A 57,671-nucleotide genomic window follows, 5' to 3' on the forward strand; every position below is an offset into this window, starting at 1 on the left:
TTCGATACCGCCGGCCCGGGCACCGCCACTTTCGAAGGGAATTGACATGGCCGGACCACTCGAAGGACTCAAGGTCGTCGATTTTTCTCGGGTGCTGGCCGGCCCGCTGTGCGCCCGGACGCTGGCCGATCTCGGTGCCGACGTAATCAAGATCGAGCCGCCGCGGCCCGATGTCTCGCGTGCTGCGTTCCCGAATCGTGATGGCATGTCGGGCTACTACGCGCAGCAGAATAGCGGCAAGCGCAACATCAGTATCGATCTGAACGTGCCGCGCGCACGCGAGCTTGTGCTACGACTGTGCGACGAGGCGGACATCATCGTCGAGAATTTTCGGGCCGGCACGCTCAAGGGGTTCGGACTCGACTATGACACGCTCGCGAGGCGCAATCCAAAGCTGATCTATGTGTCGATCACCGGCTACGGCCAGCGCGGCCCCTGGGCGTCGCGCATGGCTTACGCGCCGACCGTGCAGGCCGAAGCGGGCTTTACGCACAACACGCTGCGCCATTTCGACAGCGCAGGCGACGGTCGCAAGTGGACCGACCCGCTGTCGCACGCGGATGTCTATGCGGGTCTGCAGGCGACCATCGCGGTGCTCGCGGCGGTGCGCAAACGTGAAGTAACCGGACGCGGCCAATACATCGACGTCGCGATGGCTGCCGTGATGCTGTCGATCAACGAGCGCGCTCACCTTGATCTCGCGGGTGTCGATACGGGCGCCGAGCCGGGCATCCTCGGTGCCTCAGACGGCCCGCATTTCGTTGGCCCCGGCGGCGAAGAGTTCGTGGCAGCGCAAAGCATCGTCGGCAGCAACACGTTTCCGAACTACTTGCGCGCCATGCGCCGTATGGACCTTGCGCAGGATCCGCGCTTCAGGACCGCTGAGCGTCGCCTGCAGAACTACGAAGCGCTGCATGCCATGATCCAGACGTGGATGCTGTCGTTTCGCGATCTCAGGACGCTCGATGCGCAGCTCGACGAGGCCAAGATCGCGATAGGCCAGATCCGTACGCTGAAGGAACTGGCTGATACCGATTGGGCGAAGCAGTGGGGTGCGGTGCACGAGATCCCGGATCGCCGCGGCGGCTCGTATCTCATTCACGGCTATCCGTGGCGCTTTTCCGATGACGAGCTTGGAATGCGCAGTGCGCCGGCTTTTCGCGGCGAGGACAACGAGCAGGTGTTCCGCAGCACGGGCATGTCGGAAAGCGAGATTCGCGAGGCGATTGACGCGGGCATTCTGGTCGGTGGCCTGCCCGCTTCGGTGAAGTCCGAAGCGCAGCGACCGTCTTTGGCGGTCGTGGACATGGCCGAAACCAGGGAACCGTAACCGGCCGGTAAGACGCGGCGCGCGGCCGCTCATCGAGATTCATGCGGTTGCCGCAGGCAGGCGAACGAGATGAGCGACGCGCGATCCTGGCCGACCCGCCTCGATTTATAATAGAAGGCGTCACTTTATACTTCGAAAACGCCTTGAGCCCTAAGTCACCCACCGTCAAAAGCGCCGACTATCACCACGGCAATCTGCGCAATGCGCTCATTGAAGCGGGGCGCAACGCGCTCATGGAGGTATCGGCGCAAGATTTGAGCCTGCGGTACCTCGCGCGCATGGTGGGCGTATCAGAAGCCGCGCCCTCGCGGCATTTTGCGGGCATCGACGAACTGCTGGCCACGATCGCGGCAAGCGGTTATCGTGACCTCGCTGCGTTGCGCGTTGCGATCCGTGACAGCGAGGAAACGGCGCTTGCCAAAGCGTACCGGATGATGCGGGTGTATGTTGAGTTCGCGCAGCGCCACAATGGGCTGTTCGGTCTGATGATCGGGCCTCGCATCGTGGCGCATCAAGCGTATCCGGAACTCATCGAGGAAAGTAACAGATCTTTTGGGTTGTTTTGCGAGACGATCGAGGCGCTGGCTATCGAGAGTGGATGGGCCCACTCCGATCTCAAGCTCGTGACTCATGCCGCGTGGAGTATGGAGCATGGTCTTGCCACGCTGATCCTGTCGAACCGCGCGCCACGCGCAGACACCAAAGTGGCGATACCAAAGTTGATCGACTTCGTCGTGATGACGCTACTTAGCGCCATCACGGCGGGTCCGGATCATCTTCAGAGCGTGATCCAGCAATGCGCGGCATTACAGAAGCCAATGGCTGCGAGCACAGCTCGAAAGCGCGCCAAAGCGTAGAACGTGTACGAAATCCTGATCAATGAGCGTTGCGGCGGGGTTCGTGATCATGCTGTGAAGCGAACCTTGAGTTCGAGACGATGTTGTGGGGAGTAAGCGACGCTGGGTACGATGGCGGCGGACGTTTACAGCAGAATATCGGTCGCGCTTTTTCAACAACATCGGCCCGAGATGCGACCTCTGCGACCTGAGGCAGGCGGCCAGACGTGGTGGGTCTCTGGAAAGGCATAGTGTCCAGGTAGGTATCAATCACGATGTTCATCGGCCGTCGCCCGATAGGGAGGCTTGCATGCTGGAAATCGCGCAATTCATCGCCACGCTGGGTTGTACCGTTTTTTCCGGGGCGGCGATCTACATCAGTCTCGTCGAACATCCAGCCCGGATGCAATGCGACACCAGGACCGCTGCGACGGTCTGGGCGCCGAGCTACCGGCGGGCGACGATAATGCAGGCGCCGTTGGCCGTTTTGAGTTGCATTGCCGGTATTGCGGCGTGGTGGCTTGGGGGAGCCGCAATATGGCTAGTTGGTGCTCTGCTCATAGGCAGCGTCGTACCGTTCACCTTGATCATCATTAAGCCCACTAACGCGCAGCTATTAACGCAAGGGCGTGATCTCGCATCGGCTGAAACGCGGGCGTCACTCGAGAAGTGGGGCCGACTTCATGCAGTTCGCAGCGTGTCGAGCCTTGCCGCCTCACTGATCTTTCTGACGACCGCATTGATCCGGCACGCGTGAGCCGCAAGCGTCGCGAACCGCCCGAGCCGCATGAGCCGAACGCACTTCTCGAGAGTCCGCAAAGCGCGCTATCCACCGTCCTGATACTTCGGCAAGTCGTCGCTCAACGAGAGGCCGGGAAACATGCTCGCGCACCACACGTGCCATGACGGGCGGACCCTTGTGGGGTCGTCGAGAGTCGCGTAGTTGATTTCGACCGTTTGCGGCGCTGCCGACTCGCGATACTCGAGTTGCGTACCGCAATGACCGCAGAAGCGCCGTTCGCCCCATGTGCTCGACTTATACACCCGCGGCTCCCCCCGGACGTACTCGAACTCGCCGATCGGCACCGATGCGGATGCGGTCACCGCGGCGCCGGTGGTCTTCTGGCACAAGCGACAGTGGCAGAAGCCGGCGTCGGCCGGAACAGCCGTGGCTTGATAACGGATAGCGCCGCATGCGCAACCGCCTTCCAATACGTCATCTGTCTTCATCCTTGTCCCCGCATGTACTGTCGCGAACGTCTTCAAGGATACGACGCAAGCGCGGGTCGTGCAGGCGTATGAGTGATGCAGCCATGTTGGCGGCCCGCAGCTTCATTCGGACGTCGCGACTTTCGCCGCACGCGTGGCGGGCCGGCGATCGGTCATCCGTCGTTATCCGGGCCGGTTCCAATCATGGCGCAACGACTCGCGACCGTTCGTCAGCGAGCCAGCAGGCGACGCTCATTCATGTCGACGATTCACGCGCCGCCTCTACTCGAAGCAGCACTGCCGCCTTTCAGCTACGAGCCATCGCCTTTCCGACGTGTTCGGCGAACGCTTTCACCTTGGCCGAATGCCGGCGCTCCAGAGGACTCACCAGATGGATCGGGATGGGGATCGTTTCCCAGTCCGGCAACATCCGCAGCACTTCGCCACTGGCCAGTTCGTCATCGAACAGCCAGGTCGGCGAATATCCGATACCCATACCCGCGAGGACCGACGCCCGCATGACCTCACTGCTGTTGGTTTGCAGATTGCCTTGAACCCGCACGATGCGCGTGGTGCCCACCGGGTCCGCCGCGCCGGGGCCTGCCGTAAAACTCCACGCGTTGCGCATTGCCAGTTCGGTGTAGACGATACAGTTGTGATCGACCAGGTCCTCAGGAACGCGCGGCGCCTTCTTTCCTTTGGGCAGTGAGCGCACGTAGTTGCGATGCGCGATCAGCATGCGATAGGCCGTTCCCACGCGGCGCGCGATCAGACTGCTGTCCGGCAGATCGCCGATACGCACCGCGACGTCGATGCCTTGTTCGACGAGATCGACAAAACCGTCGCTCAGGCGCAGGTCGATCTTCACGGCGGGATGTTCTGCCAGAAACGACTGAACCAATGGAAACAGCTGGAGGCGCCCGAAGCCGACTGAAGCCGCGACCCGCAACCAGCCCGTCAGTTGCCGCTCGCCACGCCGCAACGCGCCTTCGGCCTCCGCAATCTCCGCGACGAGGCGCCGCGCCTGTTCGAAATAGTGCTCACCTTCTTCCGTCAGTGCGAGTGAACGGGTCGTGCGCGTCAACAATCTTGCGCCCAGTTCACGCTCCAGCGCCGCGACCTGTTTGCTCACCGCGCTTTGTGTCGTGTCGGCCTCGTGCGCGACCGCCGAGAAGCTGCCCGCTTCCACCACGCGCACGAAAGTCTTCATTGCCTGCAGTTTGTCCATTTGCTCGATTTATTCCTGAGAGGAATTTGTTATATGAGCATACACCGTCTATATCGCCAGTCTGGAATCAGTCAAAGTGCAGTCGTCGCAAACGCGATTCCAACCTGAAGGAGCACTGACATGAACTCACCCGTCGTTCTTATCACTGGCGCGCTAACCGGCATTGGCCGCGCTACCGCTCTTGCCTTCGCTCGCGAAGGAAACCGCGTGGTCGTCAGCGGCCGTCGCGAGGAGGCCGGCCAGGCGCTTGCCGCCGAACTGCGCGCACTCGGCGCCGAAGCAGAATTCCTGCGTGCCGATGTGCGTTTCGAGGCAGAAGTGCGCAGCGTCGTGGAGCAGACCGTCGAGCGTTTCGGGCGCATCGACGTGGCGGTCAACAACGCCGGCACCGAAGGTCAACTGGCCCCGATCGTCGAGCAGACCGCGACCAACTACGAAGACACGTTTTCAGTCAACGTGCTCGGCACGCTGCTGTCGCTCAAGCACGAGATGCGCGTCATGCTGGCGCAGGGCGCGGGCTCGATCATCAACCTCTCGTCGATCGCGGGCCAGGTCGGCATTGCGGGCGCGTCGGTCTACGCGGCCAGCAAGCATGCGGTGGAAGGCCTCACGAAGAGCGCGGCGCTCGAAGGCGCTGCCGCAGGCGTGCGCGTCAACGCCGTGGCGCCCGGTCCCGTCGCCACCGAAATGCTCGACCGCTTTGCCGGCGGCAGCGAAGAGGGCAAGGCAGCTTTTCTGTCGACGATACCGGCGCGACGCGCCGCGACTCCGGACGAGATCGCCCAGACCATCGTGTTCCTTGCGAGCGACAAGGCGCGCTATCTCACCGGACAGAACATCGCAGTCGACGGCGCCTACACGGCGCAGTAACACAGGGATGTTCCCACACCCTTTATCCATTGCTTCATCTTTTTACCAAGGAGTCTCACCATGACCACGATCAACGTGCCGACGCGCGACGACGTTTCCCCGGCTAACCAGGCCATCTTCGACAAGCTCAAGAGCAGTCTCGGCACGGTGCCTAATCTGTACGCGACACTGGCCCATTCGGAGCATGCGCTCGGCAACTACCTCGCATTCCAGAACGCAAAGAGTAGCATCACCGGCAAGGCGCGCGAGATCGTGAACCTCGTCGTGAGCCAGGTCAACGGCTGCGAATACTGTCTGGCGGCCCACACCGTGATCGGCAAGATGAGCGGCTTCAGCGACGAACAGATTCTCGAAATCCGCGCTGGCAACGCAAGTTTCGACGCGAAGTTCGACGCGCTCGCGCGGTTGGTGAAGAACATCGCGGTCAACCGCGGGCACGCCGATCAGGCGCTCGTCGATGCGTTCCTGGCTGCGGGCTGGACCAAAGCCAATCTGGTCGACGCGATCGTCGTGATCGGCGACAAGACCGTCACCAACTATCTGCACGCAACGACGCGCGTACCGGTGGACTTCCCCGCCGCCCCGCAACTCCCTGCGTGATGGTTGCAGCCGGGCAAAGCGCGGCGCCTACGCGATGCCCGCATGGCCCGGCTGACTGAAGTTGTCCCGAATCGGAGGATGTGATGTCTCAAGCTGAACATTTCGACACCGTTATTCTTGGCAGCGGCCAGGGTGGCAAGCTGCTGGCGTGGCACCTGGCGCGATCGGGCCAGCGCGTGGCCGTCGTCGAGCGTCAATGGGTGGGCGGATCGTGCCCGGCCGTTGCGTGTCTTCCCAGCAAGAACGAAATCTGGAGCGCACGCGTTGCGCATCTCGCGCAACGCGCCGGGGAGTTCGGCACGATCACCGGGCCCGTCACGATCGATATGGCGAAGGTCCGCGAGCGCAAGCGCGGCATGATCGAACGTGAAGTTGCGTTTCACCTGCAGGCGTATGCATCGAGCGGCGCCGAGCTGATCATGGGCACGGGGCGTTTCGTCGCGCCGAAAACGATCGAAGTGCAACTGAACAATGGCGAAACGCGCACGCTGAGCGGCGACCAGGTTGTCGTCAATGTCGGATCGCACGCGGCTATTCCGGATGCGCCGGGTTTGCGCGAGGCGCAACCGCTCACGCATATCGGCGCACTGGACCTCGACTACGCACCGGCTCATCTGATCGTGCTCGGCGGCGGCTATACCGGTATCGAAATGGCTCAGGCATATCGGCGCTTCGGCAGCGAGGTGACCATCGTCGAACACGGGCAGCAACTGATGGGACGTGAAGACGCCGACGTTGCCGAAGAGATGTCGCGTGTTCTGAGCGGCGAAGGAATCGACATCCTGCTCGGCGCAGAGATGCTCAGGGTGGAGGGCCAGTCCGGCAAACACGTTAGCGTCACCGTGCGCACGGCCGCCGGTGAGCAGACGATCGAAGGCAGCGACCTTCTCGTCGCGGTGGGTCGCATTCCAAATACCGCCGGTATCGGACTGGACAAAGCCGGTGTTGCACTGGACGAACGTGGCTACATTCGCGTCAATGACCGCCTGCAAACGAGCGCACCCGGTGTGTGGGCGATCGGTGAAGTGGCGGGCAGCCCTCAATTCACGCACGTTTCCGTCGACGATTTCCGCATCGTCCGGGATAACCTGGCGGGCGGCCATCGCAGCACGCGTGATCGTCTTGTGCCGTACACGATGTTCAGCGAGCCGCCGCTTGCGCACGTCGGCCTTAGCGAACGCGAAGCGCAGAAGCAGGGCATCGCCGTGCGCGTCGCGAAGCTACCGATGAGCAACGTGTTGCGCACCGAAGCCACCGGCGAGACGCAAGGCTTCATGAAAGTGCTCGTGTCCGCCACTGACGACCGTATTGTCGGCTTCACGATGATCGGGGCGGAGGCTGGCGAGGTGATGGCCGCGATGCAGACGGCGATGCTCGCGGAACTGCCCTATCCGAAGTTGCGCGATGCGGTGATCACTCACCTGACTTACGCGGAAGGCTTCGGTCCGTTGTTGGCGAACGTGCCGCCGCGAGCGGCGGCGCAATGAACCTGCCACAAGTGCCACGAGGGCATCGGCGATTCGCCGGTGCCCGCGCCACCGGGACCGTCGCCATCTGGTAGCCGCGTTTGCGCAGTTCGCACACGCGAGCCCGCGGATCAATGATGTCGAGAAAGCGCGTTGGCTCGACCGTTGTGACGCTGCCGAAAACAGACAGTGCCTGCGGCAGGCGCCTATAGCAGCTCCAGCGCGAGCGCGATGCCCTGCCCGCCGCCGATGCACAGTGTGACGATGCCCCGCTTCAGGCCATCACGGCGCATCGAATGGACGAGACGCGTGGTCAGAACTGCGCCCGTTGCGCCGATCGGATGACCGTGCGCGATCGCCCCGCCTTCAACGTTGATGATGTCGTGCGCGAGCCCGAGCTGCTTCGCAACAGCGAGCGGCACAGCAGCGAATGCCTCGTTGATCTCCACACGCTCGACGTCCGTGAGCTTCCAGCCTGCTCGCTCCAACGCGATATGCACGGCCGGCACAGGGCCGAGGCCGAACATGCCTGGCTCGACAGCAGCGATGCCGAACGCTGCAAGACGCGCGAATGGTTCGATATCGTTGGCCTCCGCATAGCCTCGCTCGACAACGAGCATCGCCGCTGCGCCGCTGTTAAGGCCCGGCGCATTGCCCGCCGTGATCGTGCCATCCGGACGGAACGCGGGACGCAACTTCGCCAGCGTTTCGACCGTCGTTTCCGGACGCGGCTGCTCGTCGCGCGCAAACTGTACGGCGCCCTTGCGTCCTTCGATCGTGACGGCGACCAGTTCGGCATCGAAGGCACCGCGTTCCTGTGCAGCGGCGAAACGCTGCTGCGAACGCGCAGCCCACTCATCCTGCGCGCGGCGCGTCAGGTCGGCCTTCGTCACCAGATCTTCCGTATGCCAGCCCGAGTGTTCGTTCGAGAACGCATCAACAAGACCGTCGCGCAGCATGCTGTCATGCACTTGCGCATTGCCCATGCGGCTGCCCCAACGCGCAGTATCAAGCAGATACGGCGCGCGTTCCATGCTCTCCATTCCGCCTGCAATAGCCACGTCGCCATAGCCGAGCGCGATTTCCTGCGCTGCCGAGACAATTGCCTGCGCGCCCGATCCGCAAACGCGGTTCACCGTCAGCGCCGGCACCGACACGGGGACGCCGCCGCCGATGGCGGCCTGTCGCGCCGGGTTCATCCTGTTGCCGGCCTGGACGACGTTGCCCATCACCACCGACGACAGCGCTCCCGGATCCAGCGCGGCGCGCCGCAGCGTTTCTCGAACGACGACCGCACCGAGCGCCGTCGCGGGAACGTCCTTCAACGATCCGCCGAACGCGCCGATCGGCGTGCGAATGGGATGGGCAATTACAACATCGCGTGCATTCATCGCTATTCCTTTGGTTGAGGTACGTCTGGGCTGCATCTTTGTACGTGCATATGCACATCTGTAAGTCGAATTGACCGGTTGCGCGTCGGTAGTGACGACGGGAAACGGGTTTCGACGATGTCAGATTAAACAGTTCGGCGGGCACCAGAGAGGTGCGCCCATCGTGCTCCGACGGCTCGCCGAACACCAGACCATCGTGCTGCAGCGGCCTGAAGGCAGGCACGCGCAGTGCGCTCCATCACTATCGCTTCGGCAAATTCCATCACCGACCGCCCGCCTTGCGCGCAAGCTTCACGACGATTGTGAGCGGGTCCGCCATCAGCCGCACCCGACCGGTATGGCGCTCGTAAACATGCGCGACATACCAGCCCCGCCTGCCGCAGCGCGAAGCGGCTGCAATAGTCGTGAATTACAGCGTTTTCATTTGCATAGCTTACATGTGCATATACACGTTGTCAAATCGCCTCGCGGCTGCATATTTGAAATTCAGTGTTGTTGGAAGCGCTAACTATCCAATACGACGAACACTGGTCGGCTTCAATTCCAGCCAGAGCAGTGCCGCCCGCACTGTCACGCTTTTCCCTGAAAGCTGTTTGTGGCAGACGACAATGACGAGACTCCCTGCGAGCGAATCGCGCTTTATCCACGATTCGTGTTCAATGTCTCCACGCTGGCGGGGCTAATCTTTGTGGCCGCGTAAGGCATGCTTTCGTTCATCGGTCGTGCGTCAATCAGGGCGCGCGCAAGGTAACGGAGAACGAGACATGAGCAAGACATACAAAATCGCAGCCATTGCCGGCGACGGCATCGGTCAGGAAGTGATGCCCGAGGGCGTGCGTGTGGTGGAAGCGGCGGCCGCGAAGTTCGGCCTGTCGGTAGAGTTCACGCACTTCGACTGGGCAAGCTGCGACTACTACCTGCAGCACGGCAAGATGATGCCCGACGACTGGTTCTCCACGCTCAAGGGCTTCGATGCCATTTACTTCGGCGCGGTGGGTTGGCCCGACAAAGTGCCCGACCATATCTCGCTGTGGGGCTCGCTGCTCAAGTTCCGCCGCGAATTCGACCAGTACGTGAATCTACGCCCGGTGCGCCTGCTGCCCGGCGTCCCGTGTCCGCTCGCCAACCGCAAGCCCGGCGACATCGACTTCTTCGTGGTTCGAGAGAACACCGAAGGCGAATACAGTTCGGTAGGCGGCAAGATGTTCGAAGGCACGGAACGCGAGTTCGTGCTGCAGGAGTCGGTCTTCACGCGTCATGGCGTGGACCGCATCCTCAAGTACGCGTTCGAACTCGCGAACCAGCGCGGCCGCAAAAAGCTCACGGCCGCCACCAAATCGAACGGCATCTCGATCAGCATGCCGTACTGGGACGAACGCGTGGCCGCGATGGCCGAGACCTACCCCGATGTGACATGGGACAAGCAGCACATCGACATTCTGTGCGCGCGATTCGTCCTGCAACCGGATCGCTTCGATGTGGTGGTAGCGTCGAATCTGTTTGGCGACATTCTTTCCGATCTCGGTCCGGCCTGCACAGGCACGATCGGTCTTGCAGCGTCGGCGAATCTGAATCCGGAGCGCAAATTCCCGTCGCTGTTCGAGCCCGTTCACGGCTCTGCGCCCGATATCTTCGGCAAGCAGATCGCGAACCCGGTCGCAATGATCTGGTCGGGCGCGATGATGCTCGATTTCCTCGGCAACGGCGATGCGCAGTTCAAGGCCGCGCACGACGCGATCATGCAGGCGATCGAGAAGGTGCTGGTGGAGGGCCCGCGCACACCCGACATGGGCGGCACGGCGAACACGACGGCGGTGGGCAAGGCGGTCGCCGCCGCGCTCTGAGCCGCGTCACACAGTAGCGCGTGCGACACGAAAGCGCCGCCCTATGTCATCGCCGCGCCCGCGCTGTTATCGGCGGCGTGCGGCGCGGCCGCCGCCATATCGGCGGGGTGCGCCGCGCGGCACAACGCCGTGAGCCATACGTCGTCGCCGTGCGGCGACACGCGCGCGCGGCCCTGCTCGACCACCAGCCGCCACGTATCGTCCGGCAGCGAAGCTCGATAGAGCACGCGATAATCCGCGCGACGCGCGAGTGCGTCGTTGACGGCTGCTTCGCGCGCCGCGCGGTCGTCCGGATGGATGTGATCCGACAGCTCAACATAATGACGCGGTGCCTCGGCTGGCTCGACGCCGAAAAGCCGGCACCATTCGTCGGAGACGATCAGCGTATCCTGACCGCGCAGCCAGCGCCATGCGCCGAATCCCGCAATGCGCGCGGCGTCGTTGAGCAATTGCAGCCGCTGTTGCAGGGCGCGTTCAGCTTCCTTGCGCGCGCTGATATCGATAGTGGTCCCCACCACGCGCACGGGCCGGCCCGCGTCGTCGAGCAAGGTGGCCACGCGCGATTCGATCCAGCGAATGGTTCCATCGGGCAAGATGATCCGGAAGTCCCACACCCGCGGCGCCTGGCTCGCGACGAGGTCCTTCATGGCGTCCTCATTCAACCAGATCGAGTCCTCGGGATGCAGGATCTCCCAGAACTCTTCGTTGCTGTGGATTTCGCGCCCATAGAGCTTGGCGCAATTGCTCGAATAGATGAGCTCGTCGGCGACCAGATTCCACTCCCACGTCACGATGCCCGCCAATTCCTGCGCATGCTTCATGCGTGCTTCATTCGACATGATCTCGGCCGTGTAGCGGCGGCGCAGGTCGGTCATGGGCAGCTCGGTGGCGCCCACGATGCCGAGGTCCTTCACGGCTTCGTCGCCGTAGCGCAGCCAGACCCAGTTCACGTCGAGGAACGCCGCGAGGCGGCGCAAGTTCGAGTAGTCGATTTCGCCGCCGCGCGTCCACTTGTGCACGGCGGGGCGCGAAATGCCGACTGCGTCGGCGATTTGCTGCAGACTCAGCTTCTTGTGCTCGAGCAGCACTTTCAGACGAAACGCGAACGTATCCTCGGACATCCATTTCCCTTTATGACGGTCGCGCGGTCAAACGAAAAGGGCGGCTACGCGCCGGGCCGCAGAACGGGCCGGGCCTATGCCGCCGGTGCTGGATGGGGCGCGCGGCCAGGACACTTCGTTCGCCCGCAGTTCTGCCGCCAGTTTAACGGATCTGGCGCCGCGCTCCAGGTGCCCCCGCCGCCGCAGGTCACCTAGAGGTCGATAACAAGGCGCGGCGTGCGCGAGCGTGACACGCACAGCAGGATGGTCTTTTGAGCCGCCTTTTCTTCGTCGTCGAGATACTGGTCGCGATGGTCGGCTTCGCCTTCGAGAATCGGCACTTCACAGGTGCCGCATACGCCCTCGCGACACAGCGACTCCACGGTCACGCCCGCTCGTTCGATGGCTTTGAGGATCGTTTCGTCTTCGGCCACTTCGAGCTCGAGGCCCGACTTCGCGAGAACCACGGTGAATGCCTTGCCGCCGGTCTCGGTGGCCGCGAACTGCTCCGCGTGCAGTTGCGACTTCGGCCAGCCGAGCAGTGCCGCGTTCGCATGAACGGCATCGTTGAGTCCCGCCGGGCCGCAAACGTAGACGTGCGCATCGGCGGGCAGGCTCTTGAAAAGCTTGAGCAGGTCAAGACGCTGGCCTTCGCTATCGACATAGCAATGAACGTTGGCCGCATGCGGACCGGACTTCAGTTCTTCGACGAACGCACCGTGCTCGGGACTACGGTACGCGTAGTGCAATTCGAGTTCGAGCGCGGCGCCGGCATCGGCATCGGCATCGGCATCGGGACGATGCTCTGCCAGTTGCGCGAGAAACGGCGTGATGCCGATGCCGCCCGCGATAAACACATGCCGCCTGGCATTGCGCGCGAGTTCGAAAAGGTTCGCGGGCGAGCCGATGGCCAGTTGCGTACCTGCCGCGACCTTGTCGTGCATGAAGGCCGAGCCGCCGCGCGAGGCCTCTTCGCGACGCACGGCGATCTGATACTGGCGCGTTTCGCGCGGCGAACTGAGCAGCGAGTAAGCGTTGTGGTGCCACTGACCGCCGTCCTGCATCGAGACGAGCACGTGGGCGCCGCCGCTGAACGGCGGCAGCGGCGCGCCATCGGGCAGCGCGAGCGTGAAGCGTTTGATGAGCGGAGTGAGTTGCTCGACGGCGACGACGTCGACAGTGATCGATTCGCGGGCGTTCATAATGCCTTCCTTTTCCGCAGGCCGCGCAGCGCGCGGCGCGTTTTTGCTTCGTGATGGGCTCGGAGTTGCCTCGCGGGCCGGATGATCCTTGATTCAAAAAAACGGATGCGGCGCGAGCCGCATCCGTACACAGTCGGCATGCGGGTCAGCGAGTCACGCCGCCCATGCAGAGGTACTTGATCGACAGATAGTCTTCGATCCCGTATTTCGAGCCCTCGCGGCCGATGCCTGACTGCTTCACCCCGCCGAACGGCGCGACTTCATTGGAGATCAACCCCGTGTTGATGCCGACGATGCCGTATTCCAGTTGCTCGGCCACGCGCCAGATGCGGCCGATGTCCCGACTGTAGAAGTACGCGGCGAGCCCATAGATCGAATCGTTGGCGAGTTGGACGACTTCGGCGTCGCTCGAAAAGCGCACGATAGGCGCGACCGGTCCGAAGATTTCCTCGCTCAGCACGGCCATGCCGGGTTTGGCGTCCGCGAGCACGGTGGGCGCATAGAAGTTGCCGCCGCGCGCGTGCGTCTGGCCACCTGTAACCACGCGCGCACCTTGCGCGACGGCGCCGCGTACGAGGCTATCGACCTTGTCGCGCGCTGCTTCGTTGATGAGCGGCCCGATATTCACGCCCGCAGCGAAACCGTCGTCCACCTTGAATTCAGCCACGCGCGCAGCGAAGCGTCGGCAGAAAGCGTCATAAACCGAGTCATGCACATAGAAGCGGTTTGCGCATACGCAGGTCTGTCCTGCATTGCGGTACTTCGAAAGCAACGCGCCTTCGATGGCGGCATCGAGATCGGCGTCGTCGAATACGATGAAGGGCGCGTTGCCGCCGAGTTCCAGCGAAACCTTCTTGACGGTGTCCGAACACTGGCGCATCAACAGACGGCCCACCTCCGTCGACCCCGTAAACGTGAGCTTCTTGACGAGCGGGTTCGACGTCATTTCGAGGCCGATCTCGCGCGACTTGCCCGTGACGATATTGACGACGCCCGCCGGAATGCCGGCTCGTTCGGCGAGCACCGCGAGCGCGAACGCGGAAAGCGGTGTCTCGTTGGCCGGCTTGATGACGATCGTGCAGCCAGCCGCCAACGCGGGCGCAGCCTTGCGGGTGATCATCGCGGCTGGGAAGTTCCACGGCGTAATGGCGGCGCATACGCCCACCGGCTCGCGCGTCACCACGAGGCGCTGGTCCGGGTTCGGGCTCGGGATCACGTCGCCGTCGATGCGCTTGGCCTGTTCGCCGAACCACTCGATGAACGAAGCCGCATAGGCAATCTCGCCGCGCGCTTCGGCGAGCGGCTTGCCCTGTTCGCGCGTCATCAGTTCAGCCAGCGCGTCCTGGTTCGCCAGGATCAGCTCGAACCAGTTGCGCAGCAGGCGCGCGCGCTCCTTCGCGGTGGTCGCGCGCCACGCGGGAAAGGCGCGGTGCGCGGCTTTGATGGCCGCGCGCGCCTCGCTCGCGCCCATGTTCGGCACGCGCGCGAGCCATTCGCCCGTGGAGGGGTTGTTGACGTCGAGTGTGGCGCCGTCCTGCGCGTCGCGCCACTGGCCGTCGATATAGGCCTGCTGCCGCAGCAGCCCGGATTGTTGCAGCGAAGTCATGCGTGAGTTCTCCTTGCCGCGCGCGGCATCAGTCCTGATACTGCTGTGCGAGCAGGTTATGGAAATGGGCGATGCCGTGCTCGCTGATGCCGCTGCGCTGTTCGTCGACCATGATGCGTCCCTGGCCTCGATAGCCGCGCGACTTCAGGCCCTTCTGCACGCTTTCCACGAGACGCAGATCCTCGGGACGGAACACCGTGCGATACCACTCGATCAGCTTCTGCTGCTCTTCGGTCGGTTCGTCGTTGAGGAAGTAGACGTCGTAGTGCTGGAGCGTGACTTCCGCGCTCACCGGGAACTCATAGATCACCGTCATGAAGTCGCTGCCCGGCGGCACGTTGAACATCGTGCACGGCCACGCCCAGTAGCCATGGAAGCTCGGGTCCTTCACGGAAGGATCCAGCTTGAACGAACGCTCCGACGATTGCGCATGGCCGAACTGAACCGTCCAGTTGCCTTGCAGCGTGTGCGTGTACTGGTCGATCTTCACCGAGTCGGAAAACCCGGGGTGGGCCGGGCCGCAGTGGTAGCACTCGAGGTAGTTGTCGACAATCGATTTCCAGTTGGCCGGCGTTTCGGTGACGAAGCGTGCGGCAAGCTTGAGGTCGTCGATCACGGGGCAGGCGCGGCGCAGGCTGGCTTCGAGACCGGGCAGTTGCGCTTCGACGCTGTCCGCCTCCGGGTTCAGGTTGATGAATACGAAGCCGGCGTATTGCTCCACGCGCACCGGCACGAGCGTGGAATTTTCCTTGTCGAACGACTGCACGTGATCGCAGTTGTTGGCATGCGCGAGCGCGCCATCAAGCTTGAACGCCCACGCGTGGTACGGGCAGGTGATGACATTTTTCGCTTTGCCACTGCCTTCGAGCAACTGGTGGCCGCGGTGCGGGCACACGTTATAGAAGGCGCGCAGCACTTTGTCCTTGCCGCGCACGAGCAGGATGCTCTCGCCCACCACTTCGCGCGTCACATAGGCGTTCGCTTCCGCCAGTTCGCTGCCGTGCGCGACGCAAATCCAGCTATTCTCGAAGATTTTCTTTTCTTCGGCCTTGAAGACTGCTTCGGAGGTGTAGTAGCTGGCCGGGATAGTCCAGGCCAGCTCGGGATTGGAGCAGAAGTCGGCCGGCAGTTTGGGCAGCTCGGGTTTTTTGTGGAATTCGATCGGGAGATAGGTCATGGGGTCCGCCGCACTGAGTTAAAAAATTAACTGATGGTTACGTTAAAACTATTGGTTAACGCAAATATAGAAGAATTCTTAACGGTGGTGGATCAGGGTTATCCCTCAACGCCGGCAATCGACGCTCGTGAAACGACGCGCAGCGGCTATTCTGTGCGGCAGAGGCGCGCCGGCATGGGACGCCGCGATCCAATGTCGATTTTGGAGAGATCGTCAATAGGAGGATTCGATAGTGAGACGGAACCAGCCGCGTTGCGTACTATTGTTAACCAATAGTTCACCGTTAACCAACGGGTAATTGCGCCGTGTCGAGGATCTGGAGCTTCCGGTTCCGGGCGCGGCGCGCAAAGCGGGCTCGCACCTTGACGAGCCCCTTACGCCACCCCGCAACTGGAGGAGACATGTCACAAGAGGCAATAGCTGAAGCGCTGGCCGGCGAGCCGTCGCGCAACAAATCGCGGATCGAGTCCCGCTCGATCGACTACGTGCCGCTCGCCGAACGCAAGGGCAAGGCCTGGCACCTGTGGCCCGTGTGGTTCACGGGCGATGCCAACCTCGCGACCATCGCGGCCGGTGCGATCGGCATCGGCATGGGCGGCAATCTGCTGTGGAGCGCGATTGCCATCGTGCTCGGCAACGTGCTCGGCACGTTCTTCATGGCATTCCATTCGAGCCAGGGTCCGCAGCTCGGGCTGCCGCAGATGATCCAGTCGCGCCCGCAATTCGGCTATATGGGTGCGCTGCTCGTCTGGGTGGTCGCGCTCGTCACCTATATTGGCTACAACTCGTTCAACCAGCTCATGGCCGGGCAGACTGCGCATCATCTGCTCGGCACTGAACCGCACGCGAGCTATATCGTCTTCACGGTCATTGCGGTCGTGCTCGCGGTGTTCGGCTATGACCTGATCCACAAGGCGCAACGGTGGCTGGCGCTCGCGCTCCTCGTTGCGCTCACGATCTTCAGTGTGGGCGTGTGCATGAAGGTGCAGTTCCCGGCTGGCCAGCTGAGCGTCGCGGGCTTCAAGACAACTCCGTTTCTCGTGCAGCTCTTTTCGGCAGCGGCGTATCAGCTTTCGTGGTCGATCTATGTTTCCGACTACTCGCGATATCTGCCACCCAACACGGGCGTGCGGGCGACGTTCTGGTGGACCTTTCTTGGCGCGCTCATCGGCGGCGTATGGATGATGCTGGTCGGCACCGCAGCGGCCGCGCTCAATGCGCAGATCGAAATCTCGGATGCGGTCCAGCGCGCCGGGGATCTGATCTATCCCGGCTTCGGCACGGTCACGCTGTTGCTTGCCTTGCTGGGTCTGCTCGCGATCACGGGCCTCAATTTCTATGGCGCCTCGCTCACGCTGCTCAGCATCACCGACTCGTTCAAACCGCTCAAGTCGAACGCGACCAAACGCGTCGTGAGCCTGCTCGTGGTGGCCCTGATGGCGACGTCCCTCGCGTTCGCGGCCTCGGACAACTTCATGGGCAAGTTCGGCGATTTCCTCGGCATTCTCGGCTATCTGTTTACGCCTTGGACCGCTATCAATCTCATCGACTTTTTCGTCGTGCGCCACTCGCACTACTCGGTGCGCGAAATCTTCAATCCGCGCGGCATCTATGGGCGCTGGAACTGGCGCGGCCTGACCGCCTATGCGGCGGGCTTCGTCGCGATGATCCCGTTCTTCAAGACGGAGCTCTACACCGGACCGGTCGCCAGAGCGCTGGGCGGCACCGACATCGCGATGCTGGTGGGCCTGCCCGTCGCCGCGCTGGTCTATCTGTGGACCTGCCGCTCGCTCGACATCGAAAAAGAACGTCAGCTCGTTCGCGAAGCCGACCGTGGTCTGAACTGATCGCACCCCTACGACAACATGAAATTGAAGACGACAATGCGCGCCGCCGCTTTGCACGCGGCGGGGCTGATGCTGGCTGCCCTGCCCTGCGCGGCGCGCGCGCAAAGCAGCGTGACGCTGTATGGGGTGATCGATGCGGGCGTGACCTACGTGAGCAACGCGGGCGGCGCGCATCAGGTGAAATTCGACGACGGCGTCTCGTATGCGAATCGCTGGGGCATCAAGGGCGCCGAAGATCTCGGCGGCGGACTGAAGGCGGTGTTCGCACTGGAGAGCGGCTTTCACCTCGGCAACGGGCAGATTTCGAACGGCGGCGCGTTGTTCGGCCGCGCCGCGTTCGTGGGCCTGCAAAACGACTGGGGCACGCTCACGTTCGGGAACCAGATCGACATGACGAAGGAGATGGTCTACCTGTTCAACGTATCGGCGTGGGCAAGCGGCTACGCGATCAACCAGGGCGATTTCGACCGGATGAACGGCGATCATTTGCCGAACGCCGTGAAATTCATGTCGAGCACATTCGGCGGATTCCAGTTCGGCGGCATGTATTCGTTCAGCAATATGCCCGGCGATTTTCATACGGGCAGCGCGTGGAGTGTCGGCGCACAGTATCAGCATGGCGCGTTTTCGATGGGCACGGCGTACACGCAGTTGAACAACCCGTCGGGCATTTACGCGTTCGATCCGTACGCGATGATCGGCGTGCACTCGTTCTTCGGGCGGCCGACCGTGAGCGTCGATCCCGCCACGGGCGCCATCACCGATCTCTATGCGAACACGGCGTTCCCGGTGGACAAGCAGGGCGCGTTCGCCGTGGGCGCAAGTTACACGATCGGTTCCGTCACGATGATGGGCGATTTCACGTACACGCAGATCAAGGCGTTTGGCGACAGTGAACATATGCTGGTCGCCGAAGGCGGCTTGAACTGGCAGATGACGCCCGCGACGAGCCTGATTGGCGGTTACCAGTACACGCACTTCGACGGCCATCACTGGAACCAGCTTTCGGCGGGGCTGCACTACGCGCTCTCGAAAAGCACGGAGGTCTACGTGTCGGGGGACTGGCTGAGGGCGTCGCAAGGCGTCGACGCGGTGATCGGCTATAGCTTTACGCCGTCGAGGACGACCACGCAGGCCGACGTGCGTCTCGGCATGCGGCACTCCTTCTGATGGAAGCAGCCATTGTCGCGTCCTGGGCGGGGCTCGCCGCTTCAATCCGTCTCTGCATAGCACCATGAAATTGCCCGCTTCCCCAGAACTCGACGATCTGCGCGTCTTTTGCGAGGTTGCTCGCAGATCCAGCTTCAGCGCCGCGGCCGAAGCGCTTTCCGCATCGGCCGCCTATGTGAGCAAGCGTATAGGCGTGCTCGAAGCGAGTCTCGGCACGCGTTTGCTGCATCGCTCGACGCGCCGCGTCGTGAGCACGGCGGCGGGCGAGCGGGTGCTCGAATGGGCCGAAAAGATTCTCGACGACGTCGACCAGCTCGTCGAAGACATTTCCAGCACGCGACGCGTACCGCGCGGCACGTTGCGTGTTTCGAGCAGCTTCGGCTTCGGCCGCAAGTTCGTGGCGCCGGCGCTTGCCGCATTGTCGGACCGGCATGCGCAGCTGAACGTGCGGCTCGATCTGTTCGATCGCGTCGTCGATGTCGTCAGCGAAGGATTCGACCTCGACGTGCGGATCGGCGACGAGATCGCCGGCCACCTGATCGCGAAGAAGCTGGCGTCGAACTATCGTGTGCTGTGCGCGGCGCCCGCGTACCTCGCACGGTACGGCGTGCCGCAAAGCATCGCGGACCTCGAAGCACACGCGTGCCTCGCGATCAAGGAGCGCGATCATCCGTTCGGCGTTTGGCGTCTCGACATGGGAAGAGAGAGAGTCTGCGTCAAGGTGACGGGTCCCCTCTCCACGAACCACGGCGAGGCGGCAGTGCAATGGGCGCTGGCGGGACGCGGCATCGTACTGCGCTCCATCTGGGACGTGCAGCCGCTGCTCGACGCGGGACAGCTTCAACGCGTGCTGCCGGACGTCACGCAGCCGGCCAACGTATGGGCCGTATTTCCGGAGCGGCTCGCGCAATCTGCGCGCGTGAAAGTCTGCGTGGAATTTCTTGCCGAGGCGTTCGCACTGGCGGGCATCGGCAGTGGCGTGAGCGAGGCTTTGGCCGACGTGAGCGCCTGAATAAAGGGAGAATATGATGATTGATGCCGCTCGCGTTCGTTCCTTGCTCGCAACGCGTCGTCCGGGCTATAGCCTTGAAGGCGCGTTCTACACGGACCCCGCGATGCACGAACTCGATATCGATGCGGTGTTTTCGAACGAATGGCTGTTCGCTTGCAACGTCGCCGAAATTCCGCGCCCGGGAGATTACGTCACGCTCGAAATCGGCAGGACGCCGGTTGTGGTGGTGCGCGGGAAAGACGGCGAGGTTTCGGCGTTCTTCAATACCTGCCGCCATCGTGGGTCGGTCATTTGCACCGAGCCCGCGGGGCATGCGAAGCGCCTCGTGTGTCCGTACCATCAATGGGTCTACGAACTGGACGGCACGTTGCTCAGTGCACGCCAGATGCCCACGGATTTCGACCGTCACGCGCACGCTCTGCGGCCGGTGCACGTTGAAGTGATCTGCGGGATGGTCTATGTCTGCATCGCCGACAGTCCACCCGATATTGCCCGCTTCAAGGCGGCTGTCACGCCGTATATCGCGCCGCATCGGCCCGAGCGCACCAAGGTCGCGCATTCGATGACGATCATCGAGGAGGCAAACTGGAAACTCGTGATCGAGAACAATCGCGAGTGTTATCACTGCGTGGGCAATCACCCGGAGTTGCTGGCGACGCTGATCGAATTCGCTCTACCAGACGATCCGCGCGCAACACAGGACTTTCAGGCGTTGATGCAGGAAAAGTCCGCGCTGTGGGAGAGTCTCTCGTTGCCGCATCTGCCGGCGGATGGAGGCACCGAATTCCGCTGCATCCGTTTGCCGTTCCATCGCGGCGCGGTTTCGTTCACCGCCGATGGACGGCCCGCGTGCACGCGGCTGCTCGGTGATCTCAAGGAAACTGACCTGGGATCGGTGCGCATGTTTAGGGCTCCCAATAACTGGAATCACTTCCTCGCGGACCACATCATCCATTTCCGCGTTTTGCCGTTGTCGGAAAGCCGGACCGCGCTCAAAACGACCTGGCTCGTGCACGAAGACGCGGTAGAGGGCGTGGACTATGACGTTGAAACGCTCACCCAGGTATGGCGCGCCACGAACGCGCAGGACGCGACACTGGTGGCGAACAATCAACGCGGCGTGAGTTCGAAGGGGTATCGGCCGGGACCGCACGCGCCTTCGGAATTCATGCTGAGCAACTTCACCGATTGGTATGCGCAGAAGTTGTCGGACTATATCGATGCTGCGGCGGGCGGGCGCGGCATCATTCGTCTCGCGGCAGGAGGGTAGAGTTCGCGCGACTTGAACCGAGGTGGGGCGATCATTACAGCGCCAGCGCTAGCGCGCTCTGCCACCTGCCAATTCGCCCGCATACGTCCTGAGGGGCACTGTCACGTTGCAGAGATGGTCGAGTAAGATCGGGTAGTGAAGAATGCAAAGTCGCATTACCAAGGTCATCGCTTTCCGGCGGCGGTCACCAGTCGTTGAAGTTCGCAATTCCGTTAATGGTGTCCGTTGGAGCGCTCTGCCAGCGGACCGGCGAATCGGTGAGGTGAGGTGATTGATCGGGCGGGTGTGACCGCCCTCTCACAAGCGCTGTCCGCTTGCGGGCCGCCGAGGCGATCATTGATTCGTCCGCTGCGTCCGGATTGCCACGTTTTTAGTAGAACTCCGTTCGGTCCTTTGCTTCCCGGATGGCCGCGTCAAAATGGGCTTCGATTGCGAAATGCCGATTGTCCACGCTGACTAGCCAGCCTGCCGTTCCACGGAACTGCTGCACCCTGCTTCATTGAGGCCGCGGCACTGGCGACATAACGTTGCGGCACAGACCACTGTCCACTGGCAGTTCCTGCCCTTTCACGTAGCCCGAACGCTCGCTTGCGAGAAACAGCACAACATCGGCGATATCGCGCGGTTCAGCGATGCGCCGCGACGTGACCATCTGCGTGCGAGCGCGCAGCATGCCGGGATTTTCGTAGTAGTGTGCGCTCAAGGGCGTGCGCCAGGCCGGCTGCACTCGACAGGCACTATGAAACAACGCTGCGACAGCGCATCAGGCTTTCCGGAAGGAGCAGTGCATACGGATTGCGGGCACCCGAGTAGCAAGCAGCGCTAGAGTCCCTACCAAAACTGCGCTACCAACTGGGAACGGATAGAGCGCCTTCTGTCCACGATCCATTCGTCGCATTCATAGAGCCAATTATTGGCGTGCATTTGACCCGTATTCGGATCGGATTTATGGTGACCATGTGCCAAACGCGATCGATTTCCACGCCTCGTCAAGCCCCCAACCGTTTTCAATAGATCACGCTTAGGAGATAACCCCGAAATGAATAAAAAAACCACCTTATTTGTTAGAATAACTAACTACATACAAGGTAGCATTCTTATAAAACCGGGTTTCACTGGCGCAGCGGTGCTGCTAGCGAGTTGCTCTGGCGGGTCTGTTACACCGGATCCTACTGTCGTTCCGGTCGATACCGGTATGGTGCAAGGCGCTCTTTCAAAGGGGGTGGACTCTTTCAAAGGCATTCCCTACGCAGCGCCGCCCATCGGCGCGCTGCGCTGGCGGCCGCCGCAAGCAGCCGCTGCGTGGGCCGGGACTCGACCGGCGACCTCGTTTGGACACGATTGCATGCAGCTGGAGTTCGCCGGCGACTCCACGCCAATCAGCACCACGCCTTCCGAGGATTGCCTGTACTTGAACGTGTGGCGGCCCGCCAACACTGCCACGAAGAAACTGCCGGTCATGGTGTGGATCTATGGCGGTGGCTATGTCAATGGCGGGTCGTCGGTGCCCGTGTATGACGGCACCCAGTTTGCGAAGCAGGGCGTAGTGTTTGTCAGTTTCAATTACCGCCTCGGCCGCTTCGGCTTCTTTGCCCATCCGGCGCTGAGTGCGGAGAACCCAACCGAGTTGCATGGCAACTACGGATATATGGACCAGATCGCGGCGCTGCAATGGGTGCAACGCAATATCGCGGCCTTCGGCGGCGATCCGGCAAACGTTACGGTTGCCGGTGAATCGGCCGGTGGTGAATCGGTGCATTCACTCATCACGTCGCCTTTAGCCAAGGGCCTTTTCCAGAAAGCGATCGATGAATCGGGCAACGGCCGCGTCGACCAGACGTATGGACGCTACGTGACGCAGAACGCAAAAGGCATTGGCGCGTCCGGTGAAGAGCTTGGCACCAACTTCGCGCAAAGCGTCGGCATCACGGGCAATGACGCAACTGCACTTGCAGCGCTGCGCGCGCTGTCTTCGAACCAGGTGCTTGCCGGGCTGAACCTGACGAACATGGGTGCACAGGCGGGGACGACCTCGGCTGGTCCGACGACACTGGGTACCCAGGCGGGGACATTCTCCGCCGGGCCGATGATTGATGGCAAACTCGTAGTGGATGATCCCGCTAAGCTTTATGCGCAGGGGCAATACAATCACGTATCGATGCTGGTCGGCACGAACAATCTGGATCTCGCGTTCCCCGTCGCGGCAACCACTAAAGACGCAGCGTATGCGATTTTCAGTACCCAGAATCTGGCGGCCGCGAGAGCGGCGTTCGATCCTTTGGGCACGGCTAGCGTCGACGACGTGACGGCCCAGATTGCGCGCGTTCAGTTGATGCACGAACCGGCGCGGTTCGTTGCGCGGGCGCTGACGACTCAGAAGGACACCGTCTACCTGTATCGCTTCTCGTATGTGGCGCAATCGGTGCGCAACCAGGTCAGCGGTGCGGTGCATGCAGCCGAGCTTCCGTATGTGTTCGATACACTCACAGCAAGCTATGGCAGTTCGGTCACGAGCCAGGACGAACAGGTTGCGCAGATCACGAATGCGTATTGGGCGTCTTTCGTCAAAACGGGCAACCCGAACGGCGGCGGCAGCCCCGTCTGGCCCGTGTATGACGCAACCCGCGATGGTCATATCGAAATCACCGCCGATGGTGCCGCGACGCCGCTTCAATCCGATCCGCTGAAGGGACAACTCGATCTCGTGAAGCCCCTCAACGATCAGCTCATGAGCAACTGATCCACCGCCGCTTCACCGCGACGAGGAGGCCGGCTACATGATCATCATTGGAAGACATCGACGTGCAAACGGCAGGAAAGCGACCTGTAGCCGCCTCACCGACGTCGTTGCCTGACCCCGGTATGGCCGAACTGCTGCCCCTGAAAAGCTGGCGTGCATGACCGGACCACTCTGTTACCTGCCGTTGCCCCCTGACAGCACGACCGGCGGCAGTGGATCGATCGCTGCTCCCTACGCGGCCGAGGGAGCAATGCATCTTTCGAGGTTTCCTTGCATAAGTTTCTCGAAGCAACTCGGCGATAAAACGAGCCTCACCGCAATCTGCTTGATTTGCCGACTTCCAGAACGCCGAGAACCGCGCATCGGCCAGGTTGTCGAGTAAAAAATTCCTATTTCCGGCCGGACATTGATTCACTCTGCCATTAGCGATACCCTTAAATCGTTCGTGATCGTCGAATGCCAGTCAACCCGGAGACAACCGTTTCGTGAAGCGCGCGTGGGCTTTCTCCTGCATCCTTGCCTTGAGCGCGATCCTCGGCGGATGCGGCAAGGACGGATCGCAAAACGCTACTCAGGACTCGGGCGCATCCGCGAGTCAGGCGTCGGCTCAGCTTGGGCAGGCCGCGAGCGACACACCGGCCGCATCGGGCGCGCAGAAGTGGAGCGCGCCGGCCGCCGTCGCCAAGGCGCAATTGCCGGGGGAAGCAGCCGAAACGCTGCGTCTGATCAAAGCGGGCGGCCCTTTCCCTTTTGGCGAGGACGGTGTCTTGTTCCGCAACAGCGCGGCATTGCTGCCGCAGCATCCGCGCGGCTATTACCATGCATACACAGTTCGCACGCCTGGCTCGGCGGATCGCGGGCAGCGCCGCATCGTATGTGGTGGACCGCGCAGACAGACTGGCGACTGCTACTACACCGACGATTACTACGCCAGTTTCAAACGAATTGCAGATTAACTTGAGCCGATCAAAAACGCCCTACGCCTCGTTGACTGACCCCGGAAAGTTGGACAGTTTTTGGCTAGGGCCGAACGGGCTGGGTTCTGTACATAACAGGACTCAGCCCGTTTAACTTCGGACTGGTGCGTTGGTGAATGTAGTCTTTGATGCCGGCGTGTAGTGCATTGATACTGCGAATTCGAGCAAGCGAGTCGGAGAGTGACTCTGGGCCCGCGTTTCTCCCGTGCGTGTGCATCAGCCGTGGGTCGCCACGTGCGGGCTTCTTGTTTGACTGGTGCGAACGCCGGCGACGAGCCGATCTGGTCACGCCGAGCTAATATCTCAATCCAATTCCGCCAGCGAGCCATCTGCGCCTAGCTGCTGCCGCGCCTTTTCCCAATACTCCTGGGAACGCCCGTCGGGACTTCCTTCTTTCTCCCAAAGATAGAACGCAAGCGTACGAACTTGCTCTTCGCTAACAGGTACATCCATTTTCAATCTCCCAAAAAATACCTTGAATTGCTCACAGCATCGTCGCTATGGTCAATCGATGCGACATTTCCAAACGGAAGCACTGCGCGGTGCCCTCCGTCCGAATGCCAAACAACCTATTCATGCGAGGTCCACGACAACCGCTAACGTCTTTGCTGGTAACGGCTGCTTGCTGCAATGCGCGCCACAACTGGCACCAAACGAGGGTTCAACACGGGAATTGAGCCAGCACGCCTTTCAGCTCTAGCAACGATTGCATCAATGGTGACTCGTGCGACCGCGCGTTGTGCTCGCCGCGCAAAATGCTTCAGACGCCGGTCGCTGACCGGATGCCGCGCCCATATTAGCGCCGCAAACCAGCCGATTACCGTCCATCCAAGCAAGATGTTCACCATCGTCACCGCAAAGGCGTCCTCGCGTTCTCTGGCGTCCGCAATCATTGCCGGCACCAGATAGAGCATCAGCGCACCCAGGACCACCGCACCTTCGATAACCTTCAACATTTCGACACCTCGCTACAGCCTCGATCAGCTGACGACCTTCAGATTAGTGGCCTGCGTACACGCGACGAACAGACTCGGCAGGTTGACGGCTGCCAGATTCCGAAGATGACGCAACTACGCCACCGTACGAACCATTGACGGGGCCGACTGCATCGCTATGTTCGGCTGCAACGGTTTGCGCACTCTGGCCTCGCTGCGACGCCGGTGCGCCCACCGAAGGGCGGTACGAAGGTGCCGGACCATAGCCGCTGGCAAACGCAGGCGCAGCAATAGCGGTCGTAGCTGCGATGAGCAGGGCTGCAAGAAGTTTGCTTTTCATGATGAATCTCCGATGCGATTATTAAGAGCGCCGCAAGCCGAGTGAGACGCGCGCCGCTGACAGGAGTCAGTTTAGGCGGCGCCTATCTTTTTTCTATGCCGATAGGGTGAAATCACAATTGCTACAAAACGAACAATGCGGTTCCGCGACGCCCATGCCGGGTTCGCGGGCATCGCTATGCTGGAAAAGGCTTGCGACGCGCAGTCCGTCCGCCCCCCTGCGCGCCAATAACTCCAGAAGCGTATGCTGCTGTAAATCATCAGGAGACGACCATGAGCCTTGCTGGCAAGACACTGTTCATGTCCGGTGGCAGTCGCGGCATTGGACTCGCAATTGCACTCAGAGCTGCACGCGACGGCGCGAATGTCGTGATTTGTGCGAAGACTGCCGACCCAGACCCGCGTCTCGAGGGTACGATTCATACGGCCGCTGCAGCTGTTGAAGCGGCTGGCGGCAAGGCGCTCCCGCTAGTTGTGGATATTCGCGACGAAGAACGCGTGAAAGCCGCAGTGGCCGAGACCGTCGGGTTGTTCGGCGGCATCGATATCCTCGTGAACAATGCCAGCGCCATTCGTCTGACTGGCACGCTCGACACACCCGTCAAACGGTACGACCTGATGCATGGGGTCAATGGCAGAGGCACGTTTGTGTGCGCGCAAGCGTGCCTGCCTCACCTCCTCAATTCGGCGAACCCGCACATCCTCACACTGTCACCGCCACTGGTCAGCGACGCGAAGTGGTTTAGCGACTTTCCGGCATACACCATTGCAAAATACACGATGAGCCTGTTCACACTAGCGCTTGCCGGGGAGTTCAAAGACCGAGGTGTCGCAGTCAATTCACTATGGCCTCGAACAGCTATCGCGACCGCTGCTGTGCGAAACGAGATTGGCGGTAAGGACATGATTGCCGCGTGTCGCAAGCCTGAGATAGTCGCCGACGCGGCCCACTATATCCTGACGCGCCCAGCCAAAGAGTGCTCGGGAAACTTCTTCCTCGACGACGAAGTTCTGCTGGCAGCCGGCGTGCGTGACTTTGCACAATACGACGTGCAGGCCGGGGCTGCATTACAGGCAGATTTTTTTGTCGAGGCATTGCCGGGCATGCTACCGGCGGACAATATGACGAAGCGTACATCCCACAACCCACCCCGCTAAAAAGTTAGCGGGGTGGAGCTCGGGCAAACAGTTCGATTTCAGGTCGGCGAGACAGCCTCGGACAGCCAGCGTGTGGCTGGAGAAATGCTCGTGGATTGCACCCCCGCGTGCGACATCGCTAATCAGGAGGAACTGCAGCTTACGTGGCGGGTGGAAACTGCACATTCTCTCGTGACTGCCTTGAGAACCAGGCTGAAGTAATGGGCCACGCCGAAGGTCAGTGTGGTGCCGCGTGGCCATAACTCCACGCACAGCGATGTCGTGGAGGTTTTCTTTTACGGCCCGTCCCCAAACGGGTTGCCGGTGTCTTTCAGGTCGGTATTGAGGTTGTATTCTGCACGCACGGCCTTGAGCACGCCCTCGATGTCGCGCTCGAAGCCGACCGCGTTGCCGAAGTGGGTCATGTTCCAGTTGCAGCCTGTCTTGTCAGGCTCCTGCAACTGTGGCCGCGGCACACGAATCTTCACGCCATCCTCGACGATTTCCTGCAGTCGATGGATTCGCCGGTTGACCTCCTGCTGTAGCTGCGAGGCATTGAGCGTCTTGCGTATCATCCCAGTCTCCTTCCGGTTGCTGAAGCCAGTCTAGCGCAAGTGAGGCGTTCCGCGACCCGGCGCTGAAATGCAAAGCGCCTGCGAGAGAACAGGCGCCTTGGTTCGTTTGGGGTGCGTCAGTAGGTCAGTACGCGACCATCACGACGTGGGTCGACGACTTGGTGCGGGTATGTTTCGAGCACGACAGTGGCGGGAAAATCGCTATGCTGCCAATCGGTGCTCGTAGTGCGGCCGGTTCCTTTCTTCCAGTCGCAGTTTGGCGGCTATGTATTTCTGAGCACTCACGCACGACAGTCGCTCATCATGGATCGCAACAACGCGCTTCATCACCTCGAGCTCCTCATCGAGCTGCCACTTCCCGGTCCTCTCCCCGCAGTACAGCTGAATCCAAACCCCCCTTTCCGCGTCGAGGAAAACATCTGGTCGCTGCGGTCCATACCCTACGTCTCAGTGCCTCTTAGGGAAGCGTTATTCCGAAGCAAGGAATGTGCGCCTGCGGCCGGCGACCCGGGTACGCCGCTTGCGCATCACTGGATGCACCATTTTCGATGGAGGTGAATCATGGGCTCAATCAACCCGCAAGGTGACACCCGGCGCGGAGCCGGCATTGTCGGCGGTGGCATGGGAGAAGGACCGGGGCCAGACATCATGGCCGCAGCAACGCTCGATGGGAACAAGGTCATGTCCTCTGATGGCGAACACGTTGGGAAAATTTCAGACATCATGCTTGACGTCAGGAACGGGCGCATCGCCTACGCAGTACTTTCTGAGGGAGGTTTCCTCGGAATGGGTTCCAACCTGCATGCCATCCCATGGAGCGCACTGACTCTCGATACGGACGAGAAGTGCTTCGTCGTCGACATTACCGCACAGCGGCTAAAGGACGACCCCGGCTTTGACAAGGACCACTGGCCGACGATGGCAGATGCGAAGTGGGGAGAGTCGACGTATGGCTACTATAACCGGCAGCCGTACTGGACAGCGACGCAAGACGTAGTGGAAAACGACCCTGCCATCAGGCCGAGCGAGCACTGAAAAACGCAGCCGGAAAGCCGCCCGAGGTGGTCGGCTAGTCTGTCGGCCTCGAGCCGGCGCCATCGTGACGCTCTGCGGTGGCGTCGGCCCGTTCATTTGCGCTGAGTTACGTGCTTTGCAACGGTTAGGCAGAGGGTTCCCCCGGATTTTTCGGAAAGGTGGTTGGCCATAGACTCCACAAGCGGCAATGCCGCGCCGCCAACGCGCGCCAACCTGGTCTCCCCAAATGTGATGTTCATTCGCTCTGTACCCTCGAAACGCCACCAGATCAGAGGCTGGATTATCGGTACGCTTCTCCTCGCGTTAGCCGCGACAGCCGCGGGCGAGCCAGCAAGGCCGAAACCCGCTAAAAAGCATGTCGCTGCCGCAAAGCAGGTCGATTCCGCCCCGCCGCCCCCACCGACCATGACCATATCTGCCATTTCACGGCAGGCTAAATACCTGAGCCCCTTCGAACTGGATTACGCCACGCGTCTGGCAAAGTCGTCAGCCGCAACGCCGGCCGTTCCCCAGGCCGCACCCGACGTACGCCCCGGTGCCCCCACAGGACCGTTGAACCAGGCCGCGCAGGTTGATAGCTACGGTTTGCTGTCTTCTGCCGTGCACCCGGAGGTACCGCCGCTGGTCACGGTGGGAGACTGGAACTTCTCAGCGGCCGCCCACGTTCCGGTAACTCACACGCGGGATACCGGCGCGGCCATCAGTGCCGAGCACCCGTTTTGAGTCGCCGCACTCAGGTCGGTGACGAGTCCAACCTGCCTACCCTGGTCCACATGGGTGCTGTTGCATCCTGATTGACGGTCTGAACGAAGCCACGCCCGGTCGCGCATCGGGACGATGCCGGGCACGTGTCTGGTGTACGTACGGCTAGAACATGTGCCGCAAGCCAGCCATGATGCCTAGCTGGGTCGTGCCGTACGCCGAGCTGAGGGCGTTGACGCCCTGGAACTGGGCGCCGACCATTCCGCCGCGGTAAAGCGAGTAGTCGGCTTCCAGATAGGTATCCGTGCGTTTCGACCAGTTATAGTCCGCAAGCATCTGGAATTGCGTCGCGTTCCCGTTGGCTGACTGCGTCTTCCCCGTCTGAATCGTGCGCCACACGTTCGCAGAAAGGTGAATCACGTCCGCTAACTGCTGCGTCACCCCACCAAAAAACATTTGCCGGGAACTGAACGTATTGAATTTAAGCGCGGTCAATTCCGGCGCGGTGAAAGGCCCGTTAGGGAAATTGCCGACAAACCCGGCATCCTGTCTGTTCACGGCCCAGCCTGCCGTCAGCGTCGTACTTTCGAACGAATATGATCCGCCGGCAGTCCACGATTTGAGGTGCGCGGAAGCGTTCACTGCATCGCGCGAGTCCAGGTACGCGGCAGCCAGGCGCAATGGTGCGGCCGGCAAATAGAGAAGCGATGCCCCAATCTGACTTCCCGCACCGAATGCGCCTGCTTTACCACCAAACGCATAGGACACCTCGGCCGTCAGGTATTGCCATCTCGCCGCGTATTTGACCATGTTGCTTGTCCATACGCCCTGAGCCATGATGACTTCCGGCCGGAACTGGTAGAAGGTTGGGAGCCATAGATTGGTCACGAAGGCGCTCAGCACAGCGTCAGCAAGTGGGTTGATCTGACGCCCCATAGTCAACTTTCCGTAACTGCTCGACTGCACGCCGACAAAAGCCGTATTGAAGAACGGATAGGCGGGGTCGGTCGCCCCGGAGTTCGGGAAGAAGCGATTCTCGAGATCGAATACGACCTTCGTTCCGCCACCAATGTCTTCCACTCCCTTGAATCCGAAGTGGCTCTCGCTTGCGCCGCTCGCGAGCCGGACGAGAGAATCGCCTTGCGGATCCGCATGAGTCGTGTAGCGAATTCCCGTATCGACGAGGCCGTAAAGCGTTACCGACGACTGCGCGGCTCCCGGAACGGAGTACAGCGTCGCAGTAGACATGATGGCAGCCAACAGGCCTGCCTTGCGTCGATGCCGCTCTTTTCCGAACCATCTCCTTACCTTCTCCATATCCAGACTCCAGTATTATGCTTATGTCGCACTGCGAACTATATGAACCACATCTACGACTTATTTATTGCGAGCTGAGCACGAGCGTCTGATTTCTTCTTATTGCATCACTTGCGACCGCAGCAGGTTCCGGTCGTCTCGATCGAGGATCATGCTTCCGGCTGGGCCTGCTGAAGTCACCGGTAAGCCGGGGCAGCCCTGTTGCGGCTACTGATCGCGCGTGTCGGCGGGCAACAGATCAATCCATCCGGCGGCCTTCGGATCAAGTGTTTCGACTCCGCGTTTCATCTTCCTGCAGCAGTCTCCACTGGATCTTTCCGCTCGCCGTACGGGGCAAGCTGGCGGCAAATTGAATGACACGCGGAACCTTATAGGAGGCCATGCGCTCGCGGGCCCACGACACAATTTCCTGTTCAGTCGCGCGCTCGCCGTTCCGAAGCACGATGACCGCCTTTACCGACTCGCCTCGACGCGGATCGTGAGTCGCAATGACGCACGCCTCCTGTATGGCAGGATGTTCGAACAGCATTGCCTCGACCTCGGCCGGCCAGACTTTGTAACCCGATGCATTGATCATGCGCTTCAGCCGGTCGATGATGAAGAAATACCCATCCCGATCTACGTAGCCGAGATCTCCCGTGCGCAGGTATCGCTTCCCATCGATCAGGACGAACGCATCCTGGGTGGCTTGCTGGGACTTCCAATACCCGTCGAATACTTGAGGTCCGCTTACGAGAATCTCACCTGTTTCTCCTTCACCGAGAGGCTCGAGCGTCTCGGGATCGACGACGAGTGAATCCGTGTTGAAGACCGGCACCCCCATGCACTGGTGCTTGCTGTGCTTCGGCGGATTGATGTGGGTCGCCGCCATCGTCTCGGTGAGGCCGTACCCTTCTACGTACGGGATGCCCCAACGTTCCTCTATCTGCTGTGCGACGGCCTGCGGCATGGCGGCACCGCCGCCGCTCAGGTACGCAATGGAACTCAGGTCGAACCTGTCGACGTCCGCCAGGTTCAGCAGGTCGATGAGCATCGTGGGAACCGTCACCCATGTGCTGACGCGGTGGCGTTCGATCACGTGCGCGGCACATTTCGCGTCCCAGCGGGTCATGATCGCCATCGTCGCGCCGATGAAGATCGGCATGTTCATGCAGTTCTGCATGCCGGTGACGTGAAACAACGGCACGGAGCACAGCATCACGCTCTCGCTTGCGAGGCTCGGCCATGCAGCGCACGAGACCGTTGAATGCATCACGCTACGATGTGTATGGATGCACCCTTTGGGGCGCCCGGTCGTGCCGGACGTATACGGAATGACCGCCAGATCCTCGGGCCGCGATTCGTGGTCGCGCGGAATGCACGCGCGAGAGAGCGCGTCGGTCCAGCCGATGAGGGCAGCACGGTCGCCGACAGGTTCTGCATGAGGCCGCGGTCCGGACGATGTCAGGACGTCGGGCAGCGGCAGATCGGTCTGGTCGCAAAGATAGTCGGCATAACGTGCAGGGATCACATAGTCCACGTGGCGGCCCGACAGCGACCGTACGTGCTCCATGAGTTCTTCGCCGACGAAGGCGACCCTGGCCCCGCTATCTTCAAGTATGTGTTGCAGCTCCGAAGTCCGGTTCATCGGATTGACGGGCACGACTACCGCATCCGCGCGCAGGACCGCATAGAAGGCGACGACGAACTGCGGACTGTTCTGCATGTAAAGCACGACGCGGTCGCCCCGCGCGATGCCGCAGTGCTGCTGCAGGAATCCCGCCATCGCTGCGACTTCGTATTGCAACTGCCGGTAGCTTACGGTACTGCCGTAGTAAAGGATTGCGGCCTTTTCCGGATGGCGGTTCGAGGAGACTTCGAGATTCGTGTACAGCGATGTCTGCGGCGCGGATATATTCCGCGGCACGTCGACCAGTCGACGCGTTGATGTTGCCGTCATGTCTACTCCGGGCATGAGACGAAATGCAGTGATATGGCGAAGCGCCTTGAAACCGGTTGCCTGCGTCACGGGCAAATCGCCTGTGACGCAGGCAGGATCGGGCCGCGTCGGTGATGCGTGAGCAGTTCGTCGCATCCGGACCTGGCGCGATGGGCGAGGCGGATGCGTCTGTCTACTTCTGAAGGAGCTGGCGGCTCCACTGGCCGATTTCTTCAAGCGTTTCGGCGGTTTCCGCCAGGAACGGGAAGAGCGTGAAGACATGAACCGAATCGGCCACCATCTTCAGCGTCACGTTCGCGCCGGCTGCTTTTGCCCGCTCCGCAAAACGAGTCGTGTCGCTTTCGAGCACCTCTCCCTCGACGGCCGAAAGGAATACCGGCGGAAGGTCTGCGAGGTCTGCGAACAGCGGCGACACCATCGGATCGGTCGGCTCGTGGCCCTGGAAGTAAGACGCGACAAGGTTCGAAAGCGTCTCGCGATTCGCGGCCGGGTCGTCTCCCGAATTCGCCATGACGGAGGGGCCGCCGAGCGTGAGGTCAGTGAGCGGGCAGATTGCAATGACGCCGGCCGGCAACGGCAGACCCGCGCGACGCAATGCGGCAGCTATCGCCAGGGCGAGGCCGCCCCCGGACGATTCGCCGCTCAGGAACACAGTCGACGGATCGACACCCGAAGCGAGCAAGCCGCGCCAGGCGCTGAATGCGTCGTCGAATGCCGCCGGATACGGATGCTCGGGCGCGAGGCGATAGTCGACCGTGTAGCACGGGCCGTTCAGGGCGCGCGAGAGACGGCTTGCGTATTCAACCGAACTCTTCGCCGAACCCAGCACGTAGCCGCCGCCGTGGAAGTGCAACACGGTCGCCGTTTGCCCTGCTCCCGCTGCAACCACGCGCAACGCGCTCACCCCGTGAAGATCGACGTCCGCCACTTCGGTGCTTGCGGGCGCCGGAAACTGCTCCAGCAGGAACCGTTCGTAGGCTGCACGCTGCCCCCGGTCGCCACGAGCAATGTCATCCGGCTTGAACACGCCCTTCCAGAGATCGAAAGCGCGCTGGCTCTCGGGGCGCTCCATCCGCTTTCCTTCGCGTGCCGCGCTCAGGCCTACGACCTCGCCCGGCGGCAGCCTGGCGGCCTCGAGGATGTTGTGCCCCCACGCGAACGACCACGAAGCCTCGGCCAGCGGATCGATACGCGAGAGTCCCTTCAGTCGTCCGTTACGCTGGCGTACGCGCGCCTCGTCGGGCTCGTGTGCCCAATCGACGACAAATCGCGCTCCAGCCTGAATCCGCGTGGTACGCGGCTGGCGGCGCCGTTCGTATTCCAGCAGCGCATCCTGTACGCCCCCCCTGCCATGATTCTTGAGACAGGTGGCGAGGACCCATGCGTCTTCGATCGCCTGGCAGGCGCCTTGCGCCAGGTAGGGCACCATCGCATGCGCGGCGTCGCCGAGCAGGGCGATCCGTCCGGTACTCCACTGTTCGATCGGATCCCGGTGGTACATCCCGGTAATGAACGTCGAGTCCACGGCGTCCAGCATTTTCTGGACCGTCGGTTCGGAACCCTCGAACGAACGCCGCAGTTGCGCGACGTCCCCCGACTGCGTCCACGACTCGCGGCTCACTTCGGTTGCCGGCACCGACGCAAGAATGCTGTAGAGGTCCTTGCGAACCCAGTACGAGACGATGTTCCTGCCCACGCCGAACCAGTTGTTCCCCGCCACCGGCAACTTCAGACCCGTGAGCCGGTCGGCAGGGATGAGCGAGCGCCACATCAGGATGTTGGCGAACTGCTTCTCCTCGGGTCCCCGGAGGGCAGTCCGAACGGCAGAGTGAATGCCATCCGCGCCGATCACGGCGTCGCCACGAATCACTTCGCCATTTTGCAGCGTGACCCAGGCGCCCTCGTCGTCCTGGGAAACCGACGCGCATTCCGCCCCCAGCCGGATCACATGGGGCGGCACGGCCTTCGCGAGCAGGTCGATCAGGTCGGCGCGGTGGACGTTGTAGAGCAGCGCGCCGTAACGTGCCTCGGCCTCCTTGCCCAGTGGCGCAACGTACAGGAGACGCCCGGTCGACAGTTCGAGGTAGTCAAAGCGCTCCGGCACGGTCGCAATGCTCGCCAGCGCCGGCTCAAGCCCCAGTTCACGCAGCACGATCGTGCCGTTCGCAGCGATCTGGACACCCGCCCCGACCTCCGTCAATTGCGGGGTGCGCTCCAGTACAATCGGTTCGATACCGTGGCGCAGCAGCGCCAGGGCAGTCGTTAACCCACCAATGCCTCCGCCAACAACTATGACTTTCATGTTAAGTTTCTCCTACTCGGTTAGTTATTGCAGTGTAGTTAATTAACTCGACATGGTAAAGTAATGACGACACTAGGGAAAACCCTTCGCTCGGACGGGGCGGAGACGCGAAGTCGCTTAAAAGAAGAAGCCCAACACCTGTTCGCGCTGCGCGGATTGGACGGAGTGTCCGTGCAGGACATCATTTCCGCCGCAGGGCAGCGAAACAGCGCCTCGCTGCGCTATTACTTCGGAACCAAACTTGAACTGGCACGTGAGCTGATAGTGGACGGCGCGCGCCTGATAGACGAAGACCGTCAGGCGCGGCTCGACAGACTGGAGGCAGAGGAAGCGATAAACGTGCGCGCGGTCTTGGGCGCGCTGCTCTTTCCGATGCTTGAGCTGGCGGATCGTACGGGTCAGGCGACGTACATCCGCATGATCGCCAACTTCCAGTTGAACAACCGCGCGTTCTTGCGGGAGGCACTGGAAAACAAGTGGAATCTGGGTTATCAGCGTTGCAATGCCCAGCTCCGAACCCTGCTTTCAGATGTTCCGCCGGAAATAGTCGATCACAGACTGTCGCTCGTCGGCATCTACGGCAATGCCGCACTGGCAGCGTGGGAAGCAAGTCGGGACAATGGCGAATCGGGAGGGCTCTGGTCCCCGCAATACGCCGTATCCAGCTTGATGGACACCTTTGAAAGCATACTGACCGCAGAGCCCTCGGAGGAAACGCGGTCCCTGCTGGGAGGATCTGAGGGCGAGCGCTAGTCGTCTTGCCAACGCGCCTGATCTCTCGCGGCGCCAATCAGGAACAGTGCCACGGTTTTATCCCCATACTGCTGCTCGACGTAACGCGTGGCGGTTCCCGCGAGGTCGGCGCCCACCGGCATCCCGCCGCTTTGCAGCGTCGACTCGTTCATGATCGAAGACCGTACGGCATAGTTGAGCACGACAGCGATGGGTTGATGGTCGAGGTCTTCAAGGCGGATCACATTCACACACTTGTCCGATGGCCCTGCATCGTTTGAGCCGAGCCACCAGCCATCGACAGTCCGCACGTCGCGATTCACATTGACGCTGCGACACCCGCTACCAAAGCCAACGCGAGCCGGCTGTAGGTCGTGCACTGGCCGCCGTCGCGGCCCGTGTCACGGAATCTTCAATAGCCAGCGCGATCTGCTTCTTACGGAAGATCGCCGGCATGTGCCAATGCCGTCGCTTATTCGAGTCCGCCCTGGCAGAGATACTTGATCGATAGATAATCGTCGAGGCCGTACTTCGATCCTTCGCGGCCATAGCCCGACTCCTTCACGCCGCCAAACGGCGCGGCCTCGCTCGCGAGTGCGCCCTCGTTGATGCCGACGATACCCGCTTCCAGCCGGCGCACGACGCGATCGATGCGGCGGATGTCCTGACTGTAGAAGTACGATGCGAGGCCAAACGGCGTGTCGTTGGCGGCGCGGATTGCTTGTGCTTCGTCGTCAAACCGGAAGAGCGGCACGACCGGGCCAAAGGTTTCCTCGCAACTCAACTGCATCGTACTGGTGGCGTCGGCGAGGACGGTCGGCGCGTAGTAGTTGGAACCGAGTGCGGTGAGCCGCTTTCCGCCCGCGAGCACGCGCGCGCCTTTCGAGACGGCATCGTCGACGTGGCGCGCGATCTTGTCGATGGCGCGCGCGTTGATCATTGGGCCGATCTCAGCGGAGGGGTCGGTCGCCGGCGCGACCTTCAATGCCGCGACGCGTTTGGCCAGCATGTCGCCGAATTTCTCGTACACCGACGACTGCACGTAGACGCGGTTCGGGCACACACAAGTCTGCCCTCCGTTGCGGAATTTCGACACGAGCAGACCACTGACGGCAGCGGCGAGATCGGCGTCGTCGAACACGATGAAGGGTGCGTTGCCACCCAGTTCGAGCGAGAGCTTCTTGAGCGTATCCGCCGACTCACGCGCCAGATACTTGCCGACCGGCGTCGAGCCGGTGAACGTAATCTTGCGCACGCGGCTATCGTGCAACCACTCAGCAACCGCGGGCACCGCATTCTCGCGCGATGCAGCGATCAGGTTGAGCACGCCCGGCGGCACGCCTGCTTCGTGCGCGAGATGCACGAGCGCAAGCGCGGTGAGCGGCGTGTCTTCGGCCGGCTTACCGACCACCGTACAACCTGCGGCGAGCGCCGGCGCGATCTTGCGCGCGATCATCGCCAGCGGGAAATTCCATGGCGTGATGGCCGCGACGATCCCAACCGGCTCCCTCACCGCGCTCATACGCTTGCCGCGCTGCTGCTGCGGAATAAGGTCGCCGTAGATGCGCGTCGCTTCATCCGCGAACCACGCCACATACGATGCGCCATAGAGCACTTCGCCGCGCCCTTCCGCGAAAGGCTTGCCCTGTTCGAGCGAAATCAGGCGGCCAAGCGCGTCGGCGTTTTCGAGCATCAGCGCGTGCCAGCGGTGCAGCACAGCCGCGCGCTCCTTCGGCAGCGCGTCGCGCCAGGCGGGAAAAGCGCGCGCAGCAGCGTCTGTCGCGGCGCGGGCATCAGCCTCGTTGCCGTCTGCGACGGCGGTGATCACTTCTCCCGTCGCCGGGTTCGTCACGTCGAAGCGCTTGCCGCTTGCAGAGGCAACCCACTTGCCGTCGATAAAGTGATCGTTTCGGATCAGGTCGCTCATGTCGAATTTCGTTGCCATCGAAAACTCCTTGTTCAGGCGAGCCGCTCGGCAATCGCCTTGCCTACTTCCGTGGTGTTCGCCCGGCCGCCAAGATCGCCGGTGTGCGGGCCTTCCTTGAGCACCGCTTCAATCGCGGCGAGCATGGCATTGTGTGCCTCGTGCTCGACGCCTGCGCCGTTGCCCAGGAAGTCGAGCATCATCGCGGCCGACCAGACCATGGCGATCGGGTTAGCGATGTTCTTGCCGAAAATGTCGGGCGCCGAACCGTGGACCGGTTCGAACAGCGAAGGAAACTTCCGATCGGGATTCAGGTTGGCCGAGGGCGCGAGGCCGATCGTGCCGGTGCAGGCGGGACCGAGATCGGAGAGGATGTCGCCGAACAGATTGGTGGCCACGACCACGTCGAAGCGGTCCGGATTCAGCACGAAACGCGCGCAGAGGATGTCGATGTGCTGCTTGTCCCACGTCACATCCGGGTATTGTGCCGCGACACCGGCCGCGCATTGGTCCCACCATGGCATGCTGATCGCGATGCCGTTGCTCTTCGTCGCGACGGTGATCTTTTTACGCTCGCGTCGCTGGGCAAGGTCGAACGCGAACTTCAGCACGCGCTCGCTGCCGTGCCGCGTGAACACGGATTCCTGCAGCACGAACTCGCGCTCCGTACCCTCGAACATCACGCCGCCCACCGACGAGTACTCGCCTTCGGTGTTCTCGCGCACGATCCAGAAATCGATGTCGCCCGCCTTACGGCCTGCAAGCGGCGAAGGCACGCCGGCAAAGAGACGCGCGGGGCGCAGGTTGATGTACTGATCGAACTCGCGCCGGAACTTCAGCAACGAACCCCACAGCGAAATATGGTCGGGCACTGCGTCCGGCCAGCCGACCGCGCCGAACAAAATCGCATCCATGGGTTGCAACTGCGCTTTCCAGTCGTCCGGCATCATCTTGCCGTGCTTCGCGTAGTAGTCGCAGCTCGCCCATTCGATGTGCTGAAATTCCAGTGCGATGCCGAATTTTTTGCTTGCGGCTTCGAGCGCACGCAGACCTTCGGGCATCACTTCCTTACCTATGCCATCTCCGGGAATGACGGCGATGCGGTACGGCTTGTTCATGTGACTTTCCTCTACAGATAACGAATAGTTCATTGCGGGACTACACGGTTGCCACAGGCGTCACCGGTGAGCCAACCGCGCCAGGCAGCCGCAAGGGCGGTGCGGTGAGTAGAAACCGGTTACGTCCGTTCGCGTGCAGCCAGTCGGCCAGTTCGCTCAGATGCCAGAGTTCGCCGAGATAAACGCCCAGCCGGAACAGACACAGATCATGTAGCGGATGGGACGCGTACCGGTCACTTGCAGCCGGTCGGGCCGGCAGCATCTCCACGGCCGCGTTGTCCGCTATCAATGCTACTGCCCCGGATTCGATAATCCAGTCGCGCAATTTCTCATCCCGCCCATCCAGCGCGGCGAAACTGTTACGAAGGCGAGCCATGTCGGGCACGCCGGCCATCTCGAGCAGCGCTTCGTCTGTGCCGGTGCGCAGACAGACCATGTCGCCGGCTTCGACCACCACCTGTTGTGCGTCCATGACCTCCATCAGCTCAGCGTAGCCGACAGCGATCTGCGTTGTGCCGAAATGACGCTTAAGGTCGATCATGACGCCACGTCCTTGCACGCCCGTCGCGGCCATGTTCTCGATACCAAGACGGTAGGCGCCTGAAGGACGCTCGGCGGCGCACTCATCACCGCCCCGATAATCGATCGGCCCGACGATATCCTCGCCAGCCCGAAAGCCGTTATAGAAGGCCATTTCCGGCACGCCTTCGCCCATGAGATCGAACCACTGCCCCATGTGAGCGAGGCTGTCCCACTGTGTCGAATACTGGAGTGCAAGATGCGCCGTATCGTCGCAAATGACGTCGAGCAAATGAGGGTTGTCGCGTGAGAGCGGGTAAGTCATGTTCGCGCGGTCGCCACGCCGTGTCGGCTCAATGCGTGGCGGCTGGCGACGAGGATTCAATGCCGTGCCGCCCGGACAGTCGAGCGGCAGGCTCAAGCAGAACACGCGGCCTTCACGGACTTCCTGTACCCCCTGGAGAACCTTTGCGGGCGTCAACAGATTGAGCCGTCCAAGTTGATCGTCGGGGCCGAAGTCGCCCCAGTTCGAATCCTCTGGCCGCTGATTCCAGCGGCTGGTACTGTTCGATCGCGTCATCGGGCTGCGTCTGCCATAGCAAAACTGGCGTCCCCGCCTGCGTCATCACGATCTGACCGGGCCTCCGGGCTAGCCGATTCGTCAGGCATCCAGCGCGACGTATCAAAGACACTGATGGCGATCAGTAGCAACGCGCCTGCGGCGATAAACGACGCCATCGCAAATCTGAGTCCGAGCGACGGTGTCACGAGCGCTATCACGTAAGGTGCGGCCACACTCACCGAGGTCATCGCGTAACTGATTCCAATGCCGGTTGCCCGAGCTTCGACCGGAAAGCGCCGTGCCTGGTAGAGGGGCAGGATTCCGAACAGGCCGTTGGCAAACATGCCCATCAGGAATGCGCCAGCACCGAGTTGAAAGTGATTGGAAACGAGCGTGTACAGGACTGTCGACGGAATCACGATCAACATGAAGACCGTGATGGTCGGGCGCTCGCCGAAGCGGCTCGCCGCATAACCCGAAAGCGGCTTGCCGATCACCGAGCCCACTGAATACGCCACCACAAACGGAAATATCGAGCCCGAATCAAGATGCTGGGTCGTGAGCAGGAACGTGGGATACAGCACCTGCACAGCCCAAAGCATGAAGTTGATGCCGGCCGAAAACGCCCAGGCTTGCGCGACGGCAGGATTGAACAGGAACGGCTTGAACGTGCGCCCCTCCCTCTTCTGCTGCCGCTGACGCGCCCAGTCATCCGATTCCTTGACGTTACGACGCAGGAACAGGGTAAGGATCGCAGGCGCCACGCCGAGAAAAAACATCCAGCGCCAGCCGAGGGCCGGAAACAGGAAATGAAAGGCGAGCGCCGCCAACATGTAGCCGAACTCGTAGCCCGCGACCATGATGCCCGAGGCCAGCGGGCGGATTTTTTCCGGTACGGTTTCCATCAGCAACGATACGGAGGCCGTCCATTCGCCGCCGAAGCCGAGACCAAACAGGACGCGCAACGCCATGAAGGACGCGTAGCTCCACGCAAGTCCACTCAAACCCGAAGCACATGAAAACCACAGCACGGCTGCCATAAAAGCAAGCTTGCGGCCAAAGCGATCGGCGGCGAGCCCCCAGCCAATCGTGCCCACGATCTTGGCAAAGCCGGTGGCAGTGATGATAAACGCCATCGCAGGCAGACCCACGTCGAACACCTTCCCCAGATGCGGAATCAGGAACAGAACGATGGTGAAGTCGAAAGCGTCGAGCGCCCAGCCCGCCGTTGCGGCGAAAATGATTTGCCAGTGCGTCCTGAGTAAGGCAGCGCTGGAGTTCGTCTCCCTCCCCGCTTGGGTAGCGGGCTCCGTTGCGGCATCGTGCATGGATCATCTCCTGACGTGTAAATGTCCGACTCAATATCGGGCTGCTGCCCTGACCCAATCAATCTGGCTTACACGGTCCGCGCTGACGCCTGCCGGGTCCGTGCCCCATGCTCTCACTGCTCGATGAACTCGCGGGCAAGCTTGCGTGCTGCGTTCGCGAACATGAGGATGTCCACGCCGGTCGCGACGAACGTGCATCCAAGATCGAGATAGCGACGCGCGAGCGCCGGGTCCGAGGTCAATGTGCCGGCCGCCTTGCCGGAAGCGATGATGGTGCGCATCGCCGCCTCGATCGCGCTCTGTACCTCGGGATGGCCGGGCTTGCCACGATGCCCCATCGACGCGGCCAGATCCGCCGGCCCGATGAAGACGCCATCAATACCGTCCACCTCGCATATCGCCGGAAGATTCTCGAGCGCGGTGACAGTCTCCGCCTGCACGAGCAGGCAGACTTCACTGTCCGCGATATCCAGATAGTCGACACGCGAGTTCCAGCGCGACGCACGTCCCACCGCACTGCCCACACCACGAATTCCATGGGGCGGATAGCGGACGGCGGCTACACACGCGCGGGCCTGATCGGCGGTATCGATCATCGGAACAAGGAGGTTACGCGCGCCGATATCGAGCAAGCGCTTGAGCAATGCCGGGTCACCATTGACGGGCCTTACGACGGCTTCGGCGCGATACGGCGCAACCGCCTGCAATTGCGAAAGAATGCTGCGCACGTCGTTCGGGGCGTGCTCCGCGTCGATCAACAACCAATCAAAGCCGGCGGTCGCGCTGACTTCGGCCAGATAGGCATCGGCCATCGAAAGCCAGAAACCGATCTGCCGTTGGCCGTTTGCAAGCGCCGCCTTGAATGGATTAAGCACGGGCGTCGACGTTGCGTTCATCACGATGGGTAGCCTCCATGGGGACTTGATTGAACTGAATGGGTTCCACCCTTCCGAGCAGAAACAGATAATTGAGCATTGCGATGACGATCAGCGCCGACGAGAACATGAGCGCGGGAACGAACGAGCCGGTTGACCCCACGATCGCGCCCGTGACGATCGGACCAACCACGCCGCCCATGTTCGAGACGCTGTTCTGGATGCCGGCAACCCGCGACACCATATCCCGCGGCGCGACATCTGCCGGCAATGCCCAGACCTGGGATGCGGCGACGGTGGTGCCCGACTTCGCCACGCAGAGCAACGCGACGGCCACCAGCGGCGAAGCTGCGAACGCCGCGAATCCGATGCTTGACGCCATCAGCAGGCCAATCACGAGAAACAGTTTGCGGGTCGCGGTGAGCGACAGCCGTCCAGAGGCGTACACACGATCGGAGGCCCAGCCCGCGAATATTTCGACGATCATCGAAAGAATGAGCGGCAACGAAGCCATGAAGCCCATCTCCATCAGGCTCATGCCGCGTTCCTTGACGAGATACGTCGGCAGCCAGGTGATGAAGAAGTACGAGTTGTAGTTGATCATGAAGAAGCCAATGCACATGGCCCAGATGTTCCGGTGCGCGAAGACCCTGTACCAGGGCACATCGGCAAGGGCACTGCCGCCGCGCGGCGCCTGTTCGCCGTCGCGGATATAGGCAAGCTCGGAGGCATTCACGCGCCGATGGTCGGCCGGTGAGTTCTTGAACACAAGCACCCAGACAACGCACCACACGAGACCCAGCACACCGGTGATCGCAAAGGTGACCTTCCAGTCGAAAGTCGCCAGCAAAAACGTGATCAGCGGGAGGGCCACGGCCCCGCCAAGCTTCGACCCGCTATCGAAGATGCCGGCAACGGTTGCGCGCTCTTTACGCGGAAACCAGCGCGACGCGATGCCCGCGTTACTCGGATAGGCCCCCGCCTCGCCAACGCCCAGCATGACCCGCAGGGCCACGAGGGACTTGAAGCCGTTGGCAAGTCCCGTCACGGCCGTGGCGAGCGACCACCAGAACACCGAAGCGCCCAGCACGAGTTTCTGTCCGAAGCGATCCGCGAGCATGCCCGCAGGCAGTTGCAGCAGCGCATACGACCAGAAGAACGCCGACATCACGATACCCATCTCCATCGACCCAAGATGGAACTCGGATTGAAGGCGGGGTGCCGCGGCGGACAGCACGGTCCGATCGATATAGTTGATCGCAATGGCCGACCACATCAGGCCAGCCACCAGCCAGCGCACTTTACTGCGCGACTCCTGTTGCAAGGCTCGATTCAATCTCTGTCTCCGTTTCTTTGTAGGTACGAGGTGGCGTTTCAGCTCACGATGCCCATATGCCAGGGCACAAATTCGTGGTCGCCCAGCCCGAGCAGTTCACTGCGGGTGCGCTCGCCCGAAGCGGCCCGAAGGATTTGCTCGAAGATATCCTTACCCATCTCTTCGACTGTCCGCTCTCCATCGAGAATCAGTCCGCAATTGATGTCCATGTCGTCGCGCAGCCGCTTGAACATGGGCGTGTTGCTCGCGAGCTTGAGGGTCGGCGCGGGCTTCGAGCCGAACATGGAACCGCGGCCGGTCGTAAAGCAGATCAGGTTTGCGCCACTTGCAATCTGCCCGGTAACCGCGACGGGGTCATAGCCGGGCGAATCCATGAATACGAAGCCGGGCCGGTCGATTGGCTCGGCGTATTCATAGACAGCCTGTAGCGGTGTCGTCCCGCCTTTCATCGCCGAACCGAGCGACTTCTCGAAGATGTTGGCGAGGCCGCCCTGCTGATTACCGGGTCCGACGACGCCGTTGAACTGACCGTTGTGGCCGCGCGTGTACTGCTCCCACCACGCAAGCCGGTCGAGCAGCTTCTGGCCGACCTCCGGCGTCACTGCACGGCGCGTCAGCATGTATTCGACGCCATGAATTTCAGGAGTCTCCGAAAGAATGGCCGTGCCGCCATGACGCACCAGAAGATCCATGGCCGCGCCGAGGGCTGGATTCGCCGTGATGCCCGAGAAACCGTCGGAACCGCCACATTCCAGGCCGATCTTCAGATGGCTCGCCGGCACCGGACGACGCTCGATGTCGTTCGCCGCCGGCAGCATCTGCTGGATGGCTGCGATACCCGCCTCGATCGTCGCACGGGTTCCACCTTCGTCCTGCATCACCAGCGTGTGGACCAAGGCGCCCGGGCGGAGCCCCTGCGAATCGAGCAGAGCGCCGACCTGATTACGTTCGCAGCCCAGCCCGACAATCAGCACTCCGGCAAGATTGGGGTGACGTGCATAGCCGGCGAGCGTCCGGCGCAGGACGTCGAAGTGCTCGCTGGGCGAGGACATCCCGCAGCCACTCGTCTGCGCGAACGCGACAACGCCATCGACATTCGGATAAGACGCAAGCCGCTCGGGCGTGAACCAGGCAGCAACATTCTTGATGACCGTCGAAGAGCAGTTGACCGATGCCAGAATCCCGATGAAGTTGCGCGTCGCAACGCGGCCATCGGGCCGAACGATGCCGTTGAATGTGGCGCGGTTAGCGTCTGCAACGTACTCGACCGGACGGACGTCGAGGCAGAAGCCCGGATCGCGCTCAAAATCGATCAGTTCCACGTTGTGCGTGTGGACGTGATCACCCGCCTCGATATCGCGGGCCGCCCGGCCAATGATGGTGTCGTATTTGCGGATCGGCGCACCACGCGGGATATGTTGAGCCGCCACTTTGTGGCCGGCTGCGATCTGGGCACGCATCCGGATCGTCGCATCGCCTATGCACACTCGCAGCCCGATGGACAGCGACTCGCGCGCGATCAATACATTGTCCGCGGCGTTAAGCCGGATTAGCGGTTCGCTCACCACCGCGCTAGCCTGCGACATACTCGTCTCCTGTCTCTTCAAGTCCAGCGGCGCGCAATTTTTCCGTGCTCACCGCCCATCGCTCCACCTATGTTACCGGTTTATGTAACCGGTAACATTGAGCGCATGGTAGTATGCTTTTGCGATAATTGCCAGCAACTTTTTTGGGCCTGAGTGATCAACGACGTGAGCAAACTGCCTACTGCCCCACTTGCCCCTGCCGAACGAAGTGCCTCCCGGCGCGCTCGGAAGAACTCCGGCCGCGTGACGCTGAGCGATCTCGCGGCGCTCGTCGGCGTCACGAAAGTGACCGTCTCGCGCGCGCTGAACGCGCCGGAACTGGTCTCCGTCGATACGCTGGAGCGCGTCCAAGCGGCAGTCCGGCAAACCGGCTATACCCCTGACCTGATTGCCGGGTCACTGGCGTCGACTCGCAGCGATCTGATCGTTGCACTGATCCCCGCAATGGCTGGGACGGTGTTTCAGGAAACCGTCGAGTCCCTGACGACCGAGCTTGCTGCGGCGGGCTACCAGTTGCTGATCGGACAAAGCGGATACGACGAGTCGCGCGAGGATGCCCTGCTGGACGCGGTGATCGGCCGGCGGCCCGCCGGCATCGTACTGACCGGCGTCGTTCATTCCCAGAGCGCCAGGCAAAAGCTGCACGCGTGCGGCATCCCTGTCGTCGAGACCTGGGACCTCACAAGCGAACCGATCGACATGCTGGTCGGCTTCTCGCATGAGCAGGTCGGAAAGGCCGTTGCGAAATTCATGAAGAAGCGCGGGGCGCGACGCCCCGCTGTCGTCACGCCCAGCGACCGGCGCGCGCAAGCGCGCACCAAGGCGTTCCTCGAAGCGTTCGGCAAAACGAAGACAAGCGCCGCAATCCCCGTTGTGACGGTCGAGTCCCCGGCGAATCTGGGTGACGGGCGGCGAGCGTTGAAGGAATTGCTCGACACGAATGCCGATATCGACGCCGTCTTTTGTGGCGCGGATATTCTTGCACTCGGCGTGTTGATGGAAGCCGATTGCCAAGGCATTGCAGTGCCTGGGCGGTTGCGTGTGATCGGCTATGGTGATCTGAACTTTGCGAAGGACACAACGCCACCGTTGACGACCATGAGAGTAGACGGCACGAGAATCGGCTCGCTTGCGGCGACTATGCTCGTCGAGTGTATCGAGAACCGCGCTGGCAACGAGCAAATGGTCGACGTTGGGTTCAGCCTGATTGAGCGCGAGAGCACCTGAGGCCGCCGCGGACCATTAAACTAAAGCGGTTAAGACTCCCGAAGGGCGGGGCTTGGCATGGGTGCCGCAGCGCTTGTAACGCCAGACGTCTGCTTTGCTGCTACGGCACGCGCACCCTCTTTTCAGGCTGAGGCCGGGCAGGCCGATGTCTTATTCCCCACACGCCTGTTCCCATTGGACGGGTTCACTGCTACGTCCAGCATGCTCGATACCACGATCGACCTCATCAAGATGCTGACCGGGAAATTCAGCATCGATCGCAAACGCTTATACACGACGGGGCAGTCAGGCGGCTGCATGATGTCCATTGCGATGGACATCAAATACCCTGAACTCTTCGCTGCGTCCTTTCTCGTTGCCGGTCAGTGGGATCCAGCACTGGTGAAGCCGCTTGCCCGGCAGAAATTATGGATTCTGGTTTCGCAGGATGACGACAAGGCGTGGCCGGAACAAAATGCCATCACCGCCGCGCTGGAGAAACAGGGCGCGCAAGTGAGTCGCGCCGTGTGGGATGGGACGTGGACGCCAAAGGAATTCGAGGCAGCGTTCGAAAAAATCGACGCTGAAAACAATCCGATCAATTACGTCGCGTTCCAGAAAGGCACCGTCATCCCTGAAGGTCAGTCCGCAGCCGGAGCGAGTGGACACCGGAACACATGGCGCATCGCATACACGATAGAACCGATCCGCGCCTGGATTTTCAGGCAACGCCGTTGAGTAAGGCACCCTGACTTCACTGCTTGGCGCGAGTCGCCGCAGCCGCTGTACGCGCGGCGATCCGTCAACGATCTAGATACAGTGTCCACACGCTCCCTAGACGTTATGCGATCGCGGTTCCGCCCTACCGATAGGCATCGTTTCGTCCGTACGGTCAAACACCTTTTCCGGCTCGTCCGCTTCCTCTGGAGTCTCGTTATCCAACACCCGGCGCATTCTGGGTTGGTCCAGTTCGTTGGTCCACTTGGCGACCACCAATGTCGCCACAGCATTGCCGATGAAATTCGTCAACGCGCGCGCTTCGGACATGAAGCGGTCGATGCCAAGGATAAGCGCAAGACCTGCAACCGGTACATGTCCGACCGCAGACAGCGTTGCCGCAAGCACGATGAACCCGCTGCCTGTAACACCAGCAGCGCCTTTAGAGGTCAGCAGCAATACGGCTAGCAACGTAAGCTGATGCGTGAGATCCAGCGGGGTATTCGTCGCCTGGGCGATAAAGATGGCAGCCAGTGTGAGGTAGATCGACGTGCCATCGAGATTGAAAGAGTATCCGGTAGGAATGACTAGTCCAACCACCGATTTCTTCGCGCCAAGATTCTCCAGCTTCACCATGACGCGAGGCAGCGCTGCTTCCGATGAGGAGGTTCCAAGAACGATAAACAGTTCTTCCTTGAGGTACTTGATCAGCTTCCACACGCTGAAACCATGGAACCGGGCAATCAGTCCTAGCACGACGAAGATGAAGAAAAGGCAGGTCGCATAGAACGTGAGCATCAGCATCCCAAGGGAGACCATGCTGCCGATGCCATATTTGCCGATGGTAAAGGCCATCGCGCCAAACGCGCCGATCGGCGCCACTTTCATGATGATGCCGACGATGCGGAAGAACACGTGGGAGATCTTCTCGACAAAGTCGAATATCAGTGTGCCTCTACCGCCGAACCAGTGCAACGCGAAGCCGAACATGAGCGCGAACAACAGAACCTGAAGTATCTCGCCCTTGGCAAACGCGTCGACCACGGTCGAGGGGATGATGTTCATGAGAAATTCGGTCGTGCTCTCCAACTTTCGCCCGCTGGTGATCGTAGCCACTGCCTTCGCGTCCAGCGTTCTCGGGTCAACGTTCATGCCGGCGCCCGGCTGTACCACGTTGACGATCACCAATCCGACCACCAGCGCGATAGCGCTGACGATCTCAAAATAGAGCAACGCCAATCCCCCTGTCTTGCCCACCTTCTTCATGTCCTCCATGCCGGCGATGCCGACGACCACGGTGCAGAAGATGATGGGGGCGATGATCATCTTGATCAGTTTGATGAAGGCGTCGCCGAGGGGCTTCATCGCCTCACCAGTGTGCGGGGCGAAATATCCCAATAGCATACCGGCGACGATCGCGACGAGTACCTGAAAATAAAGTGATCTGTAAAGCGGTTTGTGCGAAGCCATTTGAGCCCCAGAACAATCACTTCAGTCGTCATTCAGAGCGTTGTTTGACACGCCAGCGTGACCCCTATGACGACGGGCAAGCATCCCGGCACCGAACTGTGGAGTGCAGTCGAGATACCTGTGCATGCTGCGCAGACCGCGAGAACGGCTGGCTTACCCGGCAACCTGCGACTAGATTCTTACTAAATCATCACGAAGGCTATGCTTCGCATCCGTCCAGGGCAACCGGGCAAACCCGAGCGTGCACTGCAGCAAACCGTTTGGTAACAAAAGCTGTCGTTGTGCTGGCGCTGACCCGACGCCACGAACCGGGCGTGAATGACCGTTGCATCCTGATTGCGTTTAAAAAGTCTTGTTTTGATACGTAGCCATGGGCTCGCGAGATGCGAACTTGCGCTGTCGCCGTTTCCGAACCTGTGGATCGTGGCGGAGTGACCGCTCCGTGGTGCATCACCCGGCGGCAGTCTTCATCTTTGTGCTTCCAGGCATGATCCGCTTCGCCATGCGTCTGGCTTCATCGCGCGCGGCTTCTTGAATGCCGCGGGCGATTTTGCGCATAGACGTATTCGGGCAGCGGCGAGCCTTCATCGAACAGCCGGCACAGTCGAAACTGGCTCGACCGGTAGATAACCGTGTCTGCCTTCGCGATGCGCGTGCATGATTTTTTGAACTGACGCCGGTCAATGCGTAACGCGCGTCCCGCAGGACAACGATATTCATTGGCCAGCTCGTCCCAATGAAACTCGTTACTGGAAAACGTGTTGTCCCATCAAGCATAGAAACGGCGTGGGTTTCAGCCCGATCGGGCCGGGCACCGGGCTCACTGGTAAACCACTATCGCGCGCAGATTGGTATGCCAGTAACAATCCATTGTCAGATGGGGCGGTGTTCGCGCATGCCCTTCGTTTCGCTTCGAGGGGCGCCTTTGAAGAGGCCATTCGGCCGATTCGGCGAGTCCGATCCAGTTCCGCTTTAGCATATCCGCAAGATTCCCTGCATCACGCACACCGTGTCGGCAATCCACGCGAGCCGTGTGCGCCGGCAATCGGTAAGTTCAATCCAACTAAACGGAGACAACATGCTTTCAGGAATCCAGGTCCTTCGAGCGGCGGCGACCGCGGCATTGGCGCTGTGCGCAAGTACAGCTTTCGCGCAAGCATCGATCGTTTCCGGCCCGCCCAGCGATCCCACGTGCATGGTTCCCTGGAAGAGCGACACGAAGTTCGTCAAGTATCCGAAGAAGAACGGGCCATACCGGATCGCGCTCGTGAATGGCTACATCGCGAACACCTGGCGCATCCAGATGATCAAGACGGCCAAGGCCTATACGGCTCAACCGGATGTCGCCGCCAAGCTCAAGGAATTTAAGGTCGTCTCGACCGGCGAGGACGTGCCGGCGCAGATTTCGGCCGTCAACAACTTCATCGATGCCGGCTATGACGCGATCATCGTCGACGCGCAGAATCCCGCCTCATTCGGACCCGCGATCCGCCGCGCGAAGAAGGCCGGCGTCGTGCTGATCGCGTTCGACAACACGCTCGACAGCGAAGACGCGATCAACGTCGACGTCGACCAGTACGGGCTCGGCGTGCTGTGGGCCAACTGGCTCGCGAGCCATCTGTCGAATGGAGGCAAGGTGCTCGAGGTCCGCGGGGTGGCGGGCACGTCGGTCGACACTGACCGGCACAATGGTTTCCAGAATACGTTGAACGCGACCGGCAAGAAGTGGAACGTTGTCCAGGTCTACGGCAAGTGGGACGATGGGGTCGCGCAGAAGGCCGTCGCCGACGCGGTTGCCGTGCAGGGCCATTTCGATGGTATTTCGGCGCAGGGCGGCGACACGGGTGTCGTGCGCGCGATGCTCGATGCGAAGCATCCTTTCGTGCCGTTCGGCGGCGAAACGGAAAACGGCTTTCGCAAGTTCTGCGCACAGTATGGGAGCCAAGGCCTGAAGTGCACATCAGCGGGCAGCGGTCCCGCGCAGGTGGCCGTGGCGATCAAGACGGCGCTCGCTGCGCTGGACGGCCAGACGATCCCGGTCGCGATCAAGCTGCCGCTCGACGTCACCGACGATGCGAAGCTAAAGGCGGGCGTCAACTATTTCCCTAACGAGTCCGACAACTTCTTCGTCGGCAACTCGTTTCCGACTTGCGGCATCAATTTCTCCGCGCAGGAAATCATGAAGCAGAGCCAGGGCAACCAGTGATCGGGTAATGGCCGGCGACGTGACGGGAGACGAAGCATGCGGCAGGTCGAGGAGCAGCCGTTCTTTCAGATGTCTGGCGTATCGAAAAGCTACGGCGGCGCCGTCGCGCTGGATCGCGCGGACCTCGCGGTGCGCAGGGGACGCATCCATGCGATCCTCGGCGAGAACGGCGCGGGCAAGTCCACGCTGCTGAAGGTGATGTCCGGCGTCGTGCACCCGGACGAGGGAACGATGCACCTCGATGGGCGTCAAGTCGTGTTCGCGTCACCCGCCGAGGCGAATGCGGCCGGCATCGTCTGCGTGTATCAGGAGCTGTCGCTGATCCCTGACTTGAGCGTGGCGGACAACATCTTCGCTTCGAACCCGCCGCGACGCTTCGGCATGATCGACCGCCGCGCCCAGCGCCGCCAAGCCGAGGCCGCGCTCGCCCGCGCGGGCGCGGCCGACATCAATCCGCTCGCGAAGGTCCGGGACCTGCCGCTGTCGCGCCAGCAGATGGTCGAGCTTGCAAAGGGGCTTGCGCACGAGCCGCGCATCCTGATCCTCGACGAGGCCACCTCGGCGCTGACCGCGGCCGACGTGGCGCGCGTCATCGAGGTGCTCAAGCGCCTGCGCGACGAGGGGCTCTCGCTGCTCTTCATCTCGCACCGGATGCACGAGGTGAAGGCGCTCGCGGACGAATGCACGGTCTACCGGAACGGTCGTCATGTGATGAGCTTCGAGGCGGGCACGCGCTCCGACAATGAGGTTATCGAAATGATGATCGGCCGGAAGTACCAGCATGCGTATCCGGACAAGCCCGACCGCCGCCGCGCCGCCGAACCGGTTCTCGCCTGCCGTGATCTCGCGTGGAACGACACGCTGCGGGGCGTCAGCTTTTCGTTGAAGCCCGGTGAAATCCTCGGGCTGGGCGGCCTCGACGGGCAAGGCCAGCGCGAACTGCTACTCGCGTTGTTCGGCGTGTTGCGCGGTTGCGCGGGCAAGATCGAGATCGACGGCAAGGCCGTGTCGATCGCGAGCCCCGTGGTCGCGCGCGCCAACGGAATCGGGATGGCGCTGATTCCGGAGGATCGCAAGACCGAAGGCCTGATGCTGCCGATGTCGGTGCGCGAGAACCTGTCGTTTGCCGCGCTCGATCGCATGTCCACCGCAGGCGTGATCGATCGCGACCGCCAGCAGTCGTTGGTCGACCGGATGATGGAGCTCCTCGCGATCAAGTCGTTCAGCGTCGACGCGGCCGTGGGCTCGCTGTCGGGCGGCAACCAGCAGAAGGTGGTGATCGCGAAGTGGCTGATCCGGCAGCCGAGAATCCTGCTCCTCAGCGACCCGACGCGCGGCATCGACGTCGGCACCAAGGAGGAGATCTATCAGCTGCTGAGGCGCCTCGCCGACGAAGGCGCCGCGATCGTTTTCTATTCGACCGACTATGACGAGCTGATCGGCTGCTGCGACCGCGTGCTCGTGCTATACGAAGGCAGGATCAAGAAGGAACTTGTCGGGTCGGAGATCACCGAGCAAAACCTGATAGCAAGTGCACTGGACCTGCCCGTCGGACAGATTTCGCCTTCCACGGGAATCGCGCTATGAGCGGGCTGCGTTACTGGTATGCGGAAAATCGCGGGGCGACGTTCGCGTTCGGCCTGTTCGTGCTGATGTTCGCGATCTACCTTTTCAACTATCCGTCGACGTTGTCGGCAAACGTGTTTCAGACGGCGGCGAACAAGGCGGTACTGCTCGCGCTGGTGTCGATGGGCCAGGCGCTCGTCGTTCTGACGGCGGGCATCGACCTGTCGATCGGCATGACGCTCGTGCTGACGAATTGCATTGGATCCTGGATCGTCACGGGTGACGCGCTGCACAGCGCGCTCGGCATCGCCGGTGTGCTCGCGGCCGGCGCGCTGTGCGGCGCGCTCAACGGCGTAATCATCATTTACGGCCGTCTGCAGCCGATCGTGACGACGATCGCGACGGGCGCCGTATTTTACGGACTGGCGCTGCTGCTGCGCCCGGTTCCCGGCGGATCGATCAACGAAGACCTCGCCGACGCACTGACCGGCAAGGTCGCCGGCGTGGTGCCCGCGAGTCTGCTGATTCTGCTCGCAGCCGTGGTGATCATCTGGATTCCTTTCAAACGTTCGGCGATCGGGCGCGCTGCGTACGCGACCGGCTCGTCCGAATCCGCAGCCTTCCTGTCCGGCATGCCGATCCTGCGCGCCAAGTTCGCGAGCTATACGCTGGCCGGCCTGCTCGCCGCGATCGGCGGCCTCTTTCTGACGTTCTTCACGGACACTGGAGAGGCGAGCCTCGGCAGCGCCAACTCCTATACGCTGTTTTCGATCGCCGCCGTCGTGATCGGCGGCGTGTCGCTGCTCGGCGGCAAGGGCAGCGCGATCGGCGCGATCTTCGGCGCATTCGCATTCCGCTCTATCGGCGACCTGCTGTTCGTGTTCAACGTCGATGCGCTGTGGCAGCCGCTGTTCCAGGGTGTGATTCTGCTGCTCGCTGTCTCGATCGGCGCGTGCGGGCTGTTCAGGGTGCGCAACCGTCTGGAATGGTTCCAATGAGCGGCGTTTCCGCAACCGGCCGGACCACGTTCGTGTCGAGGCTCACGCGCAAAATCGACCGGCCGATCGTTATCGCGTTCGCGTGCATCGTCGCGCTGCTGCTCGTCGGCGGGATGTTTTCCCGGAGCTTCATGTCGCCGGAGTACATCCTGCTGCAGCTGAAGGTCGGTGCCTTCCTTGGCATCATCGCGACCGGCCTGATGATGGTGATACTGCTCGGCCACATCGACCTGTCGCTGCCGTGGACGATCACGGTCGGCGCGATGATGGCGTGCGCCGTCGCGGGGCACGGCGAACTTGGGGCCATCCTCGCGATTCCAGTCGGGATCGGTTGCGGCGTGCTGATCGGCATCGTCAACGGCATCCTCGTCGCGCTCCTGCGCATTCCGTCGATGATCGCGACGCTCGCGACCAATGCGGTCGCGCAGGGCATCATGATCGTCTACACGGGGGGATCGTCGCCACAGGATTCCGCGCCACATGTGATGCGATGGCTCGCGGCGGGCTGGCTCGTACCGGGCGTGCCGAATGCCGTCGCGCTGTGGGTGCTGATCGGCGGCGCCACGATGTTCCTGCTGTCGCGCACGACCTTCGGCCGCACGCTGTACGCGATCGGCAACACTGAGCGCGCGGCATATCTCTCCGGCATCGATACGCGGCTCGTCACAGTGGCCGCGTTCGCCGTGTGCAGCGCGTTCGCGGCGTTCGGCGGCGTACTGCTCGCGGGTTATGCGTCGAAGGCGGCGCAGTCGATGGGCGATGCTTACCTGTTGCCGGCGATCGCGGCGGTCGTGCTCGGCGGCACGTCGATTCTGGGCGGCCGGGGTTCGTACCTCGGCACCGTGGCTGGCGCGATCCTCATCACGCTGCTGCAGTCGATCCTCTCGGTCGCACAGATGCCGGAGGCGGGGCGCCAGATCATCTACGGCGTGGTGATCGCGGCGATGCTGCTGCTGTATGGGCGCAGCAAGCGGGAGGTGTAGGTTTCGAGGTTGACCAGCCGATTTGAAAACGGTTGGAGCGGCGGCGTTGGATGACCGCAACTGGCCGCCGGTCGCTGCCTGGTGCGAGGGGCAGGTCAGGCAAGTGATTCGAAGTGCGGCGAGCGCCCGCACACGGTAGAGTCGAGGAGTGGCGCGGTAGCAGTAGGTTCGGCTTGTCTGTTGCCGCCTCTTTCGTCTGGCGGTGCCCTAATAGCCTAGCCCTAACCCCGTTTCCACACCCCGCTCATCGAACCCAGCGTGCAGATCTCCCGCGACAAATGAGTTCGATCACATTTAGTGCGATATGTGGTGCTCGCTCAAATGTGGTCTTGCTGGGACGGGACGAGGTTCGTCAGCGGTGTATGTCCTATCGAAGGCCACATAAATTAGCGCCGGAGTAGCGTCGGAGATCCGAAGGATAACTCGGAGATCCAATCATGTTCGGTACGTTATTTCATTACCCTCGTGTACTGGCTCGTCATCGCAATGGTCCATCGGCCGATGATCGAGAACGCTATCTGTCCCACTGCGCACAAGGTGGCGCAGCCCGTTCAACGCTGTTGGGCCTTGCACCTGAGCTCCTTGCTATTTCGCGGCGTATCGCGCTCGACAACGGGCGATTGATTCCGTCTGCGGAGGTCGAGACGGCAGCCGATCGCTGGGTTCGTTACCAGCGACGACATCAACGAATCCTGACGGGAAGGTTCTCGCGCGAACGGTTTATTCAGACCGCTACGGCCTGGCTTCGCTTCCTGGGACGACTGCAGGAGCAACAACCTGCAACGCCGCCATTCGCCGATCTGGTTCAACGGTTCGACAGCTACTTGCGCGAGGAGCGCGGTCTGTCGTCACACACGATCCACAATCGATGCTGGCACGCTCAAGCGTTTCTGTGCTGGCTCAGCGAGCAAGGAAGCAACATCGGCGAGATGCGACTCGAACAGGTCGACGCTTTTTTTGCGCTAAGACGATTGCAAGGCTGGTCCCGGGTATCGTTGGCTAGCCTTGCCGGCGCGCTGCGAAGTTTCTTCCGCTACGCCGGTGAGCAAACGTGGTGCTCGAAGAACCTGGCCGGCGGTATCGAAGGACCTCGTCTGTTCAGCCACGAGACGCTTCCAGCCGGGCCCAGGTGGGAAGACGTGCAGCGACTCATTCACAGCACCGATACGGACAATCCACACGATATCCGGGATCGCGCCATTCTGTTGCTCCTGGCGGTCTACGGGTTGAGAAGGGGTGAAGTCGTTGCCCTGACGCTGGACGATGTGGACTGGGAACATGACCTCCTTCACATCAACCGTCCAAAGCAGCGGAGCAAACAGGACTACCCGCTTACGGCCGAGGTAGGTGAAGCAATTCTTCGGTATCTCGAACAGGTGCGGCCTCACATTGCATTGCGCTCACTGTTTCTCACTATAAGGGCCCCGTTCCGCCCACTCGCGTCCACGAGTCTGCACTACCTGGTCAGCCGACGATTGCGGGTTCTGAACATCAGTTGCCGTCGTGGCGGGCCACATTCACTTCGACACGCTTGCGCGACCCGCCTGGTGGCTGAGGGATTCTCACTCAAGGAAATCGGTGACCACCTGGGTCACCGCAGCACCTATGCAACGCGCACCTACGCCAAGGTCGATCTGGCTGGCCTGAGGCAGGTTGCGGACTTTGCCCTGGGAGACTTGCTATGAAACTGACTGAAGCGGTCGCCGCGTACGTGGCCTACAAACTGTCACTGGGGATGCGCTTTGCTACTGAGGCACGTACCTTGAAGTCCTTTTATCGAACGCTCGGCGACATCGACATGCGCGACGTCGACGCCGATCGTGTCCATGCGTTTCTTGGCGGCAATGGTCCCATTACGGCTTTCTGGCATCGCAAGCTCAGCGCGCTGCGCGGCTTCTACCGCTTTGCCATTGCTCGCGGCTACACCACCAGTTCGCCATTGCCCTTAACGGTACCAGAGGAACCCCGAACCTTCGTGCCGTACATCTATTCGCGAGACGAGATGAAGCGTCTACTGGCGGCGACGGCGGATCGTGAGCGCTGCAATCTGTCGTCGCTAACCTGCCGGACGCTCCTGCTGCTCCTCTATGGCACCGGCCTTCGCATCGGCGAGGCTGTCGGTCTGAATCTGGCGGATGTGGATCTGGACTCTGGGATCCTGTGCATCCGTGAATCCAAGTTCTACAGGACACGGCTGGTGCCGACCGGACCAGATCTGACATCGGTGCTGGTTCAGTATGCCGCCGAACGCAACAAATGGCCGCCGTTCAACCCCGACGCTGCCTTCCTGTTGACGAATCGCGGACAGCGCCTGTCCAGAGCCGGCGCCGAGTATGCCTTCAAACAATCGCGTGAACGCGCACAGGTACGTCGTGACGATGGTGCGCGGTATCAGCCACGGCTTCATGACATTCGGCACACGTATTCGGTTACCCGGTTAGTCACCTGGTATAGCGAAGGTGCCGATGTACAACGCCTGCTGCCTCAGCTGGCAACCTATCTTGGTCACGTGCATATTGGCGCCACCCAGCACTACCTGACTATGACGCCAGAGTTGCTTCGGCAGGCGAGCTTACGGTTCGAGCGCTACGCCCGGGGAGGCGACGATCATGCGTGACACAACGCTTCTTGGACCTTGGGTCCGCCGCTTCCTGCTCGAGCACCTGATCAGCGAGCGGAACCTCGCTCGCAACACCCAGCAGAGCTACCGCGACACGCTGTGCCAACTGATCCCTTTCGTTTCGGGTCGGGTCCACAAACCGGTCGACCGGCTGGCGATGACAGATGTGTCGGCCGAGATCGTCCGGGACTTCCTGTTAGACATCGAAGTCTCTCGCGGCTGCAGCGTCGCGACGCGGAATCAGCGCCTGGCTGCTATCCATGCTATGGCTCGCTTCGTTGGCGAGCACAGCCCGGAACATATCCAATGGTGTACCCAGCTACGCTGCATCCCCTACAAGAGGACTACAAGAGCGGTGGTGCCCTATCTCGACAAGCCTGAAATGGATGCGCTGCTCGCCTGTCCTGATCGACGCACAGTTCAAGGTCGCCGTGACTACGCCCTGTTGCTGTTTCTCTACAATGCGGGTGCGCGGGCGGACGAGGCGGCCCACCTGACCATCGGCAACGTCGATGCGATCTCCAGCAGCGTGAGCATTCTCGGCAAGGGTCGAAAACGGCGCCAGTGTCCGCTATGGCCCGACACCGTGCAAGAGTTGTGCAACCTCGCCGGCCAACGTCCACCGCAGGAACGGGTATTCCTCAATCGCTGTGGACAACCCCTGACGCGTTTCGGCATTCACGCGGTGGTAGAGCGTTACGCTGTCAAGGCGCGAGCCAATATGCCCTCGCTTGCATCCAAGCGCGTGAGCCCGCACAGCATTAGACAT

52 protein-coding genes and 1 pseudogene (2 of these 53 cut by a window edge) are annotated in these 57,671 nt (G+C 61.6%); 27 read left to right on the top strand and 26 right to left on the bottom strand.

The annotated features are described in order from the left end of the window. From FVF58_RS15545 to FVF58_RS15560, 4 genes are all read left to right on the top strand, one after another. On the top strand, nt 1–45 hold the final stretch of the coding sequence (locus tag FVF58_RS15545) for an enoyl-CoA hydratase/isomerase family protein (RefSeq protein ID WP_149670787.1). 732 nt of this gene lie to the left of the window's left edge; the window shows 45 of its 777 coding nt (coding positions 733–777); its start codon lies beyond the left edge, outside the window; the stop codon is at nt 43–45. A gap of 1 nt (nt 46) precedes the next feature. After that, nucleotides 47–1,330 carry a CaiB/BaiF CoA transferase family protein gene (locus FVF58_RS15550; protein ID WP_149670788.1) on the top strand — a complete coding sequence of 428 codons (1,284 nt, stop codon included), beginning with the start codon at nt 47–49 and terminating at the stop codon, nt 1,328–1,330. A 41-nt stretch (nt 1,331–1,371) separates the two neighbouring features. Then, on the top strand, nt 1,372–2,187 hold the full coding sequence (locus tag FVF58_RS15555; RefSeq protein ID WP_246217068.1) for a TetR/AcrR family transcriptional regulator: 816 nt from the start codon (nt 1,372–1,374) through the stop codon (nt 2,185–2,187). Nucleotides 2,188–2,476: 289 nt separating this feature from the next. Further along, nucleotides 2,477–2,923 carry an anthrone oxygenase family protein gene (locus FVF58_RS15560; protein ID WP_149670789.1) on the top strand — a complete coding sequence of 149 codons (447 nt, stop codon included), beginning with the start codon at nt 2,477–2,479 and terminating at the stop codon, nt 2,921–2,923. A 68-nt stretch (nt 2,924–2,991) separates the two neighbouring features. Here the strand turns inward: FVF58_RS15560 and FVF58_RS15565 are convergent, their stop codons facing one another. Further along, the gene (locus FVF58_RS15565) at nt 2,992–3,396 is read right to left on the bottom strand and encodes a GFA family protein (protein WP_149670790.1); all 405 of its coding nucleotides are present in this window, start codon (nt 3,394–3,396) and stop codon (nt 2,992–2,994) included. 286 nt (nt 3,397–3,682) lie between these two features. Beyond that, nucleotides 3,683–4,603, bottom strand: a complete 921-nt coding sequence (locus tag FVF58_RS15570) for a LysR family transcriptional regulator (protein WP_149670791.1) — start codon at nt 4,601–4,603, stop codon at nt 3,683–3,685. 120 nt (nt 4,604–4,723) lie between these two features. Here FVF58_RS15570 and FVF58_RS15575 point away from each other — a divergent pair, with 120 nt between their 5' ends. The 3 genes from FVF58_RS15575 (at nt 4,724) to FVF58_RS15585 (ending at nt 7,560) form a co-directional block, all read left to right on the top strand. Continuing rightward, the gene (locus FVF58_RS15575; RefSeq protein ID WP_149670792.1) at nt 4,724–5,473 is read left to right on the top strand and encodes an SDR family NAD(P)-dependent oxidoreductase; all 750 of its coding nucleotides are present in this window, start codon (nt 4,724–4,726) and stop codon (nt 5,471–5,473) included. 60 nt (nt 5,474–5,533) lie between these two features. After that, nucleotides 5,534–6,073, top strand: a complete 540-nt coding sequence (locus FVF58_RS15580) for a carboxymuconolactone decarboxylase family protein (RefSeq protein ID WP_149670793.1) — start codon at nt 5,534–5,536, stop codon at nt 6,071–6,073. 83 nt (nt 6,074–6,156) lie between these two features. Continuing rightward, nucleotides 6,157–7,560 carry a mercuric reductase gene (locus FVF58_RS15585; protein ID WP_149670794.1) on the top strand — a complete coding sequence of 468 codons (1,404 nt, stop codon included), beginning with the start codon at nt 6,157–6,159 and terminating at the stop codon, nt 7,558–7,560. Here FVF58_RS15585 and FVF58_RS15590 read toward each other — a convergent pair. Together FVF58_RS15590 and FVF58_RS15595 are read right to left on the bottom strand one after the other, a co-directional pair. Next, nucleotides 7,487–7,741 carry a helix-turn-helix domain-containing protein gene (locus tag FVF58_RS15590; protein WP_149670928.1) on the bottom strand — a complete coding sequence of 85 codons (255 nt, stop codon included), beginning with the start codon at nt 7,739–7,741 and terminating at the stop codon, nt 7,487–7,489. The genes FVF58_RS15585 and FVF58_RS15590 overlap by 74 nt on opposite strands. 4 nt (nt 7,742–7,745) lie before the next feature. Next, nucleotides 7,746–8,930: a thiolase family protein gene (locus FVF58_RS15595; protein WP_149670795.1), complete on the bottom strand. Its 1,185-nt coding sequence runs from the start codon at nt 8,928–8,930 to the stop codon at nt 7,746–7,748. A gap of 764 nt (nt 8,931–9,694) precedes the next feature. Between FVF58_RS15595 and FVF58_RS15600 the strand changes: the two genes are divergently transcribed. Next, a complete protein-coding gene (locus FVF58_RS15600; RefSeq protein WP_149670796.1) occupies nt 9,695–10,774 on the top strand; it encodes a tartrate dehydrogenase in 1,080 nt (359 codons plus the stop codon). A gap of 41 nt (nt 10,775–10,815) precedes the next feature. Here FVF58_RS15600 and FVF58_RS15610 read toward each other — a convergent pair whose 3' ends face one another. From FVF58_RS15610 to FVF58_RS15625, 4 genes are all read right to left on the bottom strand, one after another. Next, nucleotides 10,816–11,895 carry a helix-turn-helix domain-containing protein gene (locus FVF58_RS15610; RefSeq protein WP_149670797.1) on the bottom strand — a complete coding sequence of 360 codons (1,080 nt, stop codon included), beginning with the start codon at nt 11,893–11,895 and terminating at the stop codon, nt 10,816–10,818. A gap of 191 nt (nt 11,896–12,086) precedes the next feature. Then, nucleotides 12,087–13,076, bottom strand: a complete 990-nt coding sequence (locus tag FVF58_RS15615) for a PDR/VanB family oxidoreductase (protein ID WP_149670798.1) — start codon at nt 13,074–13,076, stop codon at nt 12,087–12,089. Between the two features lie 145 nt (nt 13,077–13,221). Then, nucleotides 13,222–14,682, bottom strand: a complete 1,461-nt coding sequence (locus FVF58_RS15620; RefSeq protein WP_149670799.1) for an NAD-dependent succinate-semialdehyde dehydrogenase — start codon at nt 14,680–14,682, stop codon at nt 13,222–13,224. Nucleotides 14,683–14,710: 28 nt separating this feature from the next. Further along, nucleotides 14,711–15,859, bottom strand: a complete 1,149-nt coding sequence (locus FVF58_RS15625; RefSeq protein ID WP_149670800.1) for an aromatic ring-hydroxylating oxygenase subunit alpha — start codon at nt 15,857–15,859, stop codon at nt 14,711–14,713. Nucleotides 15,860–16,260: 401 nt separating this feature from the next. Here FVF58_RS15625 and FVF58_RS15630 point away from each other — a divergent pair, with 401 nt between their 5' ends. The 4 genes from FVF58_RS15630 (at nt 16,261) to FVF58_RS15645 (ending at nt 21,158) form a co-directional block, all read left to right on the top strand. Next, nucleotides 16,261–17,706 carry a purine-cytosine permease family protein gene (locus FVF58_RS15630; RefSeq protein ID WP_149670801.1) on the top strand — a complete coding sequence of 482 codons (1,446 nt, stop codon included), beginning with the start codon at nt 16,261–16,263 and terminating at the stop codon, nt 17,704–17,706. Between the two features lie 36 nt (nt 17,707–17,742). Continuing rightward, complete coding sequence (locus FVF58_RS15635; RefSeq protein WP_149670802.1) at nt 17,743–18,876, top strand: porin; 1,134 nt, start codon at nt 17,743–17,745, stop codon at nt 18,874–18,876. Between the two features lie 64 nt (nt 18,877–18,940). After that, a complete protein-coding gene (locus FVF58_RS15640) occupies nt 18,941–19,888 on the top strand; it encodes a LysR family transcriptional regulator (protein ID WP_149670803.1) in 948 nt (315 codons plus the stop codon). A 16-nt stretch (nt 19,889–19,904) separates the two neighbouring features. After that, nucleotides 19,905–21,158 carry an aromatic ring-hydroxylating oxygenase subunit alpha gene (locus FVF58_RS15645; protein WP_223191150.1) on the top strand — a complete coding sequence of 418 codons (1,254 nt, stop codon included), beginning with the start codon at nt 19,905–19,907 and terminating at the stop codon, nt 21,156–21,158. Between the two features lie 496 nt (nt 21,159–21,654). Here the strand turns inward: FVF58_RS15645 and FVF58_RS15650 are convergent, their stop codons facing one another. Beyond that, a complete protein-coding gene (locus tag FVF58_RS15650) occupies nt 21,655–21,861 on the bottom strand; it encodes an SDR family oxidoreductase (RefSeq protein ID WP_246217069.1) in 207 nt (68 codons plus the stop codon). Nucleotides 21,862–22,197: 336 nt separating this feature from the next. On the opposite strand from FVF58_RS15650, the gene FVF58_RS15655 reads away from it, so the two are divergent. After that, complete coding sequence (locus FVF58_RS15655; RefSeq protein ID WP_149670804.1) at nt 22,198–23,898, top strand: carboxylesterase/lipase family protein; 1,701 nt, start codon at nt 22,198–22,200, stop codon at nt 23,896–23,898. A gap of 485 nt (nt 23,899–24,383) precedes the next feature. Next, nucleotides 24,384–24,854: a ribonuclease gene (locus FVF58_RS15660; protein ID WP_149670805.1), complete on the top strand. Its 471-nt coding sequence runs from the start codon at nt 24,384–24,386 to the stop codon at nt 24,852–24,854. A gap of 324 nt (nt 24,855–25,178) precedes the next feature. Here FVF58_RS15660 and FVF58_RS15665 read toward each other — a convergent pair whose 3' ends face one another. The 3 genes from FVF58_RS15665 to FVF58_RS52705 all read right to left on the bottom strand — a co-directional run bounded on the left by FVF58_RS15665 (nt 25,179) and on the right by FVF58_RS52705 (nt 26,150). Further along, nucleotides 25,179–25,328, bottom strand: coding sequence for a DUF2934 domain-containing protein (locus tag FVF58_RS15665; protein ID WP_149670806.1), 150 nt, complete (start codon nt 25,326–25,328; stop codon nt 25,179–25,181). Between the two features lie 143 nt (nt 25,329–25,471). Next, nucleotides 25,472–25,831, bottom strand: coding sequence for a superinfection immunity protein (locus FVF58_RS15670; protein WP_149670807.1), 360 nt, complete (start codon nt 25,829–25,831; stop codon nt 25,472–25,474). A 43-nt stretch (nt 25,832–25,874) separates the two neighbouring features. Continuing rightward, nucleotides 25,875–26,150, bottom strand: a complete 276-nt coding sequence (locus FVF58_RS52705) for a hypothetical protein (RefSeq protein ID WP_149670808.1) — start codon at nt 26,148–26,150, stop codon at nt 25,875–25,877. 272 nt (nt 26,151–26,422) lie between these two features. Between FVF58_RS52705 and FVF58_RS15680 the strand changes: the two genes are divergently transcribed. Continuing rightward, nucleotides 26,423–27,307 (top strand): SDR family oxidoreductase, encoded by an 885-nt coding sequence (locus FVF58_RS15680; RefSeq protein ID WP_149670809.1) that lies wholly within the window; start codon nt 26,423–26,425, stop codon nt 27,305–27,307. Nucleotides 27,308–27,582: 275 nt separating this feature from the next. On the opposite strand, the gene FVF58_RS15685 is transcribed toward FVF58_RS15680, so the two are convergent. Continuing rightward, a complete protein-coding gene (locus FVF58_RS15685) occupies nt 27,583–27,861 on the bottom strand; it encodes a hypothetical protein (protein WP_149670810.1) in 279 nt (92 codons plus the stop codon). A gap of 561 nt (nt 27,862–28,422) precedes the next feature. Here FVF58_RS15685 and FVF58_RS15690 point away from each other — a divergent pair. After that, nucleotides 28,423–28,896, top strand: coding sequence for a PRC-barrel domain-containing protein (locus FVF58_RS15690; RefSeq protein WP_149670811.1), 474 nt, complete (start codon nt 28,423–28,425; stop codon nt 28,894–28,896). 162 nt (nt 28,897–29,058) lie between these two features. Next, nucleotides 29,059–29,619 (top strand): hypothetical protein, encoded by a 561-nt coding sequence (locus tag FVF58_RS15695; protein WP_149670812.1) that lies wholly within the window; start codon nt 29,059–29,061, stop codon nt 29,617–29,619. A gap of 144 nt (nt 29,620–29,763) precedes the next feature. Here FVF58_RS15695 and FVF58_RS15700 read toward each other — a convergent pair whose 3' ends face one another. From FVF58_RS15700 to FVF58_RS15710, 3 genes are all read right to left on the bottom strand, one after another. Continuing rightward, nucleotides 29,764–30,915 carry a porin gene (locus FVF58_RS15700; RefSeq protein WP_149670813.1) on the bottom strand — a complete coding sequence of 384 codons (1,152 nt, stop codon included), beginning with the start codon at nt 30,913–30,915 and terminating at the stop codon, nt 29,764–29,766. Nucleotides 30,916–31,177: 262 nt separating this feature from the next. Then, nucleotides 31,178–32,923 carry a long-chain-fatty-acid--CoA ligase gene (locus FVF58_RS15705; RefSeq protein WP_342802403.1) on the bottom strand — a complete coding sequence of 582 codons (1,746 nt, stop codon included), beginning with the start codon at nt 32,921–32,923 and terminating at the stop codon, nt 31,178–31,180. A gap of 103 nt (nt 32,924–33,026) precedes the next feature. Continuing rightward, entirely contained in the window at nt 33,027–35,156 is a 2,130-nt protein-coding gene (locus tag FVF58_RS15710) for an alpha/beta hydrolase fold domain-containing protein (RefSeq protein ID WP_149670814.1), read from the bottom strand. Between the two features lie 63 nt (nt 35,157–35,219). On the opposite strand from FVF58_RS15710, the gene FVF58_RS15715 reads away from it, so the two are divergent. Beyond that, nucleotides 35,220–35,909 (top strand): TetR/AcrR family transcriptional regulator, encoded by a 690-nt coding sequence (locus tag FVF58_RS15715; protein WP_149670815.1) that lies wholly within the window; start codon nt 35,220–35,222, stop codon nt 35,907–35,909. Here FVF58_RS15715 and FVF58_RS15720 read toward each other — a convergent pair. From FVF58_RS15720 to FVF58_RS15755, 8 genes are all read right to left on the bottom strand, one after another. Then, the gene (locus tag FVF58_RS15720) at nt 35,906–36,139 is read right to left on the bottom strand and encodes a hypothetical protein (RefSeq protein WP_149670816.1); all 234 of its coding nucleotides are present in this window, start codon (nt 36,137–36,139) and stop codon (nt 35,906–35,908) included. The genes FVF58_RS15715 and FVF58_RS15720 overlap by 4 nt on opposite strands. Before the next feature lie 221 nt (nt 36,140–36,360). Then, nucleotides 36,361–37,833: an NAD-dependent succinate-semialdehyde dehydrogenase gene (locus FVF58_RS15725; RefSeq protein WP_149670817.1), complete on the bottom strand. Its 1,473-nt coding sequence runs from the start codon at nt 37,831–37,833 to the stop codon at nt 36,361–36,363. 14 nt (nt 37,834–37,847) lie between these two features. Further along, nucleotides 37,848–38,930: a tartrate dehydrogenase gene (locus FVF58_RS15730; RefSeq protein WP_149670818.1), complete on the bottom strand. Its 1,083-nt coding sequence runs from the start codon at nt 38,928–38,930 to the stop codon at nt 37,848–37,850. A 40-nt stretch (nt 38,931–38,970) separates the two neighbouring features. Beyond that, nucleotides 38,971–40,029 carry a cyclase family protein gene (locus tag FVF58_RS15735; RefSeq protein ID WP_149670819.1) on the bottom strand — a complete coding sequence of 353 codons (1,059 nt, stop codon included), beginning with the start codon at nt 40,027–40,029 and terminating at the stop codon, nt 38,971–38,973. Then, nucleotides 40,026–41,339: an MFS transporter gene (locus FVF58_RS15740; protein ID WP_149670820.1), complete on the bottom strand. Its 1,314-nt coding sequence runs from the start codon at nt 41,337–41,339 to the stop codon at nt 40,026–40,028. The genes FVF58_RS15735 and FVF58_RS15740 overlap by 4 nt, the downstream gene beginning before the upstream one ends. Before the next feature lie 113 nt (nt 41,340–41,452). After that, nucleotides 41,453–42,235: a 4-hydroxy-2-oxoheptanedioate aldolase gene (gene hpaI, locus FVF58_RS15745; protein WP_149670932.1), complete on the bottom strand. Its 783-nt coding sequence runs from the start codon at nt 42,233–42,235 to the stop codon at nt 41,453–41,455. Next, nucleotides 42,207–43,490: an MFS transporter gene (locus tag FVF58_RS15750; RefSeq protein WP_149670933.1), complete on the bottom strand. Its 1,284-nt coding sequence runs from the start codon at nt 43,488–43,490 to the stop codon at nt 42,207–42,209. The genes hpaI and FVF58_RS15750 overlap by 29 nt, the downstream gene beginning before the upstream one ends. 98 nt (nt 43,491–43,588) lie before the next feature. Then, nucleotides 43,589–45,118, bottom strand: a complete 1,530-nt coding sequence (locus FVF58_RS15755) for a UxaA family hydrolase (RefSeq protein ID WP_425468948.1) — start codon at nt 45,116–45,118, stop codon at nt 43,589–43,591. 267 nt (nt 45,119–45,385) lie between these two features. Between FVF58_RS15755 and FVF58_RS15760 the strand changes: the two genes are divergently transcribed. Then, entirely contained in the window at nt 45,386–46,363 is a 978-nt protein-coding gene (locus FVF58_RS15760) for a LacI family DNA-binding transcriptional regulator (RefSeq protein ID WP_149670934.1), read from the top strand. A gap of 57 nt (nt 46,364–46,420) precedes the next feature. After that, entirely contained in the window at nt 46,421–47,080 is a 660-nt protein-coding gene (locus FVF58_RS15765; protein ID WP_223191151.1) for a carboxylesterase family protein, read from the top strand. A gap of 96 nt (nt 47,081–47,176) precedes the next feature. On the opposite strand, the gene FVF58_RS15770 is transcribed toward FVF58_RS15765, so the two are convergent. Further along, the gene (locus FVF58_RS15770) at nt 47,177–48,529 is read right to left on the bottom strand and encodes a dicarboxylate/amino acid:cation symporter (RefSeq protein ID WP_149670822.1); all 1,353 of its coding nucleotides are present in this window, start codon (nt 48,527–48,529) and stop codon (nt 47,177–47,179) included. 450 nt (nt 48,530–48,979) lie between these two features. Beyond that, nucleotides 48,980–49,295 (bottom strand): annotated as a pseudogene (locus FVF58_RS15775) (hypothetical protein); the annotation flags it as partial. Between the two features lie 312 nt (nt 49,296–49,607). Between FVF58_RS15775 and FVF58_RS15780 the strand changes: the two are divergent. From FVF58_RS15780 to FVF58_RS15815, 7 genes are all read left to right on the top strand, one after another. Beyond that, nucleotides 49,608–50,735 (top strand): sugar ABC transporter substrate-binding protein, encoded by a 1,128-nt coding sequence (locus FVF58_RS15780; RefSeq protein ID WP_149670823.1) that lies wholly within the window; start codon nt 49,608–49,610, stop codon nt 50,733–50,735. A 36-nt stretch (nt 50,736–50,771) separates the two neighbouring features. Beyond that, entirely contained in the window at nt 50,772–52,322 is a 1,551-nt protein-coding gene (locus FVF58_RS15785) for a sugar ABC transporter ATP-binding protein (RefSeq protein WP_149670824.1), read from the top strand. Then, entirely contained in the window at nt 52,319–53,299 is a 981-nt protein-coding gene (locus FVF58_RS15790; RefSeq protein ID WP_149670825.1) for an ABC transporter permease, read from the top strand. The genes FVF58_RS15785 and FVF58_RS15790 overlap by 4 nt, the downstream gene beginning before the upstream one ends. Next, the gene (locus tag FVF58_RS15795) at nt 53,296–54,282 is read left to right on the top strand and encodes an ABC transporter permease (protein WP_149670826.1); all 987 of its coding nucleotides are present in this window, start codon (nt 53,296–53,298) and stop codon (nt 54,280–54,282) included. Before FVF58_RS15790 ends, FVF58_RS15795 begins: the two co-directional genes overlap by 4 nt. Nucleotides 54,283–54,719: 437 nt before the next feature. Next, entirely contained in the window at nt 54,720–55,967 is a 1,248-nt protein-coding gene (locus FVF58_RS15805; RefSeq protein ID WP_246217071.1) for a tyrosine-type recombinase/integrase, read from the top strand. Then, the gene (locus tag FVF58_RS15810; protein WP_149670828.1) at nt 55,964–56,899 is read left to right on the top strand and encodes a tyrosine-type recombinase/integrase; all 936 of its coding nucleotides are present in this window, start codon (nt 55,964–55,966) and stop codon (nt 56,897–56,899) included. Before FVF58_RS15805 ends, FVF58_RS15810 begins: the two co-directional genes overlap by 4 nt. Then, nucleotides 56,892–57,671, top strand: the 5' portion of a protein-coding gene (locus FVF58_RS15815; protein ID WP_149670829.1) for a tyrosine-type recombinase/integrase. It continues 216 nt past the right edge of the window; the window shows 780 of its 996 coding nt (coding positions 1–780); the start codon lies at nt 56,892–56,894; its stop codon lies off the right edge, out of view. Before FVF58_RS15810 ends, FVF58_RS15815 begins: the two co-directional genes overlap by 8 nt.

The sequence above is a fragment of the Paraburkholderia panacisoli genome, from assembly GCF_008369935.1.
In the GTDB taxonomy this organism is placed as follows: Bacteria; Pseudomonadota; Gammaproteobacteria; order Burkholderiales; family Burkholderiaceae; genus Paraburkholderia; species Paraburkholderia panacisoli.

Bases quoted from the DNA above. Each gene is read 5' to 3' on its own strand.
- FVF58_RS15700 (WP_149670813.1), bottom strand. From the start codon at position 30,915: ATGGAGAAGGTAAGGAGATGGTTCGGAAAAGAGCGGCATCGACGCAAG.
- FVF58_RS15790 (WP_149670825.1), top strand. From the start codon at position 52,319: ATGAGCGGGCTGCGTTACTGGTATGCGGAAAATCGCGGGGCGACGTTC.
- FVF58_RS15645 (WP_223191150.1), top strand. From the start codon at position 19,905: ATGATTGATGCCGCTCGCGTTCGTTCCTTGCTCGCAACGCGTCGTCCG.
- FVF58_RS15655 (WP_149670804.1), top strand. From the start codon at position 22,198: ATGAATAAAAAAACCACCTTATTTGTTAGAATAACTAACTACATACAA.
- FVF58_RS15665 (WP_149670806.1), bottom strand. From the start codon at position 25,328: ATGGATGTACCTGTTAGCGAAGAGCAAGTTCGTACGCTTGCGTTCTAT.
- FVF58_RS15620 (WP_149670799.1), bottom strand. From the start codon at position 14,682: ATGACTTCGCTGCAACAATCCGGGCTGCTGCGGCAGCAGGCCTATATC.
- FVF58_RS15615 (WP_149670798.1), bottom strand. From the start codon at position 13,076: ATGAACGCCCGCGAATCGATCACTGTCGACGTCGTCGCCGTCGAGCAA.
- FVF58_RS15710 (WP_149670814.1), bottom strand. From the start codon at position 35,156: ATGAAAGTCATAGTTGTTGGCGGAGGCATTGGTGGGTTAACGACTGCC.
- FVF58_RS15810 (WP_149670828.1), top strand. From the start codon at position 55,964: ATGAAACTGACTGAAGCGGTCGCCGCGTACGTGGCCTACAAACTGTCA.
- FVF58_RS15625 (WP_149670800.1), bottom strand. From the start codon at position 15,859: ATGACCTATCTCCCGATCGAATTCCACAAAAAACCCGAGCTGCCCAAA.
- FVF58_RS52705 (WP_149670808.1), bottom strand. From the start codon at position 26,150: ATGAAAAGCAAACTTCTTGCAGCCCTGCTCATCGCAGCTACGACCGCT.
- FVF58_RS15595 (WP_149670795.1), bottom strand. From the start codon at position 8,930: ATGAATGCACGCGATGTTGTAATTGCCCATCCCATTCGCACGCCGATC.
- FVF58_RS15565 (WP_149670790.1), bottom strand. From the start codon at position 3,396: ATGAAGACAGATGACGTATTGGAAGGCGGTTGCGCATGCGGCGCTATC.
- FVF58_RS15550 (WP_149670788.1), top strand. From the start codon at position 47: ATGGCCGGACCACTCGAAGGACTCAAGGTCGTCGATTTTTCTCGGGTG.
- hpaI (WP_149670932.1), bottom strand. From the start codon at position 42,235: ATGAACGCAACGTCGACGCCCGTGCTTAATCCATTCAAGGCGGCGCTT.
- FVF58_RS15765 (WP_223191151.1), top strand. From the start codon at position 46,421: ATGGGTGCCGCAGCGCTTGTAACGCCAGACGTCTGCTTTGCTGCTACG.
- FVF58_RS15585 (WP_149670794.1), top strand. From the start codon at position 6,157: ATGTCTCAAGCTGAACATTTCGACACCGTTATTCTTGGCAGCGGCCAG.
- FVF58_RS15725 (WP_149670817.1), bottom strand. From the start codon at position 37,833: ATGGCAACGAAATTCGACATGAGCGACCTGATCCGAAACGATCACTTT.
- FVF58_RS15570 (WP_149670791.1), bottom strand. From the start codon at position 4,603: ATGGACAAACTGCAGGCAATGAAGACTTTCGTGCGCGTGGTGGAAGCG.
- FVF58_RS15680 (WP_149670809.1), top strand. From the start codon at position 26,423: ATGAGCCTTGCTGGCAAGACACTGTTCATGTCCGGTGGCAGTCGCGGC.
- FVF58_RS15635 (WP_149670802.1), top strand. From the start codon at position 17,743: ATGCGCGCCGCCGCTTTGCACGCGGCGGGGCTGATGCTGGCTGCCCTG.
- FVF58_RS15795 (WP_149670826.1), top strand. From the start codon at position 53,296: ATGAGCGGCGTTTCCGCAACCGGCCGGACCACGTTCGTGTCGAGGCTC.
- FVF58_RS15555 (WP_246217068.1), top strand. From the start codon at position 1,372: ATGCGGTTGCCGCAGGCAGGCGAACGAGATGAGCGACGCGCGATCCTG.
- FVF58_RS15610 (WP_149670797.1), bottom strand. From the start codon at position 11,895: ATGTCCGAGGATACGTTCGCGTTTCGTCTGAAAGTGCTGCTCGAGCAC.
- FVF58_RS15715 (WP_149670815.1), top strand. From the start codon at position 35,220: ATGACGACACTAGGGAAAACCCTTCGCTCGGACGGGGCGGAGACGCGA.
- FVF58_RS15770 (WP_149670822.1), bottom strand. From the start codon at position 48,529: ATGGCTTCGCACAAACCGCTTTACAGATCACTTTATTTTCAGGTACTC.
- FVF58_RS15785 (WP_149670824.1), top strand. From the start codon at position 50,772: ATGCGGCAGGTCGAGGAGCAGCCGTTCTTTCAGATGTCTGGCGTATCG.
- FVF58_RS15780 (WP_149670823.1), top strand. From the start codon at position 49,608: ATGCTTTCAGGAATCCAGGTCCTTCGAGCGGCGGCGACCGCGGCATTG.
- FVF58_RS15640 (WP_149670803.1), top strand. From the start codon at position 18,941: ATGAAATTGCCCGCTTCCCCAGAACTCGACGATCTGCGCGTCTTTTGC.
- FVF58_RS15580 (WP_149670793.1), top strand. From the start codon at position 5,534: ATGACCACGATCAACGTGCCGACGCGCGACGACGTTTCCCCGGCTAAC.
- FVF58_RS15600 (WP_149670796.1), top strand. From the start codon at position 9,695: ATGAGCAAGACATACAAAATCGCAGCCATTGCCGGCGACGGCATCGGT.
- FVF58_RS15730 (WP_149670818.1), bottom strand. From the start codon at position 38,930: ATGAACAAGCCGTACCGCATCGCCGTCATTCCCGGAGATGGCATAGGT.
- FVF58_RS15750 (WP_149670933.1), bottom strand. From the start codon at position 43,490: ATGTGGTCGGCCATTGCGATCAACTATATCGATCGGACCGTGCTGTCC.
- FVF58_RS15575 (WP_149670792.1), top strand. From the start codon at position 4,724: ATGAACTCACCCGTCGTTCTTATCACTGGCGCGCTAACCGGCATTGGC.
- FVF58_RS15685 (WP_149670810.1), bottom strand. From the start codon at position 27,861: ATGATACGCAAGACGCTCAATGCCTCGCAGCTACAGCAGGAGGTCAAC.
- FVF58_RS15670 (WP_149670807.1), bottom strand. From the start codon at position 25,831: ATGTTGAAGGTTATCGAAGGTGCGGTGGTCCTGGGTGCGCTGATGCTC.
- FVF58_RS15735 (WP_149670819.1), bottom strand. From the start codon at position 40,029: ATGACGCGATCGAACAGTACCAGCCGCTGGAATCAGCGGCCAGAGGAT.
- FVF58_RS15560 (WP_149670789.1), top strand. From the start codon at position 2,477: ATGCTGGAAATCGCGCAATTCATCGCCACGCTGGGTTGTACCGTTTTT.
- FVF58_RS15630 (WP_149670801.1), top strand. From the start codon at position 16,261: ATGTCACAAGAGGCAATAGCTGAAGCGCTGGCCGGCGAGCCGTCGCGC.
- FVF58_RS15740 (WP_149670820.1), bottom strand. From the start codon at position 41,339: ATGCACGATGCCGCAACGGAGCCCGCTACCCAAGCGGGGAGGGAGACG.
- FVF58_RS15690 (WP_149670811.1), top strand. From the start codon at position 28,423: ATGGGCTCAATCAACCCGCAAGGTGACACCCGGCGCGGAGCCGGCATT.
- FVF58_RS15805 (WP_246217071.1), top strand. From the start codon at position 54,720: ATGTTCGGTACGTTATTTCATTACCCTCGTGTACTGGCTCGTCATCGC.